The organism is Bacillus sp. 05T21 (assembly GCF_056396785.1).
On record NZ_JBFTMD010000027.1, the window covers coordinates 1 to 55,851 of the forward strand.

The 55,851-nt window shown below is 39.2% G+C and carries 71 protein-coding genes, 1 rRNA gene and 2 other annotated features (1 of these 74 only partly in view); of the genes, 71 read left to right on the plus strand and 1 reads right to left on the minus strand.

Translation table 11 applies throughout. The features are described from left to right. The first annotated feature begins 9 nt into the window (after positions 1-9). From rrf to AC1DKZ_RS27640, 71 genes are all read left to right on the plus strand, one after another. Positions 10-125 (plus strand): 5S ribosomal RNA (rrf, locus tag AC1DKZ_RS27290). Positions 126-348: 223 nt separating this feature from the next. Beyond that, a complete protein-coding gene (ctsR, locus tag AC1DKZ_RS27295; protein ID WP_002029353.1) occupies positions 349-810 on the plus strand; it encodes a transcriptional regulator CtsR in 462 nt (153 codons plus the stop codon). Positions 811-979: 169 nt separating this feature from the next. Then, the gene (locus AC1DKZ_RS27300; protein ID WP_113938453.1) at positions 980-1,528 is read left to right on the plus strand and encodes a UvrB/UvrC motif-containing protein; all 549 of its coding nucleotides are present in this window, start codon (positions 980-982) and stop codon (positions 1,526-1,528) included. A gap of 4 nt (positions 1,529-1,532) precedes the next feature. Next, on the plus strand, positions 1,533-2,597 hold the full coding sequence (locus AC1DKZ_RS27305) for a protein arginine kinase (RefSeq protein ID WP_113938452.1): 1,065 nt from the start codon (positions 1,533-1,535) through the stop codon (positions 2,595-2,597). Between the two features lie 22 nt (positions 2,598-2,619). Further along, on the plus strand, positions 2,620-5,055 hold the full coding sequence (gene clpC / locus AC1DKZ_RS27310; RefSeq protein ID WP_002063405.1) for an ATP-dependent protease ATP-binding subunit ClpC: 2,436 nt from the start codon (positions 2,620-2,622) through the stop codon (positions 5,053-5,055). Between the two features lie 94 nt (positions 5,056-5,149). Beyond that, on the plus strand, positions 5,150-6,526 hold the full coding sequence (gene radA / locus AC1DKZ_RS27315) for a DNA repair protein RadA (RefSeq protein ID WP_476997456.1): 1,377 nt from the start codon (positions 5,150-5,152) through the stop codon (positions 6,524-6,526). Positions 6,527-6,529: 3 nt separating this feature from the next. Beyond that, entirely contained in the window at positions 6,530-7,603 is a 1,074-nt protein-coding gene (disA, locus tag AC1DKZ_RS27320; protein ID WP_000392162.1) for a DNA integrity scanning diadenylate cyclase DisA, read from the plus strand. A 160-nt stretch (positions 7,604-7,763) separates the two neighbouring features. After that, positions 7,764-8,867: a PIN/TRAM domain-containing protein gene (locus AC1DKZ_RS27325; RefSeq protein WP_002063406.1), complete on the plus strand. Its 1,104-nt coding sequence runs from the start codon at positions 7,764-7,766 to the stop codon at positions 8,865-8,867. A gap of 16 nt (positions 8,868-8,883) precedes the next feature. Then, complete coding sequence (gene ispD, locus AC1DKZ_RS27330; RefSeq protein ID WP_476997457.1) at positions 8,884-9,555, plus strand: 2-C-methyl-D-erythritol 4-phosphate cytidylyltransferase; 672 nt, start codon at positions 8,884-8,886, stop codon at positions 9,553-9,555. Positions 9,556-9,677: 122 nt separating this feature from the next. Beyond that, a complete protein-coding gene (gene ispF, locus AC1DKZ_RS27335; RefSeq protein WP_000488386.1) occupies positions 9,678-10,154 on the plus strand; it encodes a 2-C-methyl-D-erythritol 2,4-cyclodiphosphate synthase in 477 nt (158 codons plus the stop codon). 89 nt (positions 10,155-10,243) lie between these two features. Continuing rightward, a complete protein-coding gene (gltX, locus tag AC1DKZ_RS27340) occupies positions 10,244-11,701 on the plus strand; it encodes a glutamate--tRNA ligase (RefSeq protein WP_476997458.1) in 1,458 nt (485 codons plus the stop codon). 47 nt (positions 11,702-11,748) lie between these two features. Beyond that, positions 11,749-11,994, plus strand: a binding site (T-box leader). Positions 11,995-12,131: 137 nt separating this feature from the next. After that, the gene (cysE, locus tag AC1DKZ_RS27345) at positions 12,132-12,797 is read left to right on the plus strand and encodes a serine O-acetyltransferase (RefSeq protein ID WP_002091498.1); all 666 of its coding nucleotides are present in this window, start codon (positions 12,132-12,134) and stop codon (positions 12,795-12,797) included. After that, positions 12,778-14,175: a cysteine--tRNA ligase gene (gene cysS, locus AC1DKZ_RS27350; RefSeq protein WP_002091500.1), complete on the plus strand. Its 1,398-nt coding sequence runs from the start codon at positions 12,778-12,780 to the stop codon at positions 14,173-14,175. Before cysE ends, cysS begins: the two co-directional genes overlap by 20 nt. Positions 14,176-14,177: 2 nt before the next feature. After that, positions 14,178-14,585, plus strand: a complete 408-nt coding sequence (locus AC1DKZ_RS27355; protein WP_002204579.1) for a Mini-ribonuclease 3 — start codon at positions 14,178-14,180, stop codon at positions 14,583-14,585. Further along, positions 14,582-15,325 carry a 23S rRNA (guanosine(2251)-2'-O)-methyltransferase RlmB gene (gene rlmB / locus AC1DKZ_RS27360; protein WP_002091503.1) on the plus strand — a complete coding sequence of 248 codons (744 nt, stop codon included), beginning with the start codon at positions 14,582-14,584 and terminating at the stop codon, positions 15,323-15,325. The genes AC1DKZ_RS27355 and rlmB overlap by 4 nt, the downstream gene beginning before the upstream one ends. Positions 15,326-15,328: 3 nt before the next feature. Beyond that, positions 15,329-15,841 (plus strand): NYN domain-containing protein, encoded by a 513-nt coding sequence (locus AC1DKZ_RS27365; RefSeq protein ID WP_002009801.1) that lies wholly within the window; start codon positions 15,329-15,331, stop codon positions 15,839-15,841. Between the two features lie 67 nt (positions 15,842-15,908). Next, positions 15,909-16,568 (plus strand): RNA polymerase factor sigma-70, encoded by a 660-nt coding sequence (locus AC1DKZ_RS27370; protein ID WP_002009799.1) that lies wholly within the window; start codon positions 15,909-15,911, stop codon positions 16,566-16,568. Positions 16,569-16,696: 128 nt separating this feature from the next. Next, positions 16,697-16,843: a 50S ribosomal protein L33 gene (gene rpmG / locus AC1DKZ_RS27375; protein WP_012260172.1), complete on the plus strand. Its 147-nt coding sequence runs from the start codon at positions 16,697-16,699 to the stop codon at positions 16,841-16,843. 32 nt (positions 16,844-16,875) lie between these two features. Then, positions 16,876-17,055: a preprotein translocase subunit SecE gene (gene secE, locus AC1DKZ_RS27380; protein ID WP_002009797.1), complete on the plus strand. Its 180-nt coding sequence runs from the start codon at positions 16,876-16,878 to the stop codon at positions 17,053-17,055. A gap of 131 nt (positions 17,056-17,186) precedes the next feature. Then, entirely contained in the window at positions 17,187-17,720 is a 534-nt protein-coding gene (gene nusG, locus AC1DKZ_RS27385; protein ID WP_002009795.1) for a transcription termination/antitermination protein NusG, read from the plus strand. 168 nt (positions 17,721-17,888) lie between these two features. Further along, positions 17,889-18,314 (plus strand): 50S ribosomal protein L11, encoded by a 426-nt coding sequence (gene rplK, locus AC1DKZ_RS27390; RefSeq protein ID WP_001085872.1) that lies wholly within the window; start codon positions 17,889-17,891, stop codon positions 18,312-18,314. A gap of 180 nt (positions 18,315-18,494) precedes the next feature. After that, the gene (gene rplA, locus AC1DKZ_RS27395) at positions 18,495-19,187 is read left to right on the plus strand and encodes a 50S ribosomal protein L1 (RefSeq protein ID WP_002009792.1); all 693 of its coding nucleotides are present in this window, start codon (positions 18,495-18,497) and stop codon (positions 19,185-19,187) included. A 49-nt stretch (positions 19,188-19,236) separates the two neighbouring features. After that, positions 19,237-19,382, plus strand: a sequence feature (ribosomal protein L10 leader region). A 39-nt stretch (positions 19,383-19,421) separates the two neighbouring features. Continuing rightward, positions 19,422-19,922, plus strand: coding sequence for a 50S ribosomal protein L10 (gene rplJ / locus AC1DKZ_RS27400; protein WP_002009790.1), 501 nt, complete (start codon positions 19,422-19,424; stop codon positions 19,920-19,922). Between the two features lie 67 nt (positions 19,923-19,989). After that, positions 19,990-20,349, plus strand: a complete 360-nt coding sequence (gene rplL / locus AC1DKZ_RS27405) for a 50S ribosomal protein L7/L12 (RefSeq protein WP_002009788.1) — start codon at positions 19,990-19,992, stop codon at positions 20,347-20,349. 76 nt (positions 20,350-20,425) lie between these two features. Continuing rightward, complete coding sequence (locus AC1DKZ_RS27410; protein WP_002124684.1) at positions 20,426-21,025, plus strand: class I SAM-dependent methyltransferase; 600 nt, start codon at positions 20,426-20,428, stop codon at positions 21,023-21,025. A 291-nt stretch (positions 21,026-21,316) separates the two neighbouring features. Continuing rightward, the gene (rpoB, locus tag AC1DKZ_RS27415) at positions 21,317-24,850 is read left to right on the plus strand and encodes a DNA-directed RNA polymerase subunit beta (RefSeq protein WP_002113316.1); all 3,534 of its coding nucleotides are present in this window, start codon (positions 21,317-21,319) and stop codon (positions 24,848-24,850) included. Positions 24,851-24,887: 37 nt separating this feature from the next. After that, a complete protein-coding gene (gene rpoC / locus AC1DKZ_RS27420) occupies positions 24,888-28,499 on the plus strand; it encodes a DNA-directed RNA polymerase subunit beta' (protein ID WP_002009783.1) in 3,612 nt (1,203 codons plus the stop codon). A gap of 113 nt (positions 28,500-28,612) precedes the next feature. Beyond that, the gene (locus tag AC1DKZ_RS27425; RefSeq protein ID WP_000121833.1) at positions 28,613-28,861 is read left to right on the plus strand and encodes a 50S ribosomal protein L7ae-like protein; all 249 of its coding nucleotides are present in this window, start codon (positions 28,613-28,615) and stop codon (positions 28,859-28,861) included. A gap of 114 nt (positions 28,862-28,975) precedes the next feature. Beyond that, positions 28,976-29,398, plus strand: coding sequence for a 30S ribosomal protein S12 (rpsL, locus tag AC1DKZ_RS27430; RefSeq protein WP_001142341.1), 423 nt, complete (start codon positions 28,976-28,978; stop codon positions 29,396-29,398). A 29-nt stretch (positions 29,399-29,427) separates the two neighbouring features. After that, complete coding sequence (gene rpsG, locus AC1DKZ_RS27435) at positions 29,428-29,898, plus strand: 30S ribosomal protein S7 (protein ID WP_001137492.1); 471 nt, start codon at positions 29,428-29,430, stop codon at positions 29,896-29,898. Between the two features lie 207 nt (positions 29,899-30,105). Continuing rightward, complete coding sequence (gene fusA / locus AC1DKZ_RS27440; protein ID WP_113938449.1) at positions 30,106-32,184, plus strand: elongation factor G; 2,079 nt, start codon at positions 30,106-30,108, stop codon at positions 32,182-32,184. 117 nt (positions 32,185-32,301) lie between these two features. Next, positions 32,302-33,492, plus strand: a complete 1,191-nt coding sequence (gene tuf, locus AC1DKZ_RS27445; protein ID WP_002009778.1) for an elongation factor Tu — start codon at positions 32,302-32,304, stop codon at positions 33,490-33,492. Between the two features lie 400 nt (positions 33,493-33,892). Beyond that, positions 33,893-34,201 (plus strand): 30S ribosomal protein S10, encoded by a 309-nt coding sequence (rpsJ, locus tag AC1DKZ_RS27450; RefSeq protein ID WP_001040595.1) that lies wholly within the window; start codon positions 33,893-33,895, stop codon positions 34,199-34,201. Positions 34,202-34,235: 34 nt separating this feature from the next. Continuing rightward, positions 34,236-34,868 (plus strand): 50S ribosomal protein L3, encoded by a 633-nt coding sequence (gene rplC, locus AC1DKZ_RS27455; RefSeq protein ID WP_000160209.1) that lies wholly within the window; start codon positions 34,236-34,238, stop codon positions 34,866-34,868. Positions 34,869-34,893: 25 nt separating this feature from the next. Continuing rightward, positions 34,894-35,517 (plus strand): 50S ribosomal protein L4, encoded by a 624-nt coding sequence (rplD, locus tag AC1DKZ_RS27460; protein ID WP_001127261.1) that lies wholly within the window; start codon positions 34,894-34,896, stop codon positions 35,515-35,517. Beyond that, positions 35,517-35,807: a 50S ribosomal protein L23 gene (gene rplW / locus AC1DKZ_RS27465; protein WP_001205557.1), complete on the plus strand. Its 291-nt coding sequence runs from the start codon at positions 35,517-35,519 to the stop codon at positions 35,805-35,807. The genes rplD and rplW overlap by 1 nt, the downstream gene beginning before the upstream one ends. 28 nt (positions 35,808-35,835) lie before the next feature. Next, positions 35,836-36,666 carry a 50S ribosomal protein L2 gene (gene rplB / locus AC1DKZ_RS27470; protein WP_000511584.1) on the plus strand — a complete coding sequence of 277 codons (831 nt, stop codon included), beginning with the start codon at positions 35,836-35,838 and terminating at the stop codon, positions 36,664-36,666. Between the two features lie 60 nt (positions 36,667-36,726). Then, positions 36,727-37,005: a 30S ribosomal protein S19 gene (rpsS, locus tag AC1DKZ_RS27475; RefSeq protein ID WP_000124452.1), complete on the plus strand. Its 279-nt coding sequence runs from the start codon at positions 36,727-36,729 to the stop codon at positions 37,003-37,005. Positions 37,006-37,022: 17 nt separating this feature from the next. Beyond that, the gene (gene rplV, locus AC1DKZ_RS27480) at positions 37,023-37,364 is read left to right on the plus strand and encodes a 50S ribosomal protein L22 (protein ID WP_002009773.1); all 342 of its coding nucleotides are present in this window, start codon (positions 37,023-37,025) and stop codon (positions 37,362-37,364) included. 3 nt (positions 37,365-37,367) lie between these two features. After that, positions 37,368-38,027, plus strand: coding sequence for a 30S ribosomal protein S3 (gene rpsC, locus AC1DKZ_RS27485; RefSeq protein ID WP_002009771.1), 660 nt, complete (start codon positions 37,368-37,370; stop codon positions 38,025-38,027). A 1-nt stretch (position 38,028) separates the two neighbouring features. Further along, positions 38,029-38,463, plus strand: coding sequence for a 50S ribosomal protein L16 (rplP, locus tag AC1DKZ_RS27490; RefSeq protein ID WP_002063419.1), 435 nt, complete (start codon positions 38,029-38,031; stop codon positions 38,461-38,463). Then, the gene (rpmC, locus tag AC1DKZ_RS27495) at positions 38,453-38,653 is read left to right on the plus strand and encodes a 50S ribosomal protein L29 (RefSeq protein WP_002091523.1); all 201 of its coding nucleotides are present in this window, start codon (positions 38,453-38,455) and stop codon (positions 38,651-38,653) included. Before rplP ends, rpmC begins: the two co-directional genes overlap by 11 nt. 20 nt (positions 38,654-38,673) lie before the next feature. Continuing rightward, positions 38,674-38,937 carry a 30S ribosomal protein S17 gene (rpsQ, locus tag AC1DKZ_RS27500; protein ID WP_002091526.1) on the plus strand — a complete coding sequence of 88 codons (264 nt, stop codon included), beginning with the start codon at positions 38,674-38,676 and terminating at the stop codon, positions 38,935-38,937. 43 nt (positions 38,938-38,980) lie between these two features. Then, positions 38,981-39,349: a 50S ribosomal protein L14 gene (gene rplN, locus AC1DKZ_RS27505; RefSeq protein WP_002063420.1), complete on the plus strand. Its 369-nt coding sequence runs from the start codon at positions 38,981-38,983 to the stop codon at positions 39,347-39,349. A 38-nt stretch (positions 39,350-39,387) separates the two neighbouring features. Then, complete coding sequence (gene rplX, locus AC1DKZ_RS27510; RefSeq protein WP_000558201.1) at positions 39,388-39,699, plus strand: 50S ribosomal protein L24; 312 nt, start codon at positions 39,388-39,390, stop codon at positions 39,697-39,699. A gap of 26 nt (positions 39,700-39,725) precedes the next feature. After that, the gene (rplE, locus tag AC1DKZ_RS27515) at positions 39,726-40,265 is read left to right on the plus strand and encodes a 50S ribosomal protein L5 (protein ID WP_002091528.1); all 540 of its coding nucleotides are present in this window, start codon (positions 39,726-39,728) and stop codon (positions 40,263-40,265) included. Positions 40,266-40,298: 33 nt separating this feature from the next. Further along, positions 40,299-40,484, plus strand: coding sequence for a 30S ribosomal protein S14 (gene rpsN / locus AC1DKZ_RS27520; RefSeq protein ID WP_001085700.1), 186 nt, complete (start codon positions 40,299-40,301; stop codon positions 40,482-40,484). A gap of 29 nt (positions 40,485-40,513) precedes the next feature. Beyond that, the gene (gene rpsH / locus AC1DKZ_RS27525; RefSeq protein ID WP_002091529.1) at positions 40,514-40,912 is read left to right on the plus strand and encodes a 30S ribosomal protein S8; all 399 of its coding nucleotides are present in this window, start codon (positions 40,514-40,516) and stop codon (positions 40,910-40,912) included. Between the two features lie 32 nt (positions 40,913-40,944). Beyond that, positions 40,945-41,484 (plus strand): 50S ribosomal protein L6, encoded by a 540-nt coding sequence (gene rplF, locus AC1DKZ_RS27530; RefSeq protein ID WP_002063425.1) that lies wholly within the window; start codon positions 40,945-40,947, stop codon positions 41,482-41,484. Positions 41,485-41,515: 31 nt separating this feature from the next. Then, the gene (rplR, locus tag AC1DKZ_RS27535; protein WP_002009761.1) at positions 41,516-41,878 is read left to right on the plus strand and encodes a 50S ribosomal protein L18; all 363 of its coding nucleotides are present in this window, start codon (positions 41,516-41,518) and stop codon (positions 41,876-41,878) included. A 21-nt stretch (positions 41,879-41,899) separates the two neighbouring features. Beyond that, positions 41,900-42,400, plus strand: a complete 501-nt coding sequence (gene rpsE, locus AC1DKZ_RS27540; RefSeq protein ID WP_002063426.1) for a 30S ribosomal protein S5 — start codon at positions 41,900-41,902, stop codon at positions 42,398-42,400. A gap of 13 nt (positions 42,401-42,413) precedes the next feature. After that, positions 42,414-42,596 (plus strand): 50S ribosomal protein L30, encoded by a 183-nt coding sequence (gene rpmD / locus AC1DKZ_RS27545; protein WP_001085231.1) that lies wholly within the window; start codon positions 42,414-42,416, stop codon positions 42,594-42,596. Between the two features lie 33 nt (positions 42,597-42,629). Next, positions 42,630-43,070, plus strand: coding sequence for a 50S ribosomal protein L15 (gene rplO / locus AC1DKZ_RS27550; RefSeq protein WP_002009754.1), 441 nt, complete (start codon positions 42,630-42,632; stop codon positions 43,068-43,070). Further along, entirely contained in the window at positions 43,070-44,371 is a 1,302-nt protein-coding gene (secY, locus tag AC1DKZ_RS27555) for a preprotein translocase subunit SecY (RefSeq protein ID WP_002124688.1), read from the plus strand. The genes rplO and secY overlap by 1 nt, the downstream gene beginning before the upstream one ends. Positions 44,372-44,425: 54 nt before the next feature. Then, complete coding sequence (locus tag AC1DKZ_RS27560; protein ID WP_113938448.1) at positions 44,426-45,076, plus strand: adenylate kinase; 651 nt, start codon at positions 44,426-44,428, stop codon at positions 45,074-45,076. Next, positions 45,076-45,822 carry a type I methionyl aminopeptidase gene (gene map / locus AC1DKZ_RS27565; RefSeq protein WP_113938447.1) on the plus strand — a complete coding sequence of 249 codons (747 nt, stop codon included), beginning with the start codon at positions 45,076-45,078 and terminating at the stop codon, positions 45,820-45,822. The genes AC1DKZ_RS27560 and map overlap by 1 nt, the downstream gene beginning before the upstream one ends. A gap of 68 nt (positions 45,823-45,890) precedes the next feature. Continuing rightward, on the plus strand, positions 45,891-46,109 hold the full coding sequence (gene infA / locus AC1DKZ_RS27570) for a translation initiation factor IF-1 (protein ID WP_001029884.1): 219 nt from the start codon (positions 45,891-45,893) through the stop codon (positions 46,107-46,109). Between the two features lie 35 nt (positions 46,110-46,144). Next, a complete protein-coding gene (gene rpmJ, locus AC1DKZ_RS27575; protein WP_000868344.1) occupies positions 46,145-46,258 on the plus strand; it encodes a 50S ribosomal protein L36 in 114 nt (37 codons plus the stop codon). A gap of 21 nt (positions 46,259-46,279) precedes the next feature. Beyond that, positions 46,280-46,645, plus strand: coding sequence for a 30S ribosomal protein S13 (gene rpsM / locus AC1DKZ_RS27580; RefSeq protein WP_002063431.1), 366 nt, complete (start codon positions 46,280-46,282; stop codon positions 46,643-46,645). A 24-nt stretch (positions 46,646-46,669) separates the two neighbouring features. Next, a complete protein-coding gene (gene rpsK / locus AC1DKZ_RS27585) occupies positions 46,670-47,059 on the plus strand; it encodes a 30S ribosomal protein S11 (protein WP_002009745.1) in 390 nt (129 codons plus the stop codon). Between the two features lie 180 nt (positions 47,060-47,239). Next, a complete protein-coding gene (locus AC1DKZ_RS27590; protein ID WP_002009743.1) occupies positions 47,240-48,184 on the plus strand; it encodes a DNA-directed RNA polymerase subunit alpha in 945 nt (314 codons plus the stop codon). Between the two features lie 35 nt (positions 48,185-48,219). Further along, positions 48,220-48,582, plus strand: a complete 363-nt coding sequence (gene rplQ, locus AC1DKZ_RS27595) for a 50S ribosomal protein L17 (RefSeq protein WP_000331490.1) — start codon at positions 48,220-48,222, stop codon at positions 48,580-48,582. Positions 48,583-48,688: 106 nt separating this feature from the next. Further along, positions 48,689-49,531: an energy-coupling factor ABC transporter ATP-binding protein gene (locus AC1DKZ_RS27600; RefSeq protein WP_219300676.1), complete on the plus strand. Its 843-nt coding sequence runs from the start codon at positions 48,689-48,691 to the stop codon at positions 49,529-49,531. After that, positions 49,507-50,388, plus strand: a complete 882-nt coding sequence (locus AC1DKZ_RS27605; RefSeq protein WP_002124690.1) for an energy-coupling factor ABC transporter ATP-binding protein — start codon at positions 49,507-49,509, stop codon at positions 50,386-50,388. Before AC1DKZ_RS27600 ends, AC1DKZ_RS27605 begins: the two co-directional genes overlap by 25 nt. Continuing rightward, positions 50,376-51,170, plus strand: coding sequence for an energy-coupling factor transporter transmembrane component T family protein (locus AC1DKZ_RS27610; protein ID WP_219300672.1), 795 nt, complete (start codon positions 50,376-50,378; stop codon positions 51,168-51,170). The genes AC1DKZ_RS27605 and AC1DKZ_RS27610 overlap by 13 nt, the downstream gene beginning before the upstream one ends. A 14-nt stretch (positions 51,171-51,184) precedes the next feature. Further along, entirely contained in the window at positions 51,185-51,928 is a 744-nt protein-coding gene (truA, locus tag AC1DKZ_RS27615; RefSeq protein WP_002124694.1) for a tRNA pseudouridine(38-40) synthase TruA, read from the plus strand. A 152-nt stretch (positions 51,929-52,080) separates the two neighbouring features. Beyond that, positions 52,081-52,518, plus strand: a complete 438-nt coding sequence (gene rplM, locus AC1DKZ_RS27620; protein ID WP_002029337.1) for a 50S ribosomal protein L13 — start codon at positions 52,081-52,083, stop codon at positions 52,516-52,518. Between the two features lie 21 nt (positions 52,519-52,539). Next, a complete protein-coding gene (gene rpsI, locus AC1DKZ_RS27625) occupies positions 52,540-52,932 on the plus strand; it encodes a 30S ribosomal protein S9 (protein ID WP_002009728.1) in 393 nt (130 codons plus the stop codon). A gap of 162 nt (positions 52,933-53,094) precedes the next feature. Then, entirely contained in the window at positions 53,095-53,523 is a 429-nt protein-coding gene (locus tag AC1DKZ_RS27630; protein ID WP_002029335.1) for a DUF2521 family protein, read from the plus strand. Positions 53,524-53,589: 66 nt separating this feature from the next. Next, positions 53,590-54,303, plus strand: coding sequence for an N-acetylmuramoyl-L-alanine amidase CwlD (gene cwlD / locus AC1DKZ_RS27635; protein WP_002009721.1), 714 nt, complete (start codon positions 53,590-53,592; stop codon positions 54,301-54,303). Positions 54,304-54,447: 144 nt separating this feature from the next. Next, on the plus strand, positions 54,448-55,515 hold the full coding sequence (locus AC1DKZ_RS27640; RefSeq protein WP_113938445.1) for an Mrp/NBP35 family ATP-binding protein: 1,068 nt from the start codon (positions 54,448-54,450) through the stop codon (positions 55,513-55,515). A gap of 53 nt (positions 55,516-55,568) precedes the next feature. On the opposite strand, the gene gerD is transcribed toward AC1DKZ_RS27640, so the two are convergent. Next, a protein-coding gene (gene gerD, locus AC1DKZ_RS27645) for a spore germination lipoprotein GerD (protein ID WP_002009716.1) crosses the window boundary here: on the minus strand, positions 55,569-55,851 show its 3' portion. It continues 332 nt past the right edge of the window; the window shows 283 of its 615 coding nt (coding positions 333-615); the start codon falls outside the window, past its right edge; the stop codon is at positions 55,569-55,571.

Genomic DNA, 55,851 nt, shown 5'->3' on the forward strand with positions numbered 1-55,851 from the left:
CTTCAATAGTTTGGTGATGATGGCAGAGAGGTCACACCCGTTCCCATACCGAACACGGAAGTTAAGCTCTCTAGCGCCGATGGTAGTTGGGACCTTGTCCCTGTGAGAGTAGGACGTCGCCAAGCAAGCTAAAAACACGAGTCATTTGACTCGTGTTTTTTCGTGTTTTCTTTTATAATTTATAGTAATTTAAAAAATCTTTATTTAAAGAATCGTCCTTTTGATTAAAGATTGTGAAATGTGGCTAGGATAGTGAATAAGCAAAAGAGTTGCAAATTTTTTTAATACGTATATAATTATAGTCAAAGATAGTCAAAGATAGTCAAAGTCAATAAAGGTGGCGGATAAATGAGAAATATATCTGATATCATTGAGAAATATCTAAAGCAAGTTATTGACTTAAGCAATAATAATGCGATTGAAATCAAGAGGAATGAGGTCGCTGATCGATTCGATTGTGTGCCGTCTCAAATCAACTATGTAATCAATACCCGTTTTACGTTAGAAAGAGGATTTGTAGTAGAAAGTAAACGAGGTGGAGGAGGTTACATTCGCATTATAAAAGTCAAACTCCATGATGATATAGACATTATTGATCAAATGCTTCATATGATTGATCATAGCGTTGCACAAGGAAATGCTGAAAGTATGATTATACGTTTAATAGAAGAGGGAATTATAACAAATCGTGAAGCTAAACTTATGTTAAGCGTACTAGACCGTTCTGTATTATTAATGGATGTTCCTTCTCGAGATGAACTTAGGGCTCGAATATTATGCGCAATGTTAAGAACACTGAAATATAAATAAATATAACTTTTGTTAAGAATGATAACTAAGATAATGCAGTTTAATATTGTAGGAATTTTGAAAGATGACATGTGCTTTTACTAAATGGATTAAGGAAAGAGAACAATCTAGTAATGTATGAAAAGTATCATGAGATAGATCGTTCCTGTTGTAAAGGTGGGGGATAGCGATGACTTGTCAAAACTGTAATATAAGACCAGCAACTTTACATTATACAAAAGTAATCAACGGAAAAAAGGCGGAAGTTCATCTTTGCGAGCAATGTGCAGAACAAAGTGGCTATACGTCTTTCTTTCAATCACCGCAGTCTAATTTTTCATTCCATGACCTATTAGCCGGATTATTGCATAGTGAACCAGCAATGTTTGAAGAAGGGCAAGATGCATTTTCAAATACAAATATATCAAGATGTCCGAATTGTAAGATGACATATGAACAATTTACAAAAGTGGGACGATTTGGATGTGCTTCTTGTTACGATACATTTAAGGAGCATTTAAAACCATTGTTAAAACGTCTTCACGGTGGGCATACGGATCATTGTGGAAAAATTCCTGAACGTATAGAAGGAAATATCTACTTAAAGAAAGAATTAGATGAACTAAAACTCAATCTGAAACAATATGTACAGAAAGAGGAATTTGAGAAAGCGGCTGAAGTACGAGATAAAATTCGAGGTCTTGTAAATCAGCTTAGTGAGCATAGAGAGGGGGAATAGTTCTATGTCACTGGACAGAATCATGAATGAAGCGATTAGTCCATGGATGAAGGGAGATGGCCCTGATTCTGATATTGTTTTAAGTAGTCGAATTCGTTTGGCTCGTAATTTTAAAAAATATCAATTCTCTACTATGCAAAACGAGGAAGAAGCTAAACAGATTCACGAGTTATTTAAGAAGAAGTTTATAAATAAACCTGTAGAACCTTTTGGGGAGTTTGAACTATTAAAAATGAATGAATTAAATCCTCTTCAAAGGAGAGTTTTAGTTGAGAAGCATTTAATTAGTCCAAATCTTGCAGGAACAGAATACGGAGCATGCCTACTATCAGAAAGTGAACATATAAGTATCATGCTTAATGAAGAGGATCATGTTAGGATTCAGTGCCTATTTTCAGGTTTACAGTTATCAGAGGCGCTTCAAAGTGCCAATCAAATAGATAATTGGATCGAGGAACAGGTTGAATATGCTTTTGATGAATCGCTTGGATATATTACGAGTTGCCCCACTAACGTCGGTACAGGATTAAGGGCTTCGGTAATGATTCATTTGCCGGGACTGGTTTTAACGAAAAGAATTAACCGTATTATACAAGTAATTCAAAAATTAGGGTTAGTAGTAAGAGGAATATACGGTGAAGGTAGCGAAGCGTTAGGTAATATATTTCAAGTGTCAAATCAAATGACACTAGGGAAATCAGAAGAAGATATTATTGCAGATTTAAAGAGTGTCATTCAACAAATCATCCATCAAGAAAAAATGGCTAGAGAATTAATTGTACAAAATTCAAGTATCGAGCTTGAAGATAAAGTATATCGTTCTTACGGAATACTAGCTAACAGTCGTTTAATTCAATCTGCAGAAGCAGCCACTTGCTTATCAGATGTACGGCTTGGTATTGACTTAGGATATATACAAGGTATATCGAGAAATATTTTAACTGAGTTAATGGTTCTTACTCAGCCAGGCATTTTGCAACAATATGCAGGAGGACCTTTAGGACCAGAAGAAAGAGATTATCGAAGAGCAACCTTAATCCGTGAGCGATTACGAATTAAACAAAATTAAGCGCAAGTAGGAGGCGATTTCTATGATGTTTGGAAGATTTACAGAACGAGCACAGAAAGTATTAGCTTTATCTCAAGAGGAAGCAATTCGCATTGGGCATAATAATATTGGAACAGAACATATTTTACTTGGGCTTGTACGCGAAGGTGAAGGAATTGCAGCAAAAGCGTTAATTGCTCTTGGATTAAGTCCAGAGAAAGTTCAAAAAGAGGTAGAAGCATTAATTGGACGTGGAACGGAAGCTTCTCAAACAGTACATTACACACCTCGTGCTAAAAAAGTTATTGAGTTGTCTATGGACGAAGCTCGTAAGCTAGGCCATTCCTACGTTGGAACAGAACATATTTTACTTGGTTTAATCCGTGAAGGTGAAGGTGTAGCAGCACGCGTTTTAAATAATTTAGGTGTAAGCCTAAATAAAGCAAGACAACAAGTGTTACAACTCCTTGGAAGTAATGAAGCTAGTTCAGGTCACCAGGGTGGTTCATCAACAAATGCGAATACACCTACACTTGACAGTCTAGCACGTGATTTAACAGTTGTTGCACGTGAAAATCGTTTAGATCCTGTTATTGGACGTAGTAAAGAAATTCAACGTGTAATTGAAGTGTTAAGCCGTAGAACAAAAAACAATCCAGTATTAATTGGAGAACCTGGTGTAGGTAAGACAGCAATTGCGGAAGGATTAGCACAGCAAATTGTAAATAATGAAGTTCCTGAAACTTTAAGAGATAAGCGTGTTATGACATTAGATATGGGTACAGTTGTTGCTGGAACAAAATATCGTGGTGAGTTTGAGGATCGTTTAAAGAAAGTGATGGATGAGATTCGCCAAGCTGGTAACATCATTCTATTTATTGATGAGCTTCATACGTTAATTGGTGCAGGAGGGGCGGAAGGTGCAATTGATGCATCGAATATTTTAAAACCATCTTTAGCACGTGGTGAATTACAATGTATTGGTGCAACAACTTTAGACGAATATCGTAAATATATTGAAAAGGATGCGGCATTAGAAAGACGTTTCCAACCAATTCATGTTGATGAACCAAACTTAGAAGAATCAGTTCAAATTTTAAAAGGTTTACGTGACCGTTATGAGGCGCATCACCGCGTATCTATTACAGATGATGCAATCGATGCGGCTGTAAAACTTTCAGATCGTTACATTACAGACCGTTTTTTACCTGATAAAGCAATCGATTTAATTGACGAGGCTGCATCAAAAGTGCGCTTACGTTCTTATACAACACCGCCAAACTTAAAAGAGCTTGAAGTGAAGCTTGAGGAAATTAGAAAAGAAAAAGATGCAGCTGTACAAAGCCAAGAATTTGAAAAGGCTGCTTCCTTACGTGATATGGAACAACGTTTACGTGAAAAGTTAGAAGATACAAAGCGTCAGTGGAAAGAGAAACAAGGACAAGAAAACTCAGAAGTAACAGTAGAAGATATTGCAAATGTCGTTTCCACATGGACACGTATTCCAGTTTCTAAACTTGCACAAACAGAGACAGATAAATTATTAAACTTGGAATCAATTTTACATGATCGTTTAATTGGGCAGGATGAAGCAGTTGTAGCTGTGGCAAAAGCTGTTCGTCGTGCGAGAGCGGGATTAAAAGATCCGAAACGTCCAATTGGCTCATTTATTTTCCTAGGACCTACTGGTGTAGGTAAAACAGAACTAGCAAGGGCATTAGCGGAATCTATGTTCGGTGATGAGGATGCAATGATCCGCATCGATATGTCTGAGTACATGGAAAAGCATTCTACTTCTCGTTTAGTTGGATCTCCTCCAGGATATGTTGGATATGAAGAAGGTGGACAATTAACAGAGAAAGTTCGTCGTAAGCCATATTCAGTTGTCTTATTAGATGAAGTAGAGAAAGCTCATCCTGATGTGTTTAATATTTTACTACAAGTATTAGAAGATGGCCGTTTAACAGATTCTAAAGGACGTACAGTTGATTTCCGTAATACAATTGTTATTATGACGTCTAATGTTGGTGCAGACGCATTAAAACGTAATAAACATCTTGGATTTAACGTACAAGATGAGAGCCGCGATTATTCAGATATGAAAGGTAAAGTAATGGATGAATTGAAAAAAGCATTTCGTCCAGAATTCTTAAACCGTATTGATGAAATTATCGTGTTCCATATGCTTGAGAAAAAACATATTCAAGAAATTGTAACTCTTATGGTGAATCAGTTAGTGAATCGCTTAAAAGAACAAGAGATTGAATTGCATTTAACAGAAGGAGCAATTTCAGCAATTGCTGATAAAGGATTTGATCGAGAGTACGGTGCTCGTCCGCTTCGTAGAGCAATTCAAAAACATGTAGAAGATAGGCTATCAGAAGAACTGTTAAAAGGTGCTATTGAGAAAGGACAAAAAGTTATCTTTGATATAGAAGGAGAATCATTTGTCATTCATAGTGCAGAAAAGGTAAAATAAGTATAGACAAAGAAAGAGGGCTACGCGATAGCCCTCTTTCTTGTACGAGAAGGATAAACGTTTGTAGATGAAAGTGAAGTGAACTATAAAAGATATGGCTAAAAAGAAAACAAAATTTACATGTCAAGAATGTGGTTATCAGTCGCCAAAATATATGGGGAAATGTCCTGGATGTGGTCAATGGAATACGCTTGTTGAAGAGATGGAACCAGTTGTATCATCAAGACGCCTTAATTATGCCAATGCAATTCAATCAGAAGTAACAAAACCAAGACGCTTAACAGAGGTAGAAACAAAGTCTGAGGCGCGTATTGAAACAAAATTTCAAGAGTTTAACCGTGTACTTGGTGGCGGGATTGTAGATGGATCTTTAGTACTTATTGGTGGAGACCCTGGGATTGGGAAATCAACATTGTTATTACAAATTTCATCGCAATTAGCAGATTCTTCATATGATGTACTATACATATCAGGTGAGGAGTCAGCAAAGCAGATCAAACTTCGTGCAGATCGTTTGCATGTAAAGGGTAGTAATCTATTTGTTGTAGCAGAGACTGATTTACAGAGAATTGCAGCGCACATTGAAGAGATGAATCCAGCTTTTGTTGTTATTGACTCCATTCAGACGATACATTTACCTGAAGTGACGTCAGCCCCAGGGAGTGTAACGCAAGTACGTGAATGTACAGCGGAATTAATGAAACTTGCAAAGACGAAAGGGATTCCTATTTTTATCGTCGGACATGTGACAAAAGAAGGGGCAATTGCAGGACCACGTATGCTAGAACATATGGTTGATGCAGTTCTTTACTTTGAAGGAGATCGTCACCATACATATCGTATTTTGCGAGCTGTGAAGAACCGTTTTGGTTCCACAAATGAAATGGGTATCTTTGAAATGAAGGAACTAGGTCTTGCAGAAGTACTAAATCCTTCTGAAATTTTCCTTGAGGAACGTCCAGTTGGAGTTGCAGGATCCACAGTGGTTGCTTCAATGGAAGGAACAAGACCGGTTTTAGTAGAAATACAAGCATTAATCTCCCCTACTAGTTTTGGAAATCCTCGAAGAATGGCGACGGGAATTGATCATAACCGCGTTTCACTTATTATGGCAGTGCTAGAAAAAAGAACAGGTTTATTGTTGCAAAATCAAGACGCATATTTAAAAGTTGCGGGTGGCTTGAAATTAGATGAACCAGCAATCGATTTAGCTGTCGCCTTAAGTATTGCTTCAAGTTTCAGAGATAAAGCTACTGCACCAGCCGATGCGRTAATAGGAGAAGTAGGCCTAACTGGAGAAATAAGAAGAGTATCAAGAATTGAACAACGTGTACAAGAAGCAGCGAAATTAGGATTTCAACGTGCTATTATTCCTAGAAAAAATTTGGGAGGATGGACAATTCCAGATGGGATTGAGGTAGTAGGTGTTTCTAATTTAGGAGAAGCGCTTCGTTTGACATTAGGAGGCTAGGCTATGGAGGAAAACAAGCAACGTGTCAAAAGTATGATTAATATTCTACAGCTTGTTGCCCCAGGAACACCACTACGCGAAGGGATAGATAACGTACTTCGTGCGCAAACTGGAGGGCTAATTGTTCTTGGGTATAATGAGCAGATTAAAAGTATTGTTGATGGAGGATTTCACATTAATTGTGCATTCTCACCGGCTAGTTTATATGAATTAGCAAAAATGGATGGGGCACTTATTTTAAATGAAACTGGGAGCAAAATTTTAATTGCAAATGCGCAATTAGTTCCAGATCCATCCATTGATTCTATTGAAACAGGTATGCGTCACCGAACGGCAGAGCGTGTAGCAAAGCAGACGGCTAGCCTTGTTGTGGCTATTTCACAAAGACGTAACGTAATTACACTATATCAAGGGAACTTACGTTATACACTAAAAGATATAGGTGTAATTTTAACAAAGGCAAACCAAGCTATTCAAACGTTAGAAAAATATAAAGCTGTATGGAATGATGGGATTACGAATTTGGGTATTCTAGAATTTGAAGAGGTCGTTACAATGTCCGAGGTAGTTCACGTTTTACATAGTGTTGAAATGGTACTGCGTATTAAAAATGAAATAGTGAGCTACATTCATGAGTTAGGAACGGAAGGAAGGTTAATTCGTTTACAACTTACAGAATTACTAGCCGACTTAGAAGCAGAGGCAGCGTTATTAATTAAGGATTATTATCAAGAAAAAACGCAGGATCACCATCAAATTTTGAAAAAGTTACAAGATCTTGCAAATACACAGCTTTTAGAGGATAGCGATTTAGTTAAATTGCTCGGCTATCCAGGGCAAATGAGCTTAGAAGAAAGCGTGACACCGAGGGGATATCGAATCGCAAGTAAAATTTCTCGTGTTCCACCACTTATCATTGAAAATTTAATTAATCGATTTAAAACATTGCAAGGTGTTTGTCGTGCAACTATTAATGAATTGGATGATGTGGAAGGAATTGGGGAAGTTAGGGCGAAGAAAATACGAGAGGGCCTAAAAAGAATTCAAGAGCATCTCTATATGAGTAGACACAATTAAGAATATTACATTGATTCCATAATATAACGACACTAGAACATTTTTGTTATATGATATGGTATATTGGTAAATAAAACTATTTACAAAAAAACACGTCCGCTTTTGCATTCGGCGTTTTGATTAGCAAAACAATGGTTAATAATGAGTAGGAGGTGGTTGGATGTTAAAAAGAATCGTACAGCTCTTCTTTTTAGTAATTGGGGGAGCGTTAGGGATTTTTCTAATCCCAAAAGTTATTAATGTATTGGACGTCGGTGCTGTTCCTTTGCTTGAGGGATCGTACGTTCGTGCAATTATTGGTGCAATCATTTTATTTTTAACAACATTTTGGCTTGTGGATTATATTGTTCAACTTATTAAACATATCGAAGAAGCCCTTGTAAAGGCACCGGTAGCGGATGTTTTATTTGGTACATTAGGGTTGATCTCTGGTCTTATTGTTGCATATTTAATTTTGATACCAATTCGTGAATTCACGATTCCAGTCATTAGTACAGTATTACAAGTGTTCTTTACTCTTTTACTTGGTTATTTAGGATTCCAAGTAGGATTTAAAAAGAGAAATGAATTGCTAGGATTATTTACATTACCCCAGCGTGGAGGTAAGAAGAAAAACAATAGCGAGAACGAAGAGGTAGAGGTAGAAAAATCTACAACTCATTGGAAAATTCTCGATACAAGTGTAATTATTGATGGACGTATTGCGGATATTTGCCAAACGAAGTTTTTAGAAGGAACAATTGTGATTCCACAATTCGTATTAGAAGAGCTTCAGCATATTGCCGATTCTTCTGATGCTTTAAAGCGTAATCGTGGTCGCAGAGGATTAGACATTTTAAATCGTATTCAAAAAGAGCTACCAATTCCGGTGGAAATTTATGAAGGCGATTTTGAGGATATCCAAGAGGTGGATAGCAAGCTTGTAAAGTTAGCTAAAATCACTGGTGGAACTGTTGTAACAAATGATTTCAACTTAAACAAAGTTTCTGAATTACAAGGAGTAACAGTATTAAACATTAACGATTTAGCAAATGCAATTAAACCAGTCGTACTCCCTGGCGAAGAATTAAGTGTTTATGTTGTGAAAGATGGTAAAGAACAAAATCAAGGTGTGGCATATTTAGATGATGGCACGATGATTGTAGTAGAAGACGGTAGAGAATATGTCGGTTCGCAACTTAATGTATTAGTTACAAGTGTGTTGCAAACATCGGCTGGTCGTATGATTTTCGCAAAACGTAAATTATTAGAAAAAGCATTATAAGTAGAGGATTATTAATATGTATACGTTAATTATTCCAGCAGCGGGTCAAGGGAAACGGATGGGTGCTGGCAAAAACAAGTTGTTCTTACTTATAAATGGAGTACCTATCATTGTGCATACATTACGTGCTTTTGAAAAAGATAAAGCATGTAAACGTATTATCATGGCAATTAACGAAGAAGAACGCCCTTATTTTGAGGAGTTAATGCAGAAGTACCCGGTTGAAAAGCAGGTGCAATTTATTCAAGGCGGGGCCGAAAGACAAGATAGTGTGTATAATGCGCTTCAGTATGTGAGTGGAGTGGAGTATGTTCTCGTACACGATGGTGCGCGCCCGTTCGTAACGAATAAGATGATGCAAGATGTATTAACTGCAGCAGAGAAATATGGTGCTTCCATTTGTGCGGTGCCAGTGAAGGATACCATTAAGAAAGTAGAACAGGGTGTTGTTGTTGAAACGGTAGAACGTTCTCAGCTTAAAGCGGTTCAAACACCGCAAGGATTTTCTGTTCCTCTTTTATTAGAAGCTCATAGAAGTGCAAAGCAAAGTTGTTTTCTTGGTACAGATGATGCAAGTCTCGTAGAACGTGTAGGGAAGAAAGTAGGCGTAGTAGAGGGGAGTTACTATAATATTAAAGTGACGACTCCAGAGGATTTACTAATTGCTGAAAGTTTCCTTCATGTTTAGAAGCAATAGAAGTGATGGTATTATAGTAAAGAAAAGCTCGGCAGTTGCCGGGCTTTTCTTTATAGAGATAGCAATATAATATAGAATTCATAAAGTAGTTTAGATTGAGGAGGATGTAAAGAATGTTTCGAATTGGACAAGGTTTTGATGTACATGAATTTGCGGAAGGTAGACCGTTAATTATCGGCGGAATTACAATTCCTCATGAAAAAGGATTAATCGGTCACTCGGATGCAGATGTATTGTTACATACGATTGCTGACGCATGTCTAGGAGCAATTGCAGCAGGAGATATTGGAAAACATTTTCCTGATACAGATCCTGCCTTTAAAGATGCGGATTCAGCCGTATTGTTACAAAAGGTTTGGGAATTTGTGCGTGAACAAGGTTATGAGCTAGGGAACCTAGATTGTACAATTATTGCCCAAAAGCCAAAAATGGCACCGCATATTGAAAGTATGCGTAAACGCATTAGTGAACTATTAGAAACGTCTATTGATAATATTAATGTAAAGGCAACAACAACAGAAAAATTAGGATTTACAGGTAGAGAAGAAGGGATTGCTTCTCAAGCGGTTGTTTTATTACAGAAAAAATAGTGGTTTTTAATTCGTAAGATGGAAAATCACATTTTTTTGGTGTACAATTATAGAATGTGTTGACATTAAGATTGGAAGGTGTACCAATTATGGAAAAGCAAGTGAGAGTGCGCTATGCGCCAAGTCCAACAGGACACTTACATATCGGAAATGCGCGTACGGCATTATTTAATTATTTATTTGCTCGTCATCAAGATGGTAAGTTTATTATTCGTATTGAAGATACTGATGTGAAACGTAATGTTGCTGGTGGAGAAGAAAGCCAATTAAAATACTTGAAATGGCTCGGTATGGACTGGGATGAAGGTGTTGATGTTGGTGGTGAATTTGGACCATATCGTCAAACGGAGCGTTTAGATATTTATAAAAAATTATATAAAGATTTATTAGAGCGTGATTTAGCTTACAAATGTTATATGACAGAAGAAGAGCTAGAAGCAGAGCGTGAAGGTCAAATCGCTCGTGGTGAAACACCGCGTTATGCAGGAAACCACCGTGATTTAACTGAGGAGCAAATTAAAGAATTTGAGGCTGAAGGCCGTATTCCAAGTATTCGCTTCCGTGTGCCGGCTGATAGCGACTACACGTTTAAAGATCTCGTAAAAGATGAAGTTGCATTCCATTCAAATGATTTTGGTGATTTCGTTATCGTGAAAAAAGATGGAATTCCAACTTATAACTTTGCGGTAGCGGTAGATGATCACTTAATGGAGATTACACACGTGCTTCGTGGTGATGATCATATTTCAAACACGCCAAAACAAATGATGATTTATGAAGCTTTCGGTTGGGATATCCCGAAGTTCGGTCATATGACTTTAATTGTAAACGAAAGCCGTAAAAAGCTAAGTAAGCGTGACGAATCTATTATTCAATTTATTGAGCAATATAAAGAGCTTGGATATCTTCCAGAAGCAATCTTTAACTTTATTGCATTACTAGGTTGGTCACCAGTAGGTGAAGAAGAAGTCTTCTCTCAAGATGAGTTTATCAAAATGTTTGATGCAGCTCGTTTATCAAAATCACCTGCATTATTTGATTCCCAAAAACTAAAATGGATGAACAACCAATATATGAAAAAACAAGATTTAGATACGGTTGTTGAACTAAGCTTACCGCATTTAGTGAAAGCGGGTCGCGTAGGTGAAAACTTAAGCGAACAAGAACAAGCGTGGGTTCGTGATGTAATTGCTTTATATCATGACCAAATGAGCTTTGGAGCTGAAATTGTAGAGCTTTCTGAAATGTTCTTTAAAGATCATGTTGATCATGAAGAAGAGGGACAAGAAGTATTGAAAGGTGAACAAGTACCTGAAGTACTTCGTGCATTTGCCGATCAATTAGAAGCTTTAGAAGCAATGGAGCCAGCGGCAGTTAAGGCGGCTATTAAAGCAGTTCAAAAAGAAACAGGACATAAAGGTAAAAACTTATTTATGCCAATCCGTGTTGCTACTACTGGACAAACACATGGTCCAGAGCTTCCTAACGCTATTGCTCTTCTTGGAAAAGAAAAAGTTTTAAATCGTATTCAAAAAGTAATTGGTTAACATTTTCTAGGTTTAGCAATATAATAAGTATACCTAAAATCTAATAAGGAAAAGCGACGAGAAGGAGAAGTAGAAAATCAGGCTTTTTACAGAGAGAACCACCCTTAGGCTGGAAGTGGTTTATAAGCGGATTTTTGAAATGCCCCTTCGAGTCTTCTGTTGAACAGCGAAGTATTTCGCGGAACGTCTTAGGGCGCAAAGTAAACAGAAGCGGTGTAAACCGTTATCATGGATGAGTTTGAGGCTTCTTTAGCCTAAACAGAGTGGAACCGCGCTTATAAGGCGTCTCTGTCTATATGACAGAGGCGTCTTTTTTTTATACCATGTAAATGGTGTGGGTATAAGTTTTATCCCCTTGTATAAAGATTTAAGGGGAAGTGGGGAGTTAGTTCACTCGAAAAAAGCAGCCCATAAAGGGGAGGGAACATCGATGTTTAAGAGGCTTCGGGAAGATATTGAAGTCGTTTTTGAACAGGATCCAGCGGCAAGAAGTTATTTCGAAGTCATTTTAACTTATTCTGGATTACATGCAGTTTGGGCCCATCGAATTGCACATGCTTTTTATAAAAGGAATTTTTTCTTTATGGCACGTTGGATTTCGCAAGTTAGTCGTTTTTTTACTGGCATTGAGATTCATCCAGGAGCAACTATTGGTCGTCGTTTTTTCATTGATCATGGAATGGGGGTTGTAATTGGAGAAACGTGTGAAATTGGCGAAAACGTAACAATTTATCAAGGTGTCACATTAGGTGGTACAGGTAAAGAAAAAGGAAAGAGGCACCCTACAATTCAGGATAATGTATTAATTGCAACAGGTGCTAAAGTACTAGGTTCTATTACTATTGGAGAGAATTCTAAAATTGGAGCAGGATCTGTCGTGTTAAAGGAAGTTCCTGCGCATTCTACAGTTGTAGGTATACCTGGTCGAGTCGTTATTCAAAATGGAGTGAAGATTGGTCAAGAATTAAATCATTCTGATCTTCCGGATCCGATTTTTGATAAATTAAAGGTTATGGAAGTAGAACTTGATAAATTGAGAAAGCAACTCGAAGTAAAGGTAGGAAGGAAGGATAAAAATGACTATTCACATTTATAATACGTTAACGCGTCAAAAAGAAGAGTTTATGCCATTAGAAGAAAATAAGGTAAAGATGTATGTGTGCGGACCTACAGTGTATAACTACATTCACATTGGGAATGCAAGACCACCTATGGTGTTTGATACAGTACGCCGTTACTTAGAATATAAAGGATATGATGTGCAGTATGTATCTAACTTTACTGACGTGGATGATAAATTAATTAAGGCGGCAAATGAATTAGGTGAAGATGTGCCAACAATTGCAGATCGTTTTGTTGAAGCTTACTTTGAAGATGTAACGGCACTAGGTTGCAAACATGCAACGGTTCATCCACGTGTAACGGAAAATATGGATATCATTATTGAATTTATTCAAGAACTTGTGAATAAAGGGTATGCATATGAATCAGAAGGTGATGTGTACTTTAAAACGAAAGAATTCGAAGGTTACGGTAAATTATCACATCAACCGATTGCAGACTTACGTCACGGTGCACGTATTGAAGTAGGAGAAAAGAAACAAGACCCTCTTGACTTTGCTTTATGGAAAGCTGCGAAAGAAGGAGAAATCTTCTGGGAAAGCCCTTGGGGGAAAGGACGCCCAGGGTGGCATATTGAATGCTCAGCAATGGCGCGTAAATATTTAGGGGATACAATTGATATTCATGCTGGTGGTCAAGATTTAGCATTTCCTCATCATGAAAATGAAATTGCGCAGTCTGAGGCGTTGACAGGAAAAACATTTGCACGTTATTGGATGCATAACGGATATATTAATATTAATAACGAGAAGATGTCTAAGTCGCTTGGAAACTTCATTTTAGTTCACGATATCATTAAACAATATGATCCACAGTTAATCAGGTTCTTTATGCTATCGGTACATTACCGTCACCCAATTAACTTTAGCGAGGATTTATTGCAAAGTACTAATAATGGGCTAGAAAGAATTAAAACAGCTTACGGTAACTTAAAGCATCGTATGGAAAGTAGCACGGATTTAACGGACCATAATGAAAAATGGTTAGCTGAAATGGAAAAGTTCCAGGTTGCATTCGAAGAAGCGATGGATGATGATTTCAATACGGCTAATGCGATTACTGAATTATATAACGTAGCAAATCACGCAAATCAATATTTGTTAGAAGAACATACTTCTAAAGTTGTAATTGAAGCGTATGTAAAACAACTTGAAACATTATTTAGTATTTTAGGATTAGAATTAGCGCAAGAAGAGTTGCTTGATGAAGAAATTGAAGCACTAATCCAAAAGCGTATTGAAGCTCGTCAAAATCGTGACTTCGCACTATCTGATCAAATTCGCGATGATTTAAAGGGACGTAATATTATTTTAGAAGATACCGCTCAAGGTACAAGATGGAAAAGAGGATAAGAATGATTGATGCAAAGCAATTGAACAGCTTAGCTTTAGCATATATGGGTGATGCGGTATATGAGCAATATATCCGCTATCACCTCCTTCAAAAGGGGAAAGTTCGCCCTAATCAATTACATCGCTTAGGGACGGGCTTTGTTTCGGCAAAAGCACAGGCGAAAGTTGTTTATCATTTATTAGAAACGGCATTTTTGACAGAAGAGGAAGAGGCGGTATTAAGAAGAGGGCGTAATGCGAATTCGGGTACTGTTCCAAAAAATACAGATGTACAAACATATCGACACAGTACAGCCTTTGAAGCGCTAATCGGTTATCATCACTTGTTGAATAATCGTGAAAGATTGGACGAGATTGTATATAAGGCGATTGACGTTTTGGAAGAAAAGGAAGGGAGCACATCATCATGAGTAGTGAATATATTATCGGACGTAACCCTGTAATTGAAGCTTTAAGAGCGGGGCGAGATATTAATAAAATTTTGGTAGCGGAAGGTGCTGCCAAAGGACAAGTGCAAATTGTACTAGCATTAGCAAAAGAGAATAAGGTTATTTTGCAACACGCACCAAAGAAGAAATTAGATCAATTGGTTGAGGGTAATCATCAAGGTGTAATTGCTCAAGTAGCTGCATATCAATATGCTGAGTTAGAGGATTTGTTTAAATTAGCAGAAAAACGCAATGAAGATCCATTCTTCTTAATTTTAGATGAAATTGAAGACCCACATAACTTAGGTTCTATTATGCGTACTGCGGATGCAACAGGGGCTCATGGGGTTATTATTCCAAAAAGAAGAGCGGTGGGACTTACAGCGTCAGTTGCGAAAGCGTCGACTGGGGCAATTGAATATATTCCTGTTGCACGTGTAACAAATTTATCGCGTACAATTGATGAATTAAAAGAACGTGGACTTTGGATTGCTGGTACAGATGCCAAAGGGAAAACAGATTACCGTAATTTAGATGGTAATATGCCAATCGGACTAGTAATTGGTAGTGAAGGGAAAGGTATGAGTCGTATTATTGGTGAAAAGTGTGATTTCCTAATTACTTTACCGATGGTCGGTAAAGTTACATCCTTAAATGCTTCAGTAGCCGCAAGTTTGTTAATGTATGAGGTATATCGTAAACGTCACGAAATTGGTAAATAAAAAATGAACGATATTTTAATCGTTGACGGTTACAACATTATCGGGGCTTGGGGAGACTTGAAGAAACTGCGGGATGTAGATTTACAGTCATCAAGAGACGCACTTATTGATAAGATGGCGGATTATCAAGGCTATACAGGCACAAAGGTAATGATTGTCTTTGATGCCTATACAGTCTATGGTATTGAAAAAAAGATGAAACAATCACGGGTGGAAGTAATATTCACGAGAAAAAATCAAACTGCAGATGAAAAGATAGAACAACTTGCAATTGAGCTTAGAAATATAAATACACAAATATACGTTGCAACTTCGGATTATACGGAGCAATGGATTATATTTGCGCAAGGTGCACTTCGAAAGTCTGCGCGTGAATTAGAGTTAGAAGTGCAAGCGATGGAACAACAAGTAAGAAGGTGTACCAAAGACACGAAAGAAAAGCAACCCGCCATGCGAAAAATATTTAGTGAGGATATTACAGAAAAATTAGAAAAATTAAGAAGAGGAGAGCGTTGAAGCATTGACGCTCTTTATCTTTTTACTGTATAATATTGCTAAATATATAGCGGTCGGAGGGATCAAGGTGGAAGCAGGCTTCGTAAGTGTAGGCGACGTTACATTTCGTGATTTAGAGGATGAGGCAATCGTTGAGTTAGTTCGAAAAGGTAATACTGACGCTCTAGAATATTTAATTCACAAATATAAGAACTTTGTTCGCGCGAAATCAAGATCTTATTTCTTAGTGGGTGCCGATCGAGAAGATATTGTTCAAGAAGGCATGATTGGATTGTTTAAAGCCATTCGTGATTATAAAGGGGACAAGCTGTCTTCGTTCAAAGCATTTGCTGAACTGTGTATCACTCGACAAATTATTACCGCTATTAAAACAGCAACAAGGCAAAAACATATTCCGTTAAATTCGTATGTGTCTTTAGACAAGCCGATTTACGATGAGGAATCTGATCGAACATTATTAGATGTTATTTCGGAATCGAAAGTAACTGATCCAGAAGAGATGATTATAAGTCAGGAAGAATATACAGACATAGAATCAAAAATATCTGAATTATTAAGCGATTTAGAAAGAAAAGTGCTCTCTTTATACTTAGATGGTCGTTCCTATCAAGAAATTTCAGAACAGTTAAACAGGCACGTGAAATCTATTGATAACGCATTGCAGCGTGTAAAAAGGAAATTAGAAAGATATATGGAGATGAGAGAGAGTACAACTTTAAATTCATAGCAAGTGCCGCAGGTGTAAAATAATTCACCTGTTTTCTTTTTGTTAAGAGAGTGAAAGTCATGACATTGACATTATCTTTTGTTGTATGATACATTTTTAGGGACAATGTTACAAGGTTGGTGTAACTAATGAGGAAAAAAGTTGTACTCTCATGTGAAGAGTGTAAAAATCGAAACTACTCTACGATGAAAGATACGAGCTCAGTAGAGCGACTTGAGATAAAGAAGTTTTGTAAAACATGCAATAAGCATACAGTTCACAAAGAAACAAAATAAATAATTGAAATAATACACTGGAGGTCCCGTAGATGCGTTTAACGAACTTTTTCGGCGATGTAGGTCGCGAAATGAAAAAAGTAAGTTGGCCTAAAAAAGATGAATTACTCCGCTCAACAACGACTGTTATCGCGACAGTTGTGTTCTTTGCGATTTTCTTCGCAGTGGTTGATATGGGCATTTCTTCTTTAATTCGGTTAATTCTTGGTTAATTCTTGAATAAGAAGCACTTATCCATGATATAATGTTATTTATAAGAACTGTGTAAAAGCCCGGTGAACGGGTTTTTTCATTTGCGCAAAAAAATGTACGTCAGGGAGGGAAGGACGCTCGTCCTAAATGAATGGAAAAAAGTTGGTATGTTGTCCATACTTATTCTGGATATGAAAATAAAGTAAAAGCAAACCTAGAGAAACGTGTAGAATCAATGGGTATGCAAGATAAAATTTTCCGTGTTGTTGTCCCGGAAGAAGTAGAAGTAGAAATGAAAAATGGTAAAGAAAAAATAACGAAAAGAAAAGTGTTCCCAGGTTACGTATTAGTAGAACTAATCATGACTGACGATTCTTGGTATGTTGTTCGTAACACGCCAGGTGTAACAGGTTTTGTCGGTTCTTCTGGTTCAGGATCTAAACCATCGCCTCTATTAGAAGAGGAAGTTGTTACCATCATGAAGCATATGGGAATGGACAATGAAGTGGTTGATTTCGAATTTGAACTTCATGAAACAGTGCGTGTAAATGAGGGACCATTCGCGGATTATACAGGTGCGATTGAAGAAATTGATGTGGAAAAGAAAAAAGTTAGCGTGCTTGTAGACATGTTCGGTCGCGAGACTCCGGTTGAACTTGATTTCCATCAAATCGAAAAATTATAAAATGAAACTTGAAATGAATTGTAAAAAGTGATAATATCTTTTAAGTCAGTACGTCTTCGGTAACGGAGACGTTTTTTGAAAAAGATTTTATCATTATGATAAAATATGAAGTGGGAGGGCAAATCACTGCCCAATTGACCACATCACGGACTTAAGGAGGTGTGTCTCGTGGCTAAAAAGGTAATTAAAATGGTAAAACTTCAGATTCCTGCAGGTAAAGCTAATCCAGCTCCGCCGGTTGGTCCAGCATTAGGACAAGCAGGTGTTAACATCATGGGCTTCTGTAAAGAGTTTAACGCTCGTACAGCTGATCAAGCTGGTCTTATCATCCCTGTTGAAATTACGGTATTTGAGGACCGTTCATTCACTTTCATTACTAAAACTCCTCCTGCTGCTGTTCTTCTTAAGAAAGTAGCTGGTATTGAGTCTGGTTCTGGTGAACCAAACCGTAATAAAGTGGCAACTGTTAAGCGTGATAAAGTACGCGAAATCGCTGAAACTAAAATGCCTGACCTAAACGCTGCTAGCGTAGAAGCTGCAATGCGTATGGTTGAAGGTACTGCGCGCAGTATGGGCATCGTTATCGAAGACTAATTCGATTTGTTTTTTGTAAAAAAGGTTGCGGGTCTGGAATTCCAATTCGCAACCTTTATTATCGTAAATGATCATCATTTTTAAATAAATGGATGGGCGCACATCCTCGGGGGTTCCCGGAATGAAGGCGTAAACGTGGGAGGTTATTCCGCTAAAACCACATTCAAGGAGGAAACAAACATGGCTAAAAGAGGTAAAAAGTACGTTGAAGCTGCGAAGCTTGTTGATCGTGCATCTGCTTACTCTGCAACAGAAGCAGTAGAATTAGTAAAGAAAACAAACACAGCTAAATTTGATGCAACTGTAGAAGCTGCATTCCGTTTAGGTGTTGACCCTAAGAAAGCTGACCAACAAATTCGTGGTGCAGTTGTTCTTCCACACGGTACTGGTAAAGTACAACGTGTATTAGTATTCGCTAAAGGCGAAAAAGCAAAAGAAGCTGAAGCTGCTGGCGCTGAATTCGTAGGCGATGCTGATTACATCGGTAAAATCCAAAAAGGTTGGTTCGATTTCGATGTAGTAGTAGCAACTCCTGACATGATGGGTGAAGTTGGTAAACTTGGTCGTGTATTAGGACCTAAAGGTTTAATGCCAAACCCTAAAACTGGAACAGTTACTTTCGATGTAACTAAAGCTGTTAACGAAATCAAAGCTGGTAAAGTTGAATACCGCGTTGATAAAGCTGGTAACATCCACGTTCCAATCGGTAAAGTATCTTTCGAAGATGCTAAATTAGTAGAAAACTTCAAAACAATTGCTGACACGCTACAAAAAGCTAAGCCAGCTGCTGCAAAAGGTACTTACATGAAGAACGCAACTGTTGCTTCTACAATGGGACCTGGCGTACGCGTAGACGTTTCTACACTTGCGTAAAAATTGGAAGTTGACTTCATAAAGAAGTTTTAATATAATCATTTATGTTGTGAATTTTAATAGTGTACCGTAGACAGTAGGAGTCGATTCGACTTAATTTCCTACCTAGGTGTTAATATACGAAGCGGAATCTTTTTTCTGTGACTATATGCCTCCATGTCTACAAGTTGGGCATGGAGGTTTTTAGTGCACTTTCGGTACATCTTCTATATAATCTACAGGAGGTGTAATAACATGAGCAAAGTAATCGAAACTAAACAACAAGTTGTAACTGAAATCGCTGAAAAACTTCGCGCGAGTAAATCTACAATTGTTGTTGACTACCGTGGTTTAACAGTTTCTGAAGCAACAGAATTACGTAAAAACTTACGTGAAGCTGGCGTTGAGTTCAAAGTTTACAAAAACTCTTTAACTCGTCGTGCTGCAGAGTCTGCTGAAATGGCTGAGTTAAACGAATTCTTAACAGGACCAAACGCAATCGCGTTCAGTAACGAGGATGTAGTTGCTCCTGCGAAAGTATTAAACGACTTCGCTAAAAATCATGAAGCTTTAGAAATTAAAGCGGGCGTAATCGAAGGTAAACTTGTAACACTTGATGAGGTTAAAGCTATCGCTACTCTTCCATCACGTGAAGGCTTACTTTCTATGCTTCTTAGCGTTCTTCAAGCTCCAATCCGTAACCTTGCACTTGCTACTAAAGCAGTTGCAGATCAAAAGGAAGAGCAAGGCGCTTAATTTTTTAAAAGATAATTACTTGTTATCTATAAAACAATACAAACCTATTTAAGGGAGGATATTTACAATGACTAAAGAACAAATCATTGAAGCAGTTAAATCTATGACTGTATTAGAACTTAACGACTTAGTAAAAGCTATCGAGGAAGAATTCGGCGTAACTGCTGCTGCTCCTGTAGCTGTAGCTGGTGGCGCTGGCGAAGCTGCTGCTGAGCAAACTGAATTTGACGTAGTACTTGCAAGTGCTGGCGCTCAAAAAATCAAAGTTATCAAAGCTGTACGTGAAATCACTGGTCTTGGCTTAAAAGAAGCTAAAGAATTAGTTGACAACACTCCAAAAGCAATCAAAGAAGGCGTTACTAAAGAGGAAGCTGAAGAAATGAAAGCTAAACTTGAAGAAGTTGGCGCTGCTGTAGAAGTTAAGTAATTAACTTTTGGTGCTTTAAAAAAAGCTCGCTCTCATGCGAGCTTTTTTTTTAACTGTAAAGAAAAGAGGTGGCCATATGGCAGACCATTATTTTTCTAACGACCCTTCTAGTAAAAGTGATCGTAAACGATGGGAAGTTACACTTCGTGAATCTCGATTTACTTTTTTATCTGACCATGGGGTGTTCTCGAAAAACGAAGTGGACTTTGGTTCTCGTCTTTTAATTGAAGCGTTTCAAATGCCAGATGTTAAAGGTAATGTGTTAGACGTAGGATGTGGGTACGGTCCAATCGGTTTGTCGTTAGCGAAAGAGTTTCAAAATCGTGAAATTCACATGGTGGATGTGAATGAAAGGGCCTTGGGACTTGCAAAAGAAAATGCCGCTAATAACAGAATTGAAAATATACGTATTTTGCAAAGTAGTGTCTATGAAAATGTAGATGGCAAGTATGCTGTTATTCTATCTAATCCTCCAATTCGTGCTGGTAAAGATATCGTGCATGAGATTTTAGAAAAGGCTGTGGAGTATTTAGTTTCAGGTGGAGAATTGTGGATTGTTATTCAAAAGAAACAAGGTGCGCCATCTGCGATGAAAAAACTAGAAGAAGTATTTTCTGAAGTTGAAGTTGTAGAAAAGAAAAAAGGATATTATATCATAAAATCAAAAAAGCGTTGACGGTTATTTTTGGCTATGTTAACATTATACAATGCCAATATATGATTTTCTGCGTTGAGAAAGATGTATATTTTTGCTTCTCTTGGAAAAGATAGTAAAATCAGCAGATTATGAAACAGAATGATGGTTTTCTTATAGAAGCCATTTTTCTTTTTTGAGCAGGTAGAAAGACTCAACGTATCTATCTTTAAGAGAAAAAAACTACGCTAATAGCAGTAGTTGTATTTATTTGTGATTTTGCACAAATTTTTTTGTGCATTTATAATACTCATGATTTGAGGGGTGAAGCAGTTGACAGGTCAACTAGTTCAATACGGACGCCACCGCCAACGAAGAAGTTATGCCCGTATTAGTGAAGTATTAGAGTTACCAAATCTTATCGAAATTCAAACCTCTTCTTATCAGTGGTTTCTTGATGAGGGTTTGCGAGAAATGTTCCAAGACATTTCTCCGATCGAAGACTTTACGGGAAATCTATCGCTTGAATTTATCGACTACAGCTTGGGTGAACCTAAATACTCTGTAGAAGAATGCAAAGAGCGTGATGTGACGTATGCAGCACCACTTCGTGTAAAAGTGCGTCTAATCAACAAGGAAACTGGTGAAGTAAAAGAACAAGATGTGTTCATGGGAGATTTCCCACTCATGACAGAGACTGGAACATTCGTAATTAACGGTGCAGAACGTGTTATCGTTTCCCAGTTAGTTCGCTCTCCAAGCGTATACTATAGTGGCAAAGTGGATAAAAACGGAAAACGTGGTTTTACTGCTACTGTAATTCCAAACCGCGGAGCTTGGTTAGAGTATGAAACAGATGCTAAGGATGTTGTATATGTGCGTATTGACCGTACGCGTAAACTTCCTGTAACTGTTTTGTTACGCGCATTAGGGTTTGGCTCTGATCAAGAAATCACCGAGCTTTTAGGTGATAACGAATACTTAAGCAATACGTTAGAAAAAGACAACACAGATAGCACAGAGAAAGCATTGCTTGAAATTTATGAGCGTCTACGCCCTGGTGAACCACCAACAGTAGAAAATGCAAAGAGCTTACTTGTGTCTCGTTTCTTTGATCCGAAGCGCTACGATTTAGCAAATGTAGGTCGCTATAAGATCAACAAAAAGCTACACATTAAAAACAGATTGTTTAACCAACGTTTAGCTGAAACACTGGTGGATCCAGAAACTGGTGAAATTTTAGCGGCAGAAGGAACAGTCTTAGATCGTCGTACACTGGATCGCATTCTACCTTACTTAGAGAAAAACATTGGATTCAAAACAGCGAAACCAATGGGTGGAGTGGTAGCAGGCGATGTTGAGCTGCAATCTATTAAGATTTATGCTCCAGAATCAGAAGGCGAACGATCTATAAACGTAATTGGGAATGCAAATATTACTCGTGATATAAAACACATCACACCAGGTGATATTCTTGCTTCTATTAGCTACTTCTTTAACTTGCTATATAAAGTAGGGGATACAGATGATATTGACCACTTAGGAAATCGTCGTCTGCGTTCTGTAGGAGAGTTACTACAAAACCAATTCCGTATCGGTCTTTCTCGTATGGAACGTGTTGTTCGTGAGAGAATGTCGATTCAAGATACAAATGCAATTACACCACAAGCGTTAATTAACATTCGCCCGGTTATTGCATCTATTAAAGAGTTCTTCGGAAGTTCTCAGTTATCTCAGTTCATGGATCAAACAAACCCATTAGCAGAGTTAACTCACAAACGAAGACTATCTGCATTAGGACCCGGTGGTTTAACGCGTGAGCGCGCAGGCTTTGAAGTACGTGACGTTCACTACTCTCACTATGGTCGTATGTGTCCAATTGAAACGCCAGAGGGACCAAACATCGGTTTGATTAACTCATTATCTTCGTTTGCGAAAGTAAATGAGTTTGGTTTCATTGAAACGCCATACCGTCGTGTTGACCCAGAAACTGGTCTTGTAACAGGGCAGGTTGATTATTTAACAGCAGATGAAGAAGATAACTATGTTGTAGCCCAAGCGAATATGAAATTATCTGAAGTAGGGGAATTCCTTGATGAAGATATCGTAGCTCGTTTCCGTGGTGAAAACATTGTCACAAATAAAGAACGCATCGACTACATGGATGTATCTCCAAAACAAGTAGTGTCGGCAGCGACAGCTTGTATTCCGTTCTTAGAAAACGATGACTCTAACCGCGCACTTATGGGAGCGAACATGCAACGTCAGGCGGTTCCGTTAATAAATCCGGAATCTCCGATTGTAGGTACAGGTATGGAGTACGTATCAGCAAAAGACTCAGGTGCTGCAGTAATCTGTAAACAGCCTGGTGTTGTTGAGCGCGTAGAAGCACGTGAAGTTTGGGTACGTCGCTATGTAGACGTTGACGGTCAAACAGTAAAAGGCGACTTAGATCGCTACAAAATGCAAAAATTCATTCGTTCTAACCAAGGAACTTGCTACAACCAACGTCCAATCGTAAGTGTTGGGGACCAAGTTGTAAAAGGTGAAATCCTTGCGGATGGTCCTTCTATGGAACTAGGTGAACTGGCGCTTGGACGTAACGTGCTTGTTGGCTTTATGACATGGGACGGTTATAACTATGAGGATGCGATCATCATGAGTGAGCGCCTTGTAAAAGATGATGTGTACACTTCTATCCATATTGAAGAATATGAATCAGAAGCTCGTGATACGAAGCTTGGACCAGAAGAAATTACACGTGATATCCCGAATGTTGGAGAAGATGCACTTCGTAATCTTGACGAGCGCGGTATTATTCGCGTCGGTGCTGAAGTAAAAGATGGAGATCTACTTGTTGGTAAAGTAACGCCAAAAGGTGTAACAGAATTAACGGCAGAAGAACGTCTATTACATGCAATCTTCGGTGAAAAAGCACGTGAAGTACGTGATACATCACTACGTGTACCACACGGTGGTGGCGGTATTATATTAGACGTAAAAGTGTTTAACCGTGAAGATGGCGATGAATTGCCACCAGGCGTGAATCAACTTGTACGTGCATATATCGTTCAAAAGCGTAAAATTTCTGAAGGTGACAAAATGGCCGGTCGTCATGGTAACAAAGGTGTTATTTCCCGTATTTTACCGGAAGAAGATATGCCTTACTTACCAGATGGTACGCCAATCGATATCATGTTAAACCCATTAGGGGTACCATCTCGTATGAATATCGGTCAGGTATTAGAGCTTCATCTTGGTATGGCAGCAAGATACCTTGGTATTCACATTGCAACACCGGTATTCGATGGTGCTCGTGAGGAAGATGTATGGGGCACAATTGAAGAAGCTGGTATGGCAAATGACGCGAAAACAATCCTGTATGACGGACGTACTGGTGAGCCATTCGATAACCGTGTATCTGTTGGTGTCATGTATATGATCAAACTTGCGCACATGGTTGACGATAAACTTCATGCTCGTTCTACTGGACCATACTCACTTGTAACGCAGCAACCTCTTGGAGGTAAAGCTCAGTTCGGTGGACAGCGTTTCGGTGAGATGGAGGTTTGGGCACTTGAAGCTTATGGTGCCGCTTATACTCTTCAAGAAATCTTAACAGTGAAGTCTGATGATGTTATTGGGCGTGTTAAGACGTATGAAGCAATTGTTAAAGGTGAAAATGTTCCAGAACCAGGTGTTCCTGAATCATTCAAAGTATTGATTAAAGAACTGCAAAGTTTAGGTATGGACGTTAAAATGATGTCTATCAACGATACAGAAATTGAAATGCGTGATACGGAAGATGACGATGATCATCAATCAGCAGATAAATTGAATGTTGAAGTTGAGACAACTAAGGAATAATTGGGATAACCTGTAGACTAAAAGGGAGGTAGGCCCCTTGATAGATGTAAATAACTTTGAATATATGAAGATTGGACTTGCTTCACCTGACAAGATTCGTTCTTGGTCATACGGTGAAGTTAAGAAACCAGAAACAATTAACTATCGTACGTTAAAGCCTGAAAAAGATGGCTTGTTCTGTGAGCGTATTTTCGGACCACAAAAGGACTGGGAATGTCATTGCGGAAAATATAAACGTGTACGTTATAAAGGTGTAGTTTGTGATCGATGTGGCGTTGAAGTAACGCGTGCAAAAGTTCGTCGTGAACGTATGGGTCATATCGAATTAGCTGCTCCTGTATCTCATATTTGGTATTTCAAAGGTATCCCGAGCCGCATGGGACTTGTCTTAGACATGTCCCCTCGCGCGCTTGAAGAAGTAATTTATTTCGCTTCTTATGTTGTAACAGAAAGTGGAGATACACCACTTGATAAGAAGCAATTACTTTCTGAAAAAGAATACCGTGCATATCGTGATCGATATGGCAGTACATTCCATGCTGCTATGGGTGCAGAAGCGATTAAAAAATTACTGCAAGACATCGATTTAGATAAAGAAGTAGACTTCTTAAAAGAAGAATTAAAAACAGCACAAGGACAACGCCGTACTCGTGCTATTAAACGTCTAGAAGTATTAGAAGCATTCCGTAACTCTGGAAATCACCCATCTTGGATGATCTTAGAGGTTCTTCCAGTTATCCCACCAGAACTACGCCCAATGGTACAGTTAGATGGTGGACGTTTTGCTACTTCTGACTTAAACGACTTATATCGTCGTGTAATTAACCGTAACAACCGTTTAAAACGTCTATTGGACTTAGGTGCACCAAGCATTATCGTTCAAAATGAAAAACGTATGTTACAAGAAGCTGTAGACGCATTAATCGATAATGGTCGCCGTGGCCGTCCAGTTACTGGACCAGGTAACCGTCCATTAAAATCACTATCTCACATGCTTAAAGGTAAACAAGGACGTTTCCGTCAAAACTTATTAGGTAAACGTGTTGACTACTCTGGCCGTTCTGTAATCGTTGTAGGACCGAACTTAAAGATGTACCAATGTGGATTGCCGAAAGAAATGGCACTTGAATTGTTTAAACCTTTCGTTATGAAAGAGTTAGTTGGAAAAGGATTAGCACACAACATTAAGAGTGCTAAACGTAAAATCGAGCGTGTACACCCTGAAGTTTGGGACGTTTTAGAATCTGTGATCAAAGAGCATCCAGTACTTCTAAACCGCGCACCAACACTTCACCGTCTTGGTATCCAGGCGTTTGAACCTACACTAGTAGAAGGTCGTGCAATCCGTCTTCACCCACTTGTATGTACTGCATACAACGCGGACTTTGACGGTGACCAAATGGCGGTTCACGTTCCGTTATCATCAGAGGCACAAGCAGAAGCTCGTATCCTTATGTTAGCGGCACAAAACATCTTGAATCCAAAAGACGGAAAACCAGTTGTTACTCCATCTCAGGATATGGTATTAGGTAACTATTACTTAACACTTGAGCGCGAGGGTGCAATCGGTGAAGGTATGGTCTTCAAAGATGCAAACGAAGCAATACTTGCATACCAAAATGGATATGTACATCTGCACACACGTGTTGCAGTTGCTGCGAGTTCGGTAAATAATGTAACGTTTACTGAAGAGCAAAAGAGTAAGCTTCTATTAACAACAGTTGGTAAATTAATATTTAACGAAATCTTACCAGAGTCGTTCCCTTATATTAATGAACCAACAAACTCAAACCTTGAAAAAGAAACACCAGCGGAATATTTCGTTGAAAAAGGTGCGAACATTAAAGAAATTATTGCTAGTCGCGAAGAAGTGGCACCATTTAGCAAGAAAATCCTTGGTAACATTATTGCGGAAGTATTCAAACGTTTCCAAATTACAGAAACGTCTCGCATGCTTGACCGTATGAAAAACTTAGGATTTAAATACTCTACAAAAGCTGGTATTACAGTTGGGGTATCAGATATTCTTGTATTAGGTGAAAAAGATGAAATTCTCCATGAAGCACAAGCAAAAGTAGATAATGTAATTAAACAATTCCGTCGCGGTTTAATCACGGAAGAAGAACGTTACGATCGCGTTATCTCTATTTGGAGTAATGCAAAAGATGTTATCCAAGGAAAGCTGATGAAATCCTTGAATAAACGCAACCCAATCTTCATGATGAGTGATTCCGGTGCCCGTGGTAACGCATCGAACTTTACTCAGCTTGCTGGTATGCGTGGTCTGATGGCCAATCCATCTGGTCGTATCATTGAGCTTCCGATCAAATCGAGTTTCCGTGAAGGTTTAACAGTACTTGAGTACTTCATCTCTACGCATGGTGCGCGTAAAGGTCTTGCCGATACAGCACTTAAAACTGCCGATTCTGGTTACTTAACACGTCGTCTTGTAGACGTTGCACAAGATGTAATTGTTCGTCAAGATGATTGTGGAACAGATCGCGGTTTACTAATTGGTGCGATTAAAGAGGGTAATGAAGTTATTGAGTCACTATATGATCGTCTTGTTGGACGTTTTGCAAGAAAAACTGTAAAACATCCTGAAACAGGTGAAGTATTAGTTGTTGAAAATCAATTAATTACTGAAGATATTGCTCATATCGTTGAAAAGTCGGGTGTTGAAACTGTAAACATTCGTTCAGCGTTTACGTGTAATACTCGCCATGGTGTATGTAAGAAGTGTTACGGTCGTAACTTAGCAACTGGTACAGACGTAGAAGTAGGAGAAGCGGTAGGTATTATCGCAGCTCAATCTATCGGTGAGCCAGGTACACAGTTAACGATGCGTACGTTCCATACAGGTGGGGTTGCCGGGGATGATATCACACAAGGTTTACCTCGTATCCAAGAGATCTTCGAAGCTCGTAATCCGAAGGGTCAGGCAGTTATCAGTGAAATTGACGGTGTTATCGCAGCGATCAACGATGTTAAAGATCGCCAAGAAGTAGTTGTACAGGGTGAAGTTGAAGCTCGTACGTATGCTATTCCTTACGGTGCTCGTCTGAAAGTAACTCTAGGACAGCCAATTAGCCACGGTAAAGAGTTAACAGAAGGTTCTATTGATCCGAAGGAATTACTAAAAGTAACGGACATTACAGCAGTTCAAGAATACTTATTACGTGAAGTTCAAAAAGTATACCGTATGCAAGGGGTAGAAATTGGTGACAAACACGTAGAAGTAATGGTACGTCAAATGCTACGTAAAGTTCGTGTAAGTGATGCGGGTGAAACAGATGTATTACCAGGAACATTACTAGATATCCATCAGTTTACTGATGCGAATGCGAAGGTGTTACTGAAAGGTAAACAACCAGCAACGGCTAGACCGGTTCTACTTGGTATTACAAAAGCTTCACTTGAGACAGATTCGTTCTTATCTGCGGCGTCATTCCAAGAAACAACTCGTGTTCTAACAGATGCAGCAATTAAGGGTAAACGCGATGAGCTTCTAGGATTGAAAGAGAATGTTATTATAGGTAAGCTTGTTCCTGCTGGAACAGGTATGAATCGTTATCGCAAAGTGGATCTTGTAAAAACAACACAAGATAACATGAATGTAGAAAACGATGAAGTTTATGTGGAACAGTAAAATTTTCCGTCGTAAATTTTGTATAAAAACAGCTGATCCTAGTTGACATTGTATGAGACAAAATGTTACTATAATCAAGGTTGCTCCTGAACGATGCTTTGGAGGATATTTAAATGTCTTATCAAAAAGTGTCAAATGCTGAAAATGTAGTCGTTGGTCATAAACGAACATTGGAAGCAATCAAAAATGGTATAGTTAAAGAAGTTGTTATTGCAGAAGATGCTGATGTGCGGTTAACCCATGTTATCATTCGTACTGCCTTGCAACATAACATACCCATAACCAAAGTTGAATCAGTTCGTAAGCTTGGAAAAGTTTCGGGGATTCAAGTGGGAGCTTCAGCAATAGGAATAATAAGTTAAAACTGTTTTTGTGAGGAGAGAGCATTTGCTCTTCCTTGCAAAAACTTTGTTTTCAACTAATAATGAACCACCTGGATATGTGGTCATACAAACATGCGAAGGGAGGATAATCAAATGCCTACTATTAACCAATTAGTGAGAAATGGTCGTACTGATAAAGTATGGAAGTCTAAATCACCTGCGTTAAACAAAGGTTTTAATTCTTTAAAGAAAAAATCAACTGATATCTCTGCACCTCAAAAACGTGGTGTGTGTACTCGTGTTGGTACAATGACTCCGAAGAAACCGAACTCAGCGTTACGTAAATACGCTCGTGTACGTTTAACAAACGGTATTGAAGTTACAGCTTACATCCCAGGTATCGGTCATAACCTACAAGAGCATAGCGTAGTATTAATTCGCGGTGGTCGAGTAAAGGATTTACCAGGGGTACGTTACCACATCGTTCGTGGTGCGCTTGATACAGCTGGTGTTGACAAACGTATGCAAGGACGTTCTAAATATGGTACTAAGCGACCAAAACCTGCTAAAAAATAATAAACTTATAATGAAAGGAGGAACTCAATATGCCTCGTAAAGGACCTGTTGCGAAACGTGACGTGTTACCAGATCCAATGTACAATTCTAAACTTGTAACACGCCTAATCAACAAAATGATGGTTGACGGTAAAAAAGGTAAATCTCAAACAATTCTTTATAACGCTTTCGATATCGTTCGTGAACGTTCAGATAAAGAACCAATGGAAGTATTCGAGCAAGCTCTTAAGAACATCATGCCTGTTCTTGAAGTACGCGCTCGTCGTGTTGGTGGTGCTAACTACCAAGTTCCAGTTGAGGTTCGTCCAGAACGCCGTACAACTTTAGGTCTTCGCTGGTTAGTAAACTATGCTCGTCTTCGTGGTGAAAAAACTATGGAAGAGCGTCTAGCTTACGAAATCTTAGATGCAGCTAACAACGCTGGTGCATCTGTTAAGAAACGTGAAGACACTCATAAAATGGCAGAAGCTAACAAAGCATTTGCTCATTACCGTTGGTAGGATTCAACGTAAAATAAATTGTAAGCATAAACCGCTTTATTTGTCGCTTATGGAAGTGTGGAGAGGGAGAATGCCTCTCCCTTTCGTTGGGCGCTCGTTTTACATAATGAGGGTACTGGACACTGGCATATGTAACAATATAAAGTGGCTTTTTTGCTACTTAAAATAAAATAATCCAATCCATATATGGAAGGAGCAAGACACCAAATGACTAGAGAGTTCTCTTTAGAAAACACTCGTAATATTGGTATCATGGCTCACATCGATGCTGGTAAAACAACAGCAACTGAGCGTATTCTGTATTACACAGGACGTATTCATAAAATCGGTGAAACTCATGAAGGTGCATCTCAGATGGACTGGATGGAGCAAGAGCAAGAACGTGGTATCACAATTACTTCTGCTGCAACTACAGCACAATGGAAAGGTCACCGTGTAAATATCATTGACACTCCAGGACACGTAGATTTCACAGTAGAAGTAGAACGTTCTTTACGCGTACTTGATGGCGCAGTAGCAGTACTTGATGCACAATCTGGTGTAGAACCACAAACAGAAACTGTTTGGCGTCAGGCTACTACTTATGGTGTACCTCGTATCGTATTCGTTAACAAAATGGATAAGATTGGTGCAGATTTCTTATACTCTGTAGGAACAATCCACGATCGTTTACAAGCAAACGCACATCCAATTCAGTTACCAATCGGTGCTGAAGATGAGTTCAATGGTATCATTGACCTTGTTGAAGAGTGTGCTTACATGTACTCTAACGATTTAGGAACAGACATCGAGCGTGTCGAAATTCCTGAAGAGCATAAAGAATTAGCTGAAGAATACCGTGGAAAACTTATTGAAGCGGTAGCTGAGCTTGATGAAGAAATGATGATGAAGTACCTAGAAGGTGAAGAAATCACTGTAGAAGAGCTTAAAGCTGGTATCCGTAAGGCTACAACTTCTGTAGAATTCTTCCCAGTAATCTGTGGTTCTGCATTCAAAAATAAAGGTGTTCAAATTCTGTTAGACGCAGTTATCGACTACCTACCATCTCCATTAGATGTACCTGCTATTAAAGGTACTCTTCCGGATACAGATGAAGCTATCGAGCGTAAGTCTAGCGATGAAGAACCATTCGCAGCTTTAGCATTCAAAATCATGACTGATCCTTATGTTGGTAAGTTAACGTTCTTCCGTGTGTACTCTGGTGTGTTAAACTCTGGATCATACGTGAAAAACTCAACTAAAGGTAAGCGTGAGCGTGTAGGTCGTATCCTACAAATGCACGCTAACAGCCGTGAAGAGATTTCAACAGTTTACGCTGGTGATATCGCTGCTGCTGTAGGTTTAAAAGATACTACTACTGGTGATACTCTTTGTGACGAGAAGAGCCTTGTTATCCTTGAGTCTATGGAATTCCCAGAGCCAGTTATCTCTGTAGCTATCGAACCAAAATCTAAAGCTGACCAAGATAAAATGGGTACAGCATTATCTAAGCTTTCTGAAGAAGATCCAACATTCCGTGCTCACACTGACCAAGAAACTGGCCAAACAATCATCGCTGGTATGGGTGAACTTCACCTTGATATCATTGTTGACCGTATGCGCCGTGAATTCAAAGTGGAAGCAAACGTTGGTGCTCCTCAGGTAGCATACCGTGAGACTTTCCGCGCTGCTGCGAAAGTTGAAGGTAAGTTCGCTCGTCAATCTGGTGGTCGTGGACAATTCGGTCACGTTTGGATTGAGTTTGAACCTAATGAAGAAGGTAAAGGATTCGAATTCCAAAACAAGGTAGTCGGTGGTGTAGTTCCACGTGAATACATCCCAGCTGTTGGAGCGGGTCTTGAAGACGCACTTAAAAATGGTGTACTAGCTGGTTATCCACTAGTTGATATTAAAGCTGCGTTAGTTGACGGATCTTACCATGATGTCGATTCATCTGAGATGGCGTTCAAAATCGCTGCATCTATGGCGCTTAAAGCTGCGGTTTCTAAATGTAGCCCAGTAATTCTTGAGCCAATGATGAAAGTTGAAGTTGTAATTCCTGAAGAGTACATGGGTGACATTATGGGCGACGTAACATCTCGTCGTGGACGTGTAGAAGGTATGGAAGCTCGCGGTAACGCTCAAGTTGTTCGCGCTATGGTTCCACTTTCTGAAATGTTCGGTTATGCAACGGCATTACGTTCTAACACTCAAGGACGCGGAACATTCTCAATGACATTTGATCATTATGAAGAAGTACCGAAGTCTGTTTCTGAAGAAATTATTAAAAAAAATAAAGGTGAATAATTGATTTTTATCGATTGTTCAAGTATAACTACTTATGTAAGCTTAGAAAGTGAGACGCAAGTTTCACTTTCTAGTCTAAATATAAAATAACCCATATAAACTAAGGAGGAATTTAGAATGGCTAAAGCTAAATTCGAACGTTCTAAACCCCATGTTAACATCGGTACAATCGGCCACGTTGACCATGGTAAAACTACATTAACTGCTGCGATCACTACAGTTCTTGCAAAAGCTGGTGGTGCTGAAGCACGCGGATACGATCAAATCGACGCTGCTCCAGAAGAAAGAGAGCGCGGAATCACAATCTCAACTGCACACGTTGAGTACGAAACTGAAACTCGTCACTATGCACACGTTGACTGCCCAGGTCATGCTGACTATGTTAAAAACATGATCACTGGTGCTGCTCAAATGGACGGCGGTATCTTAGTAGTATCTGCTGCTGATGGTCCAATGCCTCAAACACGTGAGCACATCCTTCTTTCTCGTCAAGTAGGTGTTCCTTACATCGTTGTATTCTTAAACAAATGCGACATGGTAGATGACGAAGAATTATTAGAATTAGTAGAAATGGAAGTTCGCGACCTATTATCTGAATACGGATTCCCAGGCGACGATATTCCTGTAATTAAAGGTTCTGCTCTTAAAGCTCTTCAAGGAGAAGCTGAGTGGGAAGAAAAAATCATCGAATTAATGACTGAAGTTGATGCTTACATCCCAACTCCAGAACGTGAAACTGACAAACCATTCTTAATGCCTATCGAGGATGTATTCTCTATCACAGGTCGTGGTACAGTTGCAACTGGTCGTGTTGAGCGTGGAATCGTTAAAGTTGGTGACGTAGTAGAAATCATCGGTCTTGCTGAAGAGAATGCTACTACAACTGTAACTGGTGTAGAAATGTTCCGTAAGCTTCTTGACCAAGCTCAAGCTGGAGACAACATCGGTGCTCTACTTCGTGGGGTTGCTCGTGAAGACATCCAACGTGGACAAGTTCTTGCTAAAACTGGCTCTGTAAAAGCACACGCTAAATTCAAAGCTGAGGTTTTCGTATTATCTAAAGAAGAAGGTGGACGTCATACTCCATTCTTCGCTAACTACCGTCCACAGTTCTACTTCCGTACAACTGACGTAACTGGTATCATCCAATTACCAGAAGGTACTGAAATGGTAATGCCTGGTGACAACATCGAAATGACTATCGAACTTATCGCTCCAATCGCTATCGAAGAGGGAACTAAATTCTCTATTCGTGAAGGTGGACGTACAGTAGGTTACGGTGTAGTTGCTACAATCGTTGCTGAGTAGTCTTTAATTAGATTATTAAAAACTCAAGGGATTCTCCCTTGAGTTTTTTTATTGCTTATTACTATAGAAGAAAGAGATGTATTTTCTATTTTTGGATGAGTTTCTTCTATAGTATATAAAACGAAAACAACACCCAAAAACTGTAAGGTGAATAAGAGTAGATGAAAACTTGATATTCTTTAAAGTGCCATGTATAATAGCAAAAGTAGAGAAAAGCAGATGCGAACAAAAAGATGCTTGCATCTAGACGAATAACATTGTATAATAGACAATGTTGGTCTTTGACTGCGATGAAGTGGAAGGTTGCTGACACACCCGGCCGCTTTGCCATGGCATGGTGTGGGGAAATTTCCATGGAGAAGGTCTATTTTAGAAATAGGCGAACGAAGGAGGGAAAATAATGGCAAAAGAAAAAATTCGTATCCGTTTAAAAGCTTATGATCACCGTATTCTTGATCAATCAGCTGAGAAAATTGTAGAAACAGCTAAGCGTTCTGGGGCAACAGTTTCTGGTCCGATCCCATTACCAACTGAGAAGACTATTTACACAATTCTTCGTGCTGTTCATAAGTACAAAGATTCTCGTGAACAATTCGAAATGCGCACACACAAACGTCTAATCGACATCGTGAGTCCTACTCCGCAAACAGTAGATTCATTAATGCGTTTAGATTTACCATCTGGTGTAGATATCGAAATCAAACTATAATTCATATAACTTAAAAATGTAGGAGGTGTAACTCATGACCAAAGGAATCTTAGGAAGAAAGATCGGTATGACTCAAGTATTTGCTGAGAACGGTGAGTTAATCCCAGTAACGGTAATCGCTGCTAATCCAAACGTTGTTCTTCAAAAGAAAACAACTGAAACTGATGGCTACAACGCAATTCAGTTAGGATTTGAAGATAAACGTGAAAAGTTAACTAACAAACCTGAACAAGGCCACACTGCTAAAGCATCTACAACTCCTAAGCGCTTCATTCGCGAAATCCGCGATGCAGACGTGGACGGATTAGAGGTTGGTCAAGAGGTAAAAGTTGAAGTTTTCGCTGCAGGTGAAATCGTTGACGTAACAGGAATTTCTAAAGGTAAAGGTTTCCAAGGTGTTATTAAACGCCACGGACAATCTCGCGGACCTATGTCTCATGGTTCTCGCTATCACCGTCGTCCAGGTTCAATGGGGCCAGTTGCTCCGAACCGTGTATTCAAAGGCAAAAAACTTGCTGGACGTATGGGTGGAGACCAAGTTACTATCCAAAACTTAGAAATCGTTCAAGTTGACACTGAGCGCAACTTATTACTAGTAAAAGGTAACGTTCCAGGTGCTAAGAAATCTCTTGTAGTTGTTCAAGGCGCTGTGAAGGTTAGCAAATAATTCACAATAGGAAGGAGGAATTCCAATGCCAAAAGTTACTGTATATAACCAAACTGGTTCACAGGTTGGTGAAATCGAATTAGCTGAAGCTATTTTCGGTATCGAACCAAATGAAGCTGTACTATTTGAGGCTGTAATGATGCAACGTGCATCTTTACGTCAAGGTACACACAAAGTAAAAACTCGCTCTGAAGTTCGCGGTGGTGGTCGTAAACCATGGCGTCAAAAAGGAACTGGACGTGCTCGTCAAGGTTCTATCCGCTCTCCTCAATGGCGTGGTGGTGGTACGGTATTCGGACCTACACCAAGAAGCTATGCGTACAAACTTCCTAAGAAAGTTCGTCGTTTAGCAATCAAATCTGCATTAGCTACTAAAGTAGTTGAGAACAACATTGTAGTTCTTGAGGACCTAGTGTTAAATGCACCAAAAACAAAAGACATGGTAGCAGTACTTAAAGGATTAACTGTTGAGAAGAAAGCTCTTATCGTAACTGCTGATGCAAACGAATCTGTAGAGTTATCTGCTCGCAATATCCCTGGAGTAACAGTAATCACTGCTGATGGCGTAAACGTGCTAGATGTGCTTCATCATGATAAGCTAATCATGACAAAAGCGGCAGTGGAAAAAGTAGAGGAGGTGCTTGCATAATGAGAGATCCTCGTGATATCATTAAGCGCCCAGTTATCACTGAACGTTCTATGGAAATGATGGCTGAAAAAAAATACACGTTCGACGTGGACGTTAAATCTAATAAAACAGAGGTTAAAGACGCTATAGAAGCGATCTTTGGTGTTAATGTAGACAAAGTAAATATCATGAACTACAAGCCGAAAGCAAAACGTGTTGGTCGTCACGCTGGTTTTACTAGCCGTCGTCGTAAAGCAATCGTTAAGCTAACTGCTGACAGCAAAGAAATCGAAATCTTCCAAGGCGTTTAATTCTTACTAAAGAAGGAGGGAAATTGAGATGGGAATTAAAAAGTATAATCCAACTACTAACGGTCGTCGTAACATGACTACGAATGATTTCGCTGAAATCACGACTGACAGACCGGAAAAGTCTTTACTTGCTCCTTTAAGCAAAAAGGCTGGTCGTAATAACCAAGGTAAAATTACTGTACGTCATCAAGGTGGCGGACATAAGCGTCAATACCGTATCATCGACTTTAAGCGTAACAAAGATGGAATTCCAGGACGCGTTGCTACGATCGAATACGATCCAAACCGCTCTGCGAATATCGCATTAATTAACTACGTTGACGGTGAAAAACGTTACATTCTTGCTCCTAAAACTTTAGAAGTAGGTATGGAAGTTATGTCTGGCCCTGAAGCTGACATTAAAATCGGTAACGCATTACCATTAATCAACATTCCAGTAGGTACTGTTGTTCATAATATCGAGCTTAAGCCTGGTCGTGGAGGACAATTAGTCCGTTCTGCTGGTACGTCTGCTCAAGTACTTGGTAAAGAAGGAAAATACGTACTTGTACGTTTAACTTCTGGTGAAGTACGTTTAGTATTATCTGCTTGTCGCGCTTCAATCGGTCAAGTTGGTAACGAACAACACGAACTTATCAAAATCGGTAAAGCAGGTCGCTCTCGCTGGTTAGGTAAGCGCCCAACAGTTCGTGGTTCTGTAATGAACCCGGTTGATCACCCACACGGTGGTGGTGAAGGACGCTCTCCAATCGGACGTAAGTCTCCAATGTCTCCATGGGGTAAACCAACTCTTGGATTCAAGACTCGTAAGAAAAACAAAGCGTCTGATAAATTTATCGTTCGTCGTCGTAAAAAATAATGGGATTGTAGTACGGTTCATTTCAAGAACCGTACGCCAATCACGAAGGGAGGCACCAAAATGGCTCGTAGCTTAAAAAAAGGACCATTTGTCGATGATCACTTAATGAACAAAATGGAAAAATTAGTTGCATCTGAGCAAAAACAAGTTGTTAAAACTTGGTCTCGCCGTTCAACAATCTTCCCTCAGTTCATCGGACATACAATTGCTGTATATGATGGTCGTAAACACGTACCTGTGTACATCACTGAGGATATGGTTGGCCATAAGTTAGGTGAATTCGCACCAACTCGTACGTATAAAGGTCACCTTGCTGACGATAAGAAAACTAGAAGATAATGAGAGGAGGCACTTCAATGCAAGCTAAAGCAGTAGTGAGAACAGTTCGTATTGCTCCTCGTAAGGTTCGTTTAGTAGTAGACTTAATCCGAGGTAAGCAAGTGGGTGAAGCGATTGCTATCCTTAACCACACACCAAAAACTGCTTCTCCAGTTGTAGAAAAAGTTTTAAAATCTGCAATCGCAAATGCAGAGCACAATTATGAGATGGATATTAACAACCTAGTTGTTGAAAAAGTCTTCGTTGACGAAGGTCCAACGTTGAAACGTTTCCGTCCACGTGCAATGGGTCGTGCAAGCCAAATTAACAAACGCACAAGCCACATCACAGTTGTGGTATCAGAAAAGAAGGAGGGATAATCGATGGGTCAGAAGGTTAATCCAATTGGTCTTCGTGTCGGTATTATCCGCGACTGGGAATCTCGTTGGTTCGCTGAGAAAGATTATGCTACGTTATTACATGAAGACATCAAAATCCGTGAGTACATTACTGTACGCTTAAAAGATTCTGCTGTTGCTAAAGTAGAAATCGAACGTGCAGCAAATCGTGTAAATGTTACAATTCACACTGCAAAACCTGGTATGGTAATTGGTAAAGGTGGTACTGAAGTTGAAGCACTTCGTAAAGCTCTTAACCAATTAACAGGCAAGCGTGTACACATTAACATTTTAGAAGTTAAGAGAGCTGATCTTAACGCTAAATTAGTAGGCGAAAACATCGCTCGTCAATTAGAAAACCGTGTATCATTCCGTCGTGCACAAAAGCAAGTTATTCAACGTGCTATGCGTGCAGGAGCAAAAGGTATTAAAACACAGGTTTCTGGTCGTCTTGGCGGAGCTGATATCGCTCGTGCAGAATCTTACAGTGAAGGAACTGTTCCACTTCATACACTTCGCGCTGATATTGACTATGCAGCAGTTGAAGCTGATACAACATACGGTAAATTAGGCGTAAAAGTATGGATCTACCGTGGAGAAGTCCTTCCTACAAAAAAGAAAGCTTCTGAGGAAGGAGGAAAATAATATGTTAATGCCTAAACGCGTAAAATATCGTAGAGAGCATCGTGGTAAAATGCGTGGTCGTGCAAAAGGTGGAACTGAAATCGCTTTTGGTGAATTTGGTTTACAAGCACTAGCTGCTTCATGGATTACAAACCGTCAAATCGAAGCTGCTCGTCGTGCAATGACTCGTCACATGAAACGTGGCGGTAAAGTATGGATTAAAATTTTCCCTTCTAAACCTTACACTGCAAAACCTCTAGAAGTACGTATGGGTTCCGGTAAAGGGGCACCAGAAGGCTGGGTAGCAGTAGTAAAACCTGGGAAAATTATGTTTGAAATTGCGGGTGTATCTGAAGAGGTAGCACGCGAAGCATTACGTCTTGCAGCTCACAAGTTACCTGTGAAATGTAAATTCGTAAAACGTGAAGAAAATGGTGGTGAATCTAATGAAAACTAATGATATTCGTGAATTAACCACTGCCGAAATCGAAACAAAAGTTAAAGCTTTAAAGGAAGAGTTGTTTAATCTTCGCTTCCAACTTGCTACAGGACAATTAGAGAACCCAACTCGCATCCGTGAAGTACGTAAAGCGATTGCTCGTATGAAAACTGTAGTTTGTGAAAGAGAGATCGGAATTAATCGATAAATTGAGGGGAGGTTTGCATAGTGAGCGAACGTAACCAACGCAAAGTTTATACTGGTCGTGTTGTTTCTGACAAAATGGACAAAACGATTACAGTTTTAGTTGAAACTTACAAAACTCATTCCTTATACGGAAAACGTGTTAAGTATTCTAAAAAGTATAAAGCCCATGATGAGCAAAACCAAGCGAAACTTGGCGATATCGTTAAAATCATGGAAACTCGCCCGCTTTCTGCTACTAAGCGTTTCCGTTTAGTTGAAATCGTTGAAGAAGCGGTTGTTATCTAAATAGACGAATCGGAATTTTTAGTCCGAAGGGAGGTTTCATAACATGATCCAACAAGAATCTCGTTTGAAAGTTGCTGACAACTCTGGTGCCCGCGAACTTTTAACAATTAAAGTATTAGGCGGCTCTGGTCGTAAATATGCTTATATTGGTGATATTATCGTTGCTACGGTAAAACAAGCAACACCAGGTGGCGTTGTTAAAAAAGGTGACGTTGTTAAGGCAGTAGTGGTACGTACGAAGAGCGGAGCTCGTCGTCCGGACGGTTCTTACATTAAATTTGATGAAAACGCAGCGGTTATCATCAAAGACGATAAGAGCCCACGTGGTACTCGTATCTTCGGACCAGTAGCTCGTGAATTACGTGATAGCAACTTCATGAAGATCGTTTCTTTAGCTCCAGAAGTTCTATAATTTAAGGTATTGCCTTGCTAAGGAGGTGCAGAATTAAGATGCATGTAAAAAAAGGTGATAAAGTTCAGGTAATCACTGGTAAAGACAAAGGAAAACAAGGTGTTATCCTTGTGGCTTTCCCAAAGCAAAACCGTGTTATCGTTGAGGGTGTTAACATCGTTAAAAAACACTCTAAGCCATCTCAATTAAATCCACAAGGTGGAATTATTACGAAAGAAGCACCTATTCACGTTTCTAATGTTATGGTATTAGATCCGAAAACAGGCGAACCTACTCGCGTAGGCTTCAAAGTAGAAGATGGTAAAAAAGTGCGTATTGCAAAAAAATCTGGTGAATTATTAGATAAATAATTTTCTTAAGAAAGGAGGTCACTTCATTGAATCGCCTTAAAGAGAAGTTCCAAAAGGAAATTACTCCTGCTCTAATGAGCAAGTTTAACTATAAATCTGTGATGGAAGTACCGAAAATCGAAAAGATCGTAATCAACACTGGTGTTGGTGACGCGGTATCTAACTCAAAAGCTTTAGACAATGCAGTAGAAGAATTAACTCAAATCGCAGGTCAAAAACCTGTTGTAACTCGCGCTAAAAAATCAATCGCTGGTTTCCGTCTTCGTGAAGGTATGCCAATCGGTGCGAAAGTAACTTTACGCGGTCAGCAAATGTATGAGTTCTTCGACAAATTAGTATCAGTTTCTTTACCACGTGTACGTGATTTCCGTGGTGTTTCTAAGAAATCATTTGATGGTCGTGGGAACTACACATTAGGTGTTAAAGAGCAACTAATTTTCCCTGAGATTGATTATGATAAAGTAAGTAAAGTCCGAGGTATGGACATCGTAATCGTTACTACAGCGAAAACTGATGAAGAAGCTCGTGAACTTTTAACACAATTCGGTATGCCATTCCAAAAATAATGGAAGCCAACGCTAAGTAGAGGAGGCGAAAACGTGGCTAAAAAATCTATGATCGCGAAACAAAAGCGTACTCCTAAGTTTAAAGTACAAGAGTATACACGTTGCGAACGCTGCGGTCGTCCGCATTCTGTATACCGCAAATTTAAGCTTTGCCGTATTTGTTTCCGTGAACTTGCATATAAAGGTCAAATTCCTGGTGTTAAAAAAGCTAGTTGGTAAAACCCACAAATGGGAAGGAGGTAAAACACATGGTGATGACAGATCCAATTGCAGACATGCTTACTCGCATCCGTAATGCGAATATGGTACGTCATGAGAAATTAGAGGTTCCTGCTTCTAAAATCAAAAAAGAGATCGCTGATCTTTTAAAACGTGAAGGTTTCATTCGTGATGTAGAATACATCGGGGATAACAAACAAGGTATCCTTCGTATTTTCCTGAAATATGGTGCAAACAATGAACGTGTAATCACTGGATTAAAGCGTATCAGTAAGCCTGGCTTACGCGTTTACGCAAAAGCTGATGAAGTACCTCGTGTACTTAACGGATTAGGTATCGCTCTTGTTTCTACATCTAAGGGAGTAATGACAGACAAAGATGCTCGTCAATTACAAACTGGTGGAGAAGTAGTAGCATACGTTTGGTAATATATATTTAAAACGAACGGAGGTGTGACCACATGTCTCGTATTGGTAAAAAGATTCTTGAAATCCCTGCAGGTGTTACTATTACAGTTGCAGAAGACAATACTGTAACAGTAAAAGGCCCTAAAGGTGAATTAACTCGTACTTTCAAAACTGATATGTCTATCAAAATTGAAGAAAATACACTAACAGTTGAGCGTCCATCTGAACAGAAGGAACACCGTGCATTACACGGTACAACTCGTGCTTTAATCGGAAACATGGTTGAAGGTGTTACTACAGGTTTTGCACGCGGACTTGAATTAGTCGGTGTTGGTTACCGTGCTCAAAAACAAGGTGATAAACTTGTTTTAAGCGTAGGTTATTCTCATCCAGTAGAAATGACTCCAGAAGCAGGACTTGAAGTTGAAGTACCTGTACCAACTAAAATCGTAATTAAAGGTATCGACAAGCAACGTGTTGGCGAATTTGCTGCTAACATCCGTGCTGTACGTGCTCCTGAGCCATATAAAGGTAAAGGTATTCGTTACGAAGGCGAAGTTGTTCGTCGTAAAGAAGGTAAAACTGCTAAGTAAACCCGTTAGGTGAAAGAAAGGAGTGACAAGAATGATCACTAAAGCTGCTAAAAATGCGACTCGTAAGAAAAGACATGCACGTGTACGTGCTAAACTTACTGGTACTGCAGAACGTCCACGTTTAAACGTGTACCGTTCTAACCAACATATTTACGCTCAAGTTATTGATGATGTAAATGGTGTAACATTAGTAAGTGCATCTACTCTTGATAAAGACCTTGCTCTTAACGGTACTAGCAATACTGAAGCTGCTACGAAAGTTGGAGAATCAGTTGCTAAGCGTGCTGTAGAGAAAGGCGTTAAAGAAGTAGTATTTGATCGCGGTGGTTACTTATACCATGGCCGTGTTAAAGCTCTAGCTGAAGCTGCTCGTGAGGCTGGATTACAATTTTAATGGTCAAAGGAGGGAAAATTGATGCAACGCATTGACCCAAGTAAATTAGAACTTGAAGAACGTGTAGTTACGATAAATCGTGTCGCGAAAGTTGTTAAGGGTGGTCGTCGTTTCCGCTTTGCTGCACTAGTTGTAGTTGGCGATAAAAACGGTCATGTTGGATTCGGTACTGGTAAAGCACAAGAGGTACCAGACGCAATCCGTAAAGCTATCGAAGACGCTAAGAAAAACCTAATCGCAGTACCATTAGTTGGTACAACAATTCCACATACAATCAACGGTCATTTTGGAGCTGGTGAAGTATTCTTAAAACCTGCTGCTGAGGGTACTGGTGTTATTGCTGGTGGACCTGTTCGTGCGGTACTAGAATTAGCTGGTGTACAAGATATTCTTTCGAAATCTCTTGGTACTAACACACCAATCAACATGATTCGCGCTACTGTGAACGGATTAAGCGAACTTAAGCGCGCTGAAGATGTTGCAAAATTACGCGGTAAATCTGTAGAAGAGCTACTAGGTTAAGGAGGGAAAACAAATGGCGAAAAAGTTAGAAATTACCCTCACTCGTAGTGTAATTGGTCGTCCACAAGATCAACGTGCGACGGTAGAAGCTTTAGGTCTTAAAAAGTTGAATTCAACTGTAGTTAAGGAAGAAACTCCTGCTATTCTTGGTATGATCAACAAAGTTTCTCACCTTATAACTGTAAAAGAAGCTTAAGGATAACTCATTAATATAAGGAGGTGCCTGGGAATGAAACTTCATGAATTAAAACCTGCAGAAGGTTCTCGTAAAGTACGTAACCGTGTCGGTCGTGGTATCGGTTCTGGTAACGGTAAAACTGCTGGTAGAGGTCATAAAGGACAAAACGCACGTTCTGGCGGCGGTGTTCGTCTTGGCTTCGAAGGTGGTCAAACTCCACTATTCCGTCGTTTACCAAAACGCGGCTTCACAAACATTAACCGTAAAGAGTTTACTATTGTAAACTTATCAACGTTAAATCGTTTTGAAGATGGTACAGAAGTAACACCTGAATTATTGCTGGAAACTGGCGTTATCAGCAAGTTAAACGACGGTGTTAAAATTCTTGCAAGCGGAGCAGTAGAGAAAAAATTAACTGTTAAAGCGCACAAGTTCTCTTCAAGTGCTAAAGAAGCAATTGAAGCAGCTGGCGGATCAGTTGAGGTGATCTAATGTTTCGTACAATCTCCAACTTTATGCGCGTTGCTGAGATAAGACGTAAAATATTATTCACTTTAGCCATGTTAGTCGTATTCAGGATTGGCACGTTTATCCCAGTGCCATTTACAAATGGAGACGTACTGAAAGCACAAGATCAATTAAATGCCTTAGGTATCCTAAATACATTTGGCGGTGGCGCCTTGAAGAACTTCTCCATCTTCGCGATGGGAATCATGCCGTATATTACAGCATCCATCATCGTGCAATTATTGCAGATGGATGTTGTTCCTAAATTTTCGGAATGGTCGAAGCAAGGCGAAATGGGCCGTCGTAAACTAACGCAATTCACGCGTTACTTTACAATTGTTCTTGCGTTTATTCAGGGGTTTGGTATGTCAATCGGTTTTAACGGTATGGTAGGTGGGCAATTAATTTTGAATCCAGGTTGGAGCACTTATTTATACATTGCTACGGTACTGACTGCTGGTACTGCATTTTTAATGTGGTTAGGTGAACAGATTACAGCTAAAGGTGTAGGTAATGGTATTTCCATTCTTATCTTTGGTGGTATTGCCGCAGCGATCCCAAGTGTTATATCTCAAGTGTATCAACAACAGTTTCAAAATATCGGAGATCAATTGTTCATGAGTATCGTTAAAGTTGCATTGATTTTACTAGCTGTGCTAGCAGTTATTGTTGGTGTTATTTTCATTCAACAGGCTGTTAGAAAGATCCCAATTCAATACGCGAAGCGTGTAACAGGAGGGAATGGGAATCATGCTGGAGCACAAAACACTCATTTACCACTTAAGGTAAATAGTGCGGGTGTTATTCCAGTCATTTTTGCTGTTTCATTCTTAATTACGCCTCCAACTATTGCACAGTTCTTCCCGAAACATGATGTGTCGCAGTGGATTATTGCAAACTTTAACTATTCTCACCCAGTGGGAATGATCATATATGTTGCGCTCATTGTAGCCTTCACATATTTCTATGCATTTGTTCAGGTTAATCCAGAGCAAATGTCAGAGAATCTAAACAAGCAAGGTGGATATGTTCCAGGTATTCGTCCGGGTAAGAATACAGAACAATATCTAACAAAAATCTTGTATCGTTTGACCTTTGTGGGATCAATTTTCCTAGCAGCGATTGCAATCTTACCAGTTATCTTTACGAAATTGGGAAATCTTCCTCCATCTGCACAGATTGGTGGAACGAGTATGTTAATCGTTGTCGGCGTTGCTTTAGAAACAATGAAGCAGCTAGAAAGCCAATTGGTAAAACGCCATTACAAAGGGTTTATCAAGCAGTGAGTAAGTGGGAAGAACTGTCTTCCCTACATGCTCATGTACTGAGGGGGAACAAGGATGAACTTGATTTTAATGGGGCTTCCTGGTGCTGGTAAAGGTACACAAGCCGAACAGATTGTTGCCAAGTATAACATCCCTCACATCTCAACAGGAGATATGTTCCGTGCAGCTATGAAGGCTGAAACTGAACTTGGTTTACAAGCAAAATCTTTTATTGATAAAGGTGCGCTTGTCCCAGATGAAGTTACAATTGGAATTGTTCGTGAACGTTTAAGCCAAGAAGACTGTATTAAAGGCTTCTTATTAGATGGTTTCCCACGAACTGTTGCACAAGCATCAGCTCTTGAAGAGATTATGAAAGATCTTGGCAAAAAAATCGACTATGTTTTAAACATTAATGTGGATTCAGGGTTGTTATTAACACGCCTTACAGGCCGTCGCATTTGTAAAGAATGCGGTGCGACTTACCACTTAGAATTCAATCCGCCAGCAAAAGCTGATGTGTGCGATAAATGTGGTGGCGAATTATATCAACGCTCTGATGACAATGAAGAAACTGTAGCAAATCGTTTAGATGTAAATATTAAGCAAACAAAACCTTTGCTTGATTTCTACGAGGAGCTTGGCTACTTACAAAGCATTAATGGTGAGCAAGGTATCAATAAAGTATTTGCTGATATCGATGTTCTCATCGGAGACTTAGCGTAATGATCATCTGCAAAACTCCTCGCGAGATAGAAATCATGCGAGAAGCTGGCAGGATCGTTGCTTTAACTCATCAAGAGTTGAAACAACATATTACTCCAGGAATTACAACGAAAGAGCTCGATCAAATAGCGGAAAAGACGATTCGAAAATATGGTGCTACGCCATCTTTTAAAGGATACAACGGATTTCCGGGGAGCATTTGTGCTTCTGTAAATGAAGAGCTTGTACACGGGATTCCAGGGAAGCGTAAGCTCGAAGAGGGCGATATCATCAGTATCGATATTGGTGCGAAATACAATGGGTACCATGGAGATTCTGCATGGACGTATCCAGTTGGAAACATTTCTGAATCTGTTCAAAAGCTACTTGATGTCACAGAAAAATCGTTGTATCTTGGTCTAGAACAAGTAAAACCAGGCGAAAGATTATCAAATATCTCGCATGTGGTTCAAACACATGCTGAAGAGAATGGGTTCTCGATCGTTAGGGAGTATGTTGGTCACGGAATCGGGCAAGACTTACATGAGGACCCTCAAATCCCGCACTATGGTCCACCAAATAGAGGCCCTAGATTAAAGCCGGGAATGGTCATCTGTGTTGAGCCGATGGTGAATCAAGGAAGACGATATGTAAAAACACTATCTGATGACTGGACAGTGGTAACGGTAGATGGTAAATGGTGTGCCCATTTTGAGCACACGATTGCTCTTACAGAAGCAGGATACGAAATCCTTACCACTTTATAAGTAGCTGGCTCTCCGGGATTTCAGAGCAGTGTAAAATGTTACTGATTTGAAGAAGGGAGAACTATTGAATGGCTAAAGATGATGTAATTGAAGTCGAAGGTACCGTTCTTGAAACGTTGCCAAATGCTATGTTCAAAGTAGAATTAGAGAATGGGCATGTCGTATTGGCTCACGTTTCTGGTAAAATCCGTATGAACTTCATTCGTATTTTACCAGGAGACAAAGTTACGGTAGAATTATCTCCGTACGATTTAAATCGTGGTCGTATTACGTACCGTTTTAAATAATATAGCACTCCGTAATCTTTAAGGAGGTTCGAGACATGAAAGTAAGACCGTCAGTTAAACCAATCTGCGAAAAATGTAAAGTTATTCGTAGACGTGGAAAAGTAATGGTTATTTGTGAAAACCCTAAACATAAACAAAAACAAGGTTAATCAGAAGGAGGTGCATTCAGAATGGCACGTATCGCAGGTGTAGATATTCCTCGTGACAAGCGCGTTGTTATTTCTTTAACTTACGTATTCGGCATTGGTCGCACAACTGCTGAAAAAATTATTACAGAAGCTGGTATTTCTTCGGAAACACGAGTTCGTGATTTATCGGAAGATGAATTAGGACGTATCCGTGATATCATCGATCGTATTAAAGTTGAGGGAGACCTTCGTCGTGAAGTATCTCTTAATATTAAACGTCTAATGGAGATCGGTTCTTACCGTGGTCTTCGTCACCGTCGTGGTTTACCAGTTCGTGGTCAAAACTCTAAAAACAATGCTCGTACACGTAAAGGTCCACGTCGTACAGTAGCAAATAAAAAGAAATAATAAGTAAAGGAGGTTGAACTAACAATGGCACGTAAAACAAACACTCGTAAAAAACGTGTGAAAAAGAATATTGAAGCTGGTATAGCTCATATTCGTTCTACTTTCAACAACACAATCGTAACACTTACAGATACTCATGGTAACGCACTTTCTTGGTCTAGTGCTGGTGCACTTGGTTTCCGTGGATCTCGTAAATCTACTCCATTCGCTGCGCAAATGGCTGCTGAAGCTGCTTCTAAAGTTGCAATGGAGCATGGTTTAAAAACTTTAGAGGTTACTGTTAAAGGTCCTGGTGCTGGTCGTGAAGCTGCAATTCGTGCTCTTCAAGCGGCAGGTCTAGAAGTAACAGCAATTAGAGATGTTACTCCAGTTCCTCATAATGGATGTCGTCCACCAAAACGTCGTCGTGTGTAATTTTTCTGTATAGAATTTTCCCTTTTGTCTATAATGGATATGATGCATTATCGAGAAATTTCGTACAGAAACATCGCTTGTTGTGCACAATCGGGAACTGCCTAAGGGGGACTTTCGGTTAAACAGAGGTTCTTCCTTTGTTTAACCGGGGTTTCGACGTTTTGAAGGAGGGTTTAGTTAATGATTGAAATCGAAAAACCGAAAATCGAAACGGTTGAACTTAACGAAGATGCTAAGTATGGCAAATTCGTGATTGAACCGCTTGAGCGTGGATATGGTACTACTTTGGGTAACTCCTTACGTCGTATTCTTTTATCCTCACTCCCTGGTGCCGCTGTAACTGCTATCCAAATCGATGGCGTTTTACACGAATTTTCAACAGTTGAGGGCGTAGTAGAAGACGTTACGACGATGATCTTAAACTTGAAAAAGTTAGCTCTTAAAATCTACTCTGAAGAAGAGAAGACGTTGGAAATCGATGTACAGGGCGAAGGTATTGTCACAGCTGCTGATATTACTCACGATAGTGATGTTGAAATCTTAAATCCAGATTTACACATTGCGACGTTAGCAAAAAATGCGCATTTCCGCATGCGTTTAACTGCAAAGCGTGGCCGTGGGTATACGCCAGCTGATGCAAATAAAAGCGAAGATCAACCAATAGGAGTAATTCCTATTGATTCTATTTATACTCCAGTATCACGTGTGACTTACCAAGTGGAAAAGACACGTGTCGGACAAGTGGCTAATTATGATAAGCTTACGCTTGATGTATGGACGGATGGAAGCATCGGGCCAAAAGAAGCTATCTCTTTAGGTGCCAAAATCTTAACTGAGCATTTAAATATCTTTGTTGGTTTAACTGACGAAGCACAAAATGCTGAGATTATGGTCGAGAAGGAAGAAGATCAAAAAGAAAAAGTTCTTGAGATGACTATCGAGGAACTAGATCTTTCTGTTCGTTCTTATAATTGCCTAAAACGTGCAGGAATTAATACTGTACAAGAGCTTGCGAACAAAACAGAAGAAGATATGATGAAAGTTCGTAACTTAGGACGTAAATCCTTAGAAGAAGTTAAACATAAACTTGAGGAATTAGGTTTAGGTTTACGTAAAGACGACTGAGGATTTAAACCCATCAACAAAGGAGGGAACTACGAATGGCATACAGAAAATTAGGCCGTACAAGTGCGCAACGTAAAGCTATGTTACGTGATTTAGCTACTGATTTAATTATCAACGAGCGCATCCAAACGACAGAAACTCGTGCAAAAGAACTTCGTTCTGTAGTGGAAAAAATGATCACTTTAGGTAAACGCGGAGATCTTCATGCTCGTCGTCAAGCAGCAGCTTTCATCCGTAATGAGGTTGCTAACGCTGAGACTGGTCAAGATGCACTTCAAAAATTATTCGCTGATGTAGCTCCACGCTATGCTGAGCGCCAAGGCGGATACACTCGTATTGCAAAAATTGGTCCACGTCGCGGAGACGCAGCACCAATGGTAATTATCGAGTTAGTATAATGATGATTAAAAGGGCAGGACAGTTCTTTTCAAGTAACTGGTCATGGCCCTTTTTTTTTAAGTATAAAAAGATAGGCTAACTTGGCGAAAGAAAGGGTGCCTTGTATTGAAAAAAGAGAAACTTCGGACAGAAAATATATCATTTCAATATCCTGGGGCAGCCTCTTATGCATTAAAAGATGTTTCGTTTTCCTTATATGAAGGAGAATGGGTATCTGTTATTGGACAAAATGGTTCAGGGAAGTCTACACTTGCAAAATTATTGAATGGCTTATTTTTACCGGAATCAGGGACAATCACTTTAAATGATACAATGATTTTATCAGAGGAAACAGTATGGGATGTTCGAAAGCAAATTGGGATGGTATTTCAAAATCCAGATAATCAATTTGTTGGAACGACAGTACAAGATGACGTTGTATTCGGCCTAGAGAACATCGGAATGCCAAGGGAGCAGATGATAGAAAGACTAGAACAAGCTCTGCAACTTGTCCGTATGGAAGATTTTTTAAATGAAGAACCCCATTCGTTATCTGGTGGACAAAAGCAGCGAGTCGCAATAGCAGGTGTTCTAGCACTTCAGCCATCTATTTTAATACTAGATGAAGCAACTTCAATGTTAGACCCTCAGGGGAGACGTGAAGTAGTAGAAACGGTCAGACAACTTGTTGATCAAAAGGGTATTACGGTGTTATCGATTACGCACGATTTAGAAGAAGCGGCACAGTCAGACCGTATTATTATTTTGAACAAGGGAGAAATATTAGAGGAAGGTACTCCAGAGCAAATTTTCAAATCCTCTCATATGCTCCAAGAGATTGGATTAGATGTACCTTTTTCGGTGAAAATAGCAGAATTATTAAAAAGAAATGAAATTCACTTGCAAAATACGCATCTTACAATGGAAAGCTTGGTGAACGAACTTTGGAGATTACATTCCAAAAAGTAGAACATCGTTATCAATATAAAACTCCATTTGAAAGACGCGCACTTTATGATGTAGACGTGTCGTTTCCAAGTGGGGGCTATTATGCCATTATCGGTCATACTGGTTCAGGTAAGTCGACGATGATTCAACATTTAAATGGTTTATTGCAGCCGACAAATGGTACGGTTCAAATTGGTGAACATTTAATTTCAGCAGGGAAAAAAGAGAAAAAACTTAAGCCGCTACGAAAAAAAGTAGGGGTTGTCTTTCAGTTTCCAGAACATCAACTATTTGAAGAAACAGTTGAAAAGGACATTTGTTTTGGACCTACTAATTTTGGTGTATCTGAAGAAGAGGCAAAACAAAAGGCGAAAGATGCAATCCAGCTTGTTGGATTGGACATAGAGTTATTAGCACGTTCTCCGTTTGAATTAAGCGGTGGGCAAATGAGGCGTGTTGCAATAGCAGGCGTACTTGCGATGGAACCCGAAGTGCTTGTATTAGATGAACCTACAGCAGGGCTTGATCCAAAAGGACAGCACGAGCTCATGGAGATGTTTTACAATTTGCATAAGGAACAGGGGCTTACAGTCATTCTTGTTACCCATAATATGGAGGATGCCGCTAAGTATGCAGATCAAATAGTGGTCATGCATAAAGGAACGGTCTTTTTGCAAGGAAGAGCAGAGGAAGTATTTTCATATGCTGATGAATTAGAACAAATCGGTGTGGATCTTCCAATGTCTTTAAAGTATAAACGTGCAATTGAAGAGAAGTTTGGTATTTCAATTTCGAAGGCTACCTTATCTTTAGAGGATCTTACTCATGAAGTTGTACAGGTGTTACGAAAAGGTGGTCATGAATCATGCAGCAGTTGATTATTGGGAGATATATTCCAGGTCAGTCACTCATTCATCAACTTGATCCTCGTACGAAGCTGTTGATTGTCTTTTTATATGTATTTGTTGTTTTCTTAGCAAATAATGCGATTTCATATGGATTTTTATTTTTATATGCACTCATTGCTTTATTTTTTGCAAAAGTGCCGATTCGTTATGTACTTTCGGGCTTAAAACCAATTTTATGGATTTTTCTTTTTACATTTTTCCTGCATATTTTTACAAATAAAGAAGGGGAAGTACTAGTCCAGCTTGGTTGGTTTTCGATACATGAAAAAGGATTAGAGCAAGGAATCTACATTTCTATACGATTTTTCGTTATTATTTTAATGACGACATTATTAACGTTAACAACGACACCAATTGAGATTACAGATGGTTTAGAGACGTTATTAAAGCCGTTGAAGCGTATGAAAGTTCCTGTTCATGAAATCGCATTAATGATGTCAATTTCTCTTCGATTTATCCCCACATTAATGGATGAAACGAGTAAAATCATGAAAGCGCAGGCGTCACGTGGTATTGATTTTGCTGGGGGACCGATAAAAGATAGGATGAAAGCTATTATCTCACTACTCGTTCCATTATTTATCAGTGCTTTTAAGCGTGCAGAGGACTTAGCGATTGCGATGGAATCTCGTGGATATAAAAGTGGCGAAGGACGTACTAAATTTAGGCAACTACGCTGGAAAATAAGTGATACAGTAACAATTGTAAGCTTACTTTGTTTAGCTTGTATTTTGGCATGGGTGCGGTCGTAATGGAGAATAGAGAAATGGAAAGAATAAAATGTACAGTTGCATATGATGGCATTCATTTTTGTGGTTACCAAATTCAACCACAGCATCGGACTGTTCAACAAGAAATAGAGAAAGCATTGCAGAAGTTGCATAAAGGAGAACTTGTTCGTGTGCAGGCATCAGGCAGAACGGATTCTACCGTTCACGCCAAAGGACAAGTGATACACTTTGATACACCTTTGTCTCTTGAAGAGTGGCAATGGAGTAATGCTTTAAATACAATGTTGCCGGATGATATTATTATCAGGCAGGTAGAGAAGAAAACAGAAGAATTTCATGCACGTTACGGTGTCGAGAAAAAAGAATATCGCTATCGTGTATTATTATCAAAGACTGCGGATGTATTCCGTAGAAATTACGTATATCAATATCCATATCCGCTCGAAATAAACTCTATAAGAAAAGCGATTCCTTATTTTATTGGAACGCATGACTTTACTTCTTTTTGTTCGGCAAAAACTGACAAAAAAGATAAAGTGCGAACAATTTATGAAATCGAATTAATTGAGCAAGACGATGAATTAATCTTTCGCTTTGTAGGTAATGGATTTTTATATAATATGGTCAGAATTATTGTTGGTACGTTACTTAGCGTAGGTCAAGGAAAGCTTGATCCGGATAGTATTCCAGAGATTTTAGCGAAACAAAATCGCCAGTTTGCTGGAAAGATGGCTCCAGGTCATGGACTTTACTTATGGCAGGTAAACTATAACAACTAATCCTGGTGTAACATTTGCTTGACATTAGAAACTCAAAAGTATATCATAACATATGGTATTGTTTCTAAAACCACGATTAGCCCCGGAAGGAAATCGTGTTTAAGATAAACAATAGATTTTTTCTATGGAAAAGATAACGAGGAGGGAAACACATGCGTACGACTTTTATGGCAAAAGCTAACGAAGTTGAGCGTAAATGGTATGTGGTTGATGCTGAAGGTCAAACTTTAGGTCGCCTATCTACTGAAGTAGCATCCATTTTACGTGGTAAACACAAACCAACATTTACACCACACGTTGACACGGGTGATCATGTAATTATTATTAACGCTGAGAAAATTCATTTAACAGGTAATAAATTAAACGATAAAATTTACTACCGTCACACTAACCACCCAGGTGGACTTAAGCAAAGAACAGCTCTAGAAATGCGTACAAACTACCCTGTACAAATGTTAGAGCTTGCAATTAAAGGCATGCTTCCAAAAGGACGTTTAGGACGTCAAGTGTCTAAGAAATTAAACGTGTATGCTGGAGCAGAGCATCCACACCAAGCACAACAACCAGAAGTTTACGAACTTCGCGGATAATTAATTAAAGGAGGGCTTACTTTGGCACAGGTTCAATACTATGGCACTGGACGTCGTAAGAGTTCAGTAGCGCGCGTACGCCTAGTTCCAGGCGAAGGACGCGTTATTATTAACGGTCGTGATTTTGAAAACTATATCCCATTTGCTGCATTACGTGAAGTAGTGAAACAACCTCTAGTTGCAACAGAAACTTTAGGTAACTACAATGTACTTGTAAACGTAAATGGTGGTGGATACACTGGTCAAGCTGGTGCTATTCGTCACGGTATTTCTCGCGCTTTATTAAAAGCTGATCCAGAATACCGTCTAACATTAAAACGTGCGGGTCTATTAACTCGTGACGCACGTATGAAAGAGCGTAAAAAATACGGTCTTAAAGGCGCACGCCGTGCACCTCAGTTCTCAAAACGTTAATTTTTGCGAACTACAAACCCCAACCATTTTGGTTGGGGTTTTTTTATGTTTAATTCTTCTTTTGTAATTTTTTTAGCTTGGAATATTTTAGTGCTACCGCCTCGCGTATGCTTCTTCTTTAGAAGTTTAGACTAATACGTATTAGGGAGGTTTATAAGTACTATGAATGTCATTGTCAGCTTACAAGAAAAACAAAAAGAAAAGCAGTTAAAATACGAGCGGAAGATGCTGCGAGAATTATCATTAAAAACATTGCGTTTAAATATTCGTGATGCCTTTCAGATGCAAGAACTTCATCGTCAGTATGAAGATTATTGTATTGAACTAGGGATAGAATCTTATTTATTAGGAGCGAGATACAGTAAATTTGGTTATCATGGTGAATCATTCTTTGATGTGAAATATAGGGCTTTAGAAGAAGAACAACAATTAACTGAAACGTTATTTCAATTTTTAACGAGTATGACTATACGTGAAATTAAGTTGCAAGACGAGGAATTGCTTTTTGAATCTTGCCAGCAGTTTATCGGCTTGTGGTGGCAGGAAGGGTATGAAAAAGGCGAAAGAAGATATCGATTAAAGCTACACTAAGACAAGCATAAACTTTCCTCTTGTCCCATATAAGTAATTAGAGGGACTAGCTGGAGGAGGAAAGGTATGAAGAGAATTCGAATTATCTCTTTTGCGCTCGCTGCGGTTGTTTTGTTTTTTTTAGTTAAACAAGAATTTCAAATTACAAAATCGTGGCGAGCTTGGAATTTACCCTTATCAGGGAAAGTGATTGTACTAGATGCTGGGCATGGTGGGCCAGACGGAGGGGCTGTTGGTGGAAAGGATATTGTAGAAAAAGATATTACACTTGAGATTACAAAAAAGGTACAAGATTATTTACAAGAACAAGGTGCTTTAGTTATTTTAACGCGTGAAGGAGATTATGATTTAGCTAATAAAGATACAAAGTCATATAGTAGACGTAAAGCAGAGGATTTAAAAAAGCGTGTTGAGATCATTAATAAGCCTGATGTAGACTTTTTTGCGAGTATTCATTTAAATGCCCTAACTAGTAGTGGATCTAAGGGCGCACAAACGTTCTACTATCGTTCTTCGATTGAAAATGAACGGGCTGCGAAATTTATACAAGCTGAATTGAGAACAAGCTTAGAAAATACGAATCGTTCTGCTAAAACAATTCCTCACGTGTATTTATTGAAGTATGCCAAAACACCAGGTGCTTTAATTGAGGCTGGCTTTTTATCGAATGTGAATGAAAGATATATGTTAAATTCGGAGAAATACCAACAAAAAGTAGCTGCTGCAATATATCGTGGTATATTACGTTATTTTACGGAAAAAGGAAATCCTCCAGAATAAGGAGGATTTTTTCGAGTTTCTCTCGTTAACGAAGTTTTCCGAAAATATGTTATACTGGAAATGTAAACGCATTTATTTCAAAAATAAAGAGAGATAAATTTAATTAACAATACGTTATTTTTCATACAGGGGGCTGGGCTAATTATGGTAACAAAAGAGCAGGTAGTGGAAGCATTGGAAGGGATTGTAGATCCGTTTATACATAAAACGTTAAAAGAAACAAATGCAATTAAAGAGGTGACAGTCAAGCCTGAGAAGGAACATGTAAGTGTTAAAATTGCAATTGTAAAGACGGGTACAGCGGAACAAATGCAGTTGCAGTCTGGAATTGTAAAGTTAGTAAAAGAACTTGGAGCAACAACAGTTGGACTTCGTTTTGCAGAATTTACAGAAGAGGAATTAGCTCAGTTTGCACCACCGCAAGAGGAAGAGAAAAGTGAATCCTTATTATCACCGAACTCAAATACAACATTTTTAGCAGTGGCAAGTGGAAAAGGTGGAGTAGGAAAATCAACTGTTTCTGTTAACCTTGCAATTGCTTTAGCTCGTTTAGGCAAAAAGGTTGGTATCATTGACGCGGATATTTACGGTTTTAGTGTACCGGATATGATGGGTATAGAAAAACGTCCAATCGTAAGAGGTGATAAGATAATACCAGTGGAGCGTCTAGGCGTGAAAGTAATCTCAATGGGATTCTTTGTAGAAGATAACGCACCTGTTATTTGGAGAGGACCGATGCTTGGGAAAATGTTAAATCACTTTTTCACAGAAGTAGAGTGGGGTGATTTAGATTACTTAGTATTGGACCTACCACCAGGCACGGGTGATGTTGCTCTAGATGTACATTCGATGTTGCCGGCTTGTAAAGAGATTATTGTAACAACGCCGCATCCAACAGCGGCATTTGTAGCAGCGCGTGCTGGAGCCATGGCTTTACGTACAGAACATAGTATTCTTGGTGTTGTTGAAAATATGGCGTATTTTGAAAGTAAAGCAACTGGTGAAAAAGAGTATGTGTTTGGAAGAGGTGGAGGAGATAAATTGGCTACGGAACTCCAAACGGATGTACTTGGCCGAATTCCACTTCAACAACCTGATTGGAATAAAGAGGACTTTGCGCCGTCAGTATATGAAGATACACATACAACGGGTCTCATTTATCGTACGATAGCTGAGACAGTTATTGATAAAACAGCTGTCGCGCAAAAATAAAGTAGTAATGAGTGGACAATATATACATTGTCCACTCATTACTATAATTTTTATTATTGTTCTTTGTTCCCATCTTGGGAACCGCCTTCACCACCTGCGCCTTTCTTATCAGATCCACCTTTTTCGGCTTTTTGTACACCTTTACTAATGATGTCAATCATCTTAGCTTGGAAGAGTGGACTTTCGGCAGTTTCAGTTAGTACTTGCTGTAAATATTGACGATATTCTTTACTCTTCATTGTTTGTAACATAATTTTCTCTACTTCAGGATTTTTCATAATCTCTATAACACCTGATTGGTATTCAGGATCTTTTAGTAAAGTTTTCATTAAGTTT

What these genes read in the sequence shown, in the direction of transcription:
- ctsR (WP_002029353.1), top strand. Translation starts at nt 349, where the DNA reads ATGAGAAATATATCTGATATCATTGAGAAATATCTAAAGCAAGTTATT.
- AC1DKZ_RS27300 (WP_113938453.1), top strand. Translation starts at nt 980, where the DNA reads ATGACTTGTCAAAACTGTAATATAAGACCAGCAACTTTACATTATACA.
- AC1DKZ_RS27305 (WP_113938452.1), top strand. Translation starts at nt 1,533, where the DNA reads ATGTCACTGGACAGAATCATGAATGAAGCGATTAGTCCATGGATGAAG.
- clpC (WP_002063405.1), top strand. Translation starts at nt 2,620, where the DNA reads ATGATGTTTGGAAGATTTACAGAACGAGCACAGAAAGTATTAGCTTTA.
- disA (WP_000392162.1), top strand. Translation starts at nt 6,530, where the DNA reads ATGGAGGAAAACAAGCAACGTGTCAAAAGTATGATTAATATTCTACAG.
- AC1DKZ_RS27325 (WP_002063406.1), top strand. Translation starts at nt 7,764, where the DNA reads ATGTTAAAAAGAATCGTACAGCTCTTCTTTTTAGTAATTGGGGGAGCG.
- ispD (WP_476997457.1), top strand. Translation starts at nt 8,884, where the DNA reads ATGTATACGTTAATTATTCCAGCAGCGGGTCAAGGGAAACGGATGGGT.
- ispF (WP_000488386.1), top strand. Translation starts at nt 9,678, where the DNA reads ATGTTTCGAATTGGACAAGGTTTTGATGTACATGAATTTGCGGAAGGT.
- gltX (WP_476997458.1), top strand. Translation starts at nt 10,244, where the DNA reads ATGGAAAAGCAAGTGAGAGTGCGCTATGCGCCAAGTCCAACAGGACAC.
- cysE (WP_002091498.1), top strand. Translation starts at nt 12,132, where the DNA reads ATGTTTAAGAGGCTTCGGGAAGATATTGAAGTCGTTTTTGAACAGGAT.
- cysS (WP_002091500.1), top strand. Translation starts at nt 12,778, where the DNA reads ATGACTATTCACATTTATAATACGTTAACGCGTCAAAAAGAAGAGTTT.
- AC1DKZ_RS27355 (WP_002204579.1), top strand. Translation starts at nt 14,178, where the DNA reads ATGATTGATGCAAAGCAATTGAACAGCTTAGCTTTAGCATATATGGGT.
- rlmB (WP_002091503.1), top strand. Translation starts at nt 14,582, where the DNA reads ATGAGTAGTGAATATATTATCGGACGTAACCCTGTAATTGAAGCTTTA.
- AC1DKZ_RS27365 (WP_002009801.1), top strand. Translation starts at nt 15,329, where the DNA reads ATGAACGATATTTTAATCGTTGACGGTTACAACATTATCGGGGCTTGG.
- rpmG (WP_012260172.1), top strand. Translation starts at nt 16,697, where the DNA reads ATGAGGAAAAAAGTTGTACTCTCATGTGAAGAGTGTAAAAATCGAAAC.
- secE (WP_002009797.1), top strand. Translation starts at nt 16,876, where the DNA reads ATGCGTTTAACGAACTTTTTCGGCGATGTAGGTCGCGAAATGAAAAAA.
- nusG (WP_002009795.1), top strand. Translation starts at nt 17,187, where the DNA reads ATGGAAAAAAGTTGGTATGTTGTCCATACTTATTCTGGATATGAAAAT.
- rplA (WP_002009792.1), top strand. Translation starts at nt 18,495, where the DNA reads ATGGCTAAAAGAGGTAAAAAGTACGTTGAAGCTGCGAAGCTTGTTGAT.
- rplJ (WP_002009790.1), top strand. Translation starts at nt 19,422, where the DNA reads ATGAGCAAAGTAATCGAAACTAAACAACAAGTTGTAACTGAAATCGCT.
- rplL (WP_002009788.1), top strand. Translation starts at nt 19,990, where the DNA reads ATGACTAAAGAACAAATCATTGAAGCAGTTAAATCTATGACTGTATTA.
- AC1DKZ_RS27410 (WP_002124684.1), top strand. Translation starts at nt 20,426, where the DNA reads ATGGCAGACCATTATTTTTCTAACGACCCTTCTAGTAAAAGTGATCGT.
- AC1DKZ_RS27425 (WP_000121833.1), top strand. Translation starts at nt 28,613, where the DNA reads ATGTCTTATCAAAAAGTGTCAAATGCTGAAAATGTAGTCGTTGGTCAT.
- rpsL (WP_001142341.1), top strand. Translation starts at nt 28,976, where the DNA reads ATGCCTACTATTAACCAATTAGTGAGAAATGGTCGTACTGATAAAGTA.
- rpsG (WP_001137492.1), top strand. Translation starts at nt 29,428, where the DNA reads ATGCCTCGTAAAGGACCTGTTGCGAAACGTGACGTGTTACCAGATCCA.
- fusA (WP_113938449.1), top strand. Translation starts at nt 30,106, where the DNA reads ATGACTAGAGAGTTCTCTTTAGAAAACACTCGTAATATTGGTATCATG.
- tuf (WP_002009778.1), top strand. Translation starts at nt 32,302, where the DNA reads ATGGCTAAAGCTAAATTCGAACGTTCTAAACCCCATGTTAACATCGGT.
- rpsJ (WP_001040595.1), top strand. Translation starts at nt 33,893, where the DNA reads ATGGCAAAAGAAAAAATTCGTATCCGTTTAAAAGCTTATGATCACCGT.
- rplC (WP_000160209.1), top strand. Translation starts at nt 34,236, where the DNA reads ATGACCAAAGGAATCTTAGGAAGAAAGATCGGTATGACTCAAGTATTT.
- rplD (WP_001127261.1), top strand. Translation starts at nt 34,894, where the DNA reads ATGCCAAAAGTTACTGTATATAACCAAACTGGTTCACAGGTTGGTGAA.
- rplW (WP_001205557.1), top strand. Translation starts at nt 35,517, where the DNA reads ATGAGAGATCCTCGTGATATCATTAAGCGCCCAGTTATCACTGAACGT.
- rplB (WP_000511584.1), top strand. Translation starts at nt 35,836, where the DNA reads ATGGGAATTAAAAAGTATAATCCAACTACTAACGGTCGTCGTAACATG.
- rpsS (WP_000124452.1), top strand. Translation starts at nt 36,727, where the DNA reads ATGGCTCGTAGCTTAAAAAAAGGACCATTTGTCGATGATCACTTAATG.
- rplV (WP_002009773.1), top strand. Translation starts at nt 37,023, where the DNA reads ATGCAAGCTAAAGCAGTAGTGAGAACAGTTCGTATTGCTCCTCGTAAG.
- rpsC (WP_002009771.1), top strand. Translation starts at nt 37,368, where the DNA reads ATGGGTCAGAAGGTTAATCCAATTGGTCTTCGTGTCGGTATTATCCGC.
- rplP (WP_002063419.1), top strand. Translation starts at nt 38,029, where the DNA reads ATGTTAATGCCTAAACGCGTAAAATATCGTAGAGAGCATCGTGGTAAA.
- rpmC (WP_002091523.1), top strand. Translation starts at nt 38,453, where the DNA reads ATGAAAACTAATGATATTCGTGAATTAACCACTGCCGAAATCGAAACA.
- rplN (WP_002063420.1), top strand. Translation starts at nt 38,981, where the DNA reads ATGATCCAACAAGAATCTCGTTTGAAAGTTGCTGACAACTCTGGTGCC.
- rplX (WP_000558201.1), top strand. Translation starts at nt 39,388, where the DNA reads ATGCATGTAAAAAAAGGTGATAAAGTTCAGGTAATCACTGGTAAAGAC.
- rpsH (WP_002091529.1), top strand. Translation starts at nt 40,514, where the DNA reads ATGGTGATGACAGATCCAATTGCAGACATGCTTACTCGCATCCGTAAT.
- rplF (WP_002063425.1), top strand. Translation starts at nt 40,945, where the DNA reads ATGTCTCGTATTGGTAAAAAGATTCTTGAAATCCCTGCAGGTGTTACT.
- rplR (WP_002009761.1), top strand. Translation starts at nt 41,516, where the DNA reads ATGATCACTAAAGCTGCTAAAAATGCGACTCGTAAGAAAAGACATGCA.
- rpsE (WP_002063426.1), top strand. Translation starts at nt 41,900, where the DNA reads ATGCAACGCATTGACCCAAGTAAATTAGAACTTGAAGAACGTGTAGTT.
- rpmD (WP_001085231.1), top strand. Translation starts at nt 42,414, where the DNA reads ATGGCGAAAAAGTTAGAAATTACCCTCACTCGTAGTGTAATTGGTCGT.
- rplO (WP_002009754.1), top strand. Translation starts at nt 42,630, where the DNA reads ATGAAACTTCATGAATTAAAACCTGCAGAAGGTTCTCGTAAAGTACGT.
- secY (WP_002124688.1), top strand. Translation starts at nt 43,070, where the DNA reads ATGTTTCGTACAATCTCCAACTTTATGCGCGTTGCTGAGATAAGACGT.
- AC1DKZ_RS27560 (WP_113938448.1), top strand. Translation starts at nt 44,426, where the DNA reads ATGAACTTGATTTTAATGGGGCTTCCTGGTGCTGGTAAAGGTACACAA.
- map (WP_113938447.1), top strand. Translation starts at nt 45,076, where the DNA reads ATGATCATCTGCAAAACTCCTCGCGAGATAGAAATCATGCGAGAAGCT.
- infA (WP_001029884.1), top strand. Translation starts at nt 45,891, where the DNA reads ATGGCTAAAGATGATGTAATTGAAGTCGAAGGTACCGTTCTTGAAACG.
- rpmJ (WP_000868344.1), top strand. Translation starts at nt 46,145, where the DNA reads ATGAAAGTAAGACCGTCAGTTAAACCAATCTGCGAAAAATGTAAAGTT.
- rpsM (WP_002063431.1), top strand. Translation starts at nt 46,280, where the DNA reads ATGGCACGTATCGCAGGTGTAGATATTCCTCGTGACAAGCGCGTTGTT.
- rpsK (WP_002009745.1), top strand. Translation starts at nt 46,670, where the DNA reads ATGGCACGTAAAACAAACACTCGTAAAAAACGTGTGAAAAAGAATATT.
- AC1DKZ_RS27590 (WP_002009743.1), top strand. Translation starts at nt 47,240, where the DNA reads ATGATTGAAATCGAAAAACCGAAAATCGAAACGGTTGAACTTAACGAA.
- rplQ (WP_000331490.1), top strand. Translation starts at nt 48,220, where the DNA reads ATGGCATACAGAAAATTAGGCCGTACAAGTGCGCAACGTAAAGCTATG.
- AC1DKZ_RS27610 (WP_219300672.1), top strand. Translation starts at nt 50,376, where the DNA reads ATGCAGCAGTTGATTATTGGGAGATATATTCCAGGTCAGTCACTCATT.
- truA (WP_002124694.1), top strand. Translation starts at nt 51,185, where the DNA reads ATGGAAAGAATAAAATGTACAGTTGCATATGATGGCATTCATTTTTGT.
- rplM (WP_002029337.1), top strand. Translation starts at nt 52,081, where the DNA reads ATGCGTACGACTTTTATGGCAAAAGCTAACGAAGTTGAGCGTAAATGG.
- AC1DKZ_RS27630 (WP_002029335.1), top strand. Translation starts at nt 53,095, where the DNA reads ATGAATGTCATTGTCAGCTTACAAGAAAAACAAAAAGAAAAGCAGTTA.
- cwlD (WP_002009721.1), top strand. Translation starts at nt 53,590, where the DNA reads ATGAAGAGAATTCGAATTATCTCTTTTGCGCTCGCTGCGGTTGTTTTG.
- AC1DKZ_RS27640 (WP_113938445.1), top strand. Translation starts at nt 54,448, where the DNA reads ATGGTAACAAAAGAGCAGGTAGTGGAAGCATTGGAAGGGATTGTAGAT.